Annotated in this window: 45 protein-coding genes and 3 tRNA genes (1 of these 48 cut by a window edge); 18 read left to right on the top strand and 30 right to left on the bottom strand. The window is 43.3% G+C overall.

Annotation, left to right across the window (positions count from 1 at the left end; translation table 11 throughout):
• From glmM to rlmE, 4 genes are all read right to left on the bottom strand, one after another.
• Nucleotides 1-1,089, bottom strand: the 5' portion of a protein-coding gene (gene glmM, locus L3V43_RS10740) for a phosphoglucosamine mutase (protein ID WP_010373858.1). 252 nt of this gene lie to the left of the window's left edge; the window shows 1,089 of its 1,341 coding nt (coding positions 1-1,089); it begins with the start codon at nucleotides 1,087-1,089; its stop codon lies beyond the left edge, outside the window.
• The gene (gene folP / locus L3V43_RS10735) at nucleotides 1,086-1,931 is read right to left on the bottom strand and encodes a dihydropteroate synthase (protein ID WP_237116555.1); all 846 of its coding nucleotides are present in this window, start codon (nucleotides 1,929-1,931) and stop codon (nucleotides 1,086-1,088) included. The genes glmM and folP overlap by 4 nt, the downstream gene beginning before the upstream one ends.
• A 147-nt stretch (nucleotides 1,932-2,078) precedes the next feature.
• Nucleotides 2,079-4,031, bottom strand: a complete 1,953-nt coding sequence (ftsH, locus tag L3V43_RS10730; RefSeq protein WP_237116556.1) for an ATP-dependent zinc metalloprotease FtsH — start codon at nucleotides 4,029-4,031, stop codon at nucleotides 2,079-2,081.
• A 67-nt stretch (nucleotides 4,032-4,098) separates the two neighbouring features.
• Nucleotides 4,099-4,728, bottom strand: a complete 630-nt coding sequence (gene rlmE, locus L3V43_RS10725; RefSeq protein ID WP_010605081.1) for a 23S rRNA (uridine(2552)-2'-O)-methyltransferase RlmE — start codon at nucleotides 4,726-4,728, stop codon at nucleotides 4,099-4,101.
• A gap of 86 nt (nucleotides 4,729-4,814) precedes the next feature.
• On the opposite strand from rlmE, the gene yhbY reads away from it, so the two are divergent.
• Nucleotides 4,815-5,111 carry a ribosome assembly RNA-binding protein YhbY gene (yhbY, locus tag L3V43_RS10720; protein ID WP_010373854.1) on the top strand — a complete coding sequence of 99 codons (297 nt, stop codon included), beginning with the start codon at nucleotides 4,815-4,817 and terminating at the stop codon, nucleotides 5,109-5,111.
• On the opposite strand, the gene L3V43_RS10715 is transcribed toward yhbY, so the two are convergent.
• Complete coding sequence (locus tag L3V43_RS10715; protein WP_010605082.1) at nucleotides 5,108-6,355, bottom strand: serine hydrolase domain-containing protein; 1,248 nt, start codon at nucleotides 6,353-6,355, stop codon at nucleotides 5,108-5,110. The genes yhbY and L3V43_RS10715 overlap by 4 nt on opposite strands.
• Before the next feature lie 98 nt (nucleotides 6,356-6,453).
• Between L3V43_RS10715 and L3V43_RS10710 the strand changes: the two genes are divergently transcribed.
• From L3V43_RS10710 to L3V43_RS10695, 4 genes are all read left to right on the top strand, one after another.
• Complete coding sequence (locus L3V43_RS10710; RefSeq protein WP_010605083.1) at nucleotides 6,454-7,257, top strand: hypothetical protein; 804 nt, start codon at nucleotides 6,454-6,456, stop codon at nucleotides 7,255-7,257.
• A 119-nt stretch (nucleotides 7,258-7,376) separates the two neighbouring features.
• Nucleotides 7,377-8,084, top strand: coding sequence for a response regulator (locus L3V43_RS10705; protein ID WP_010605084.1), 708 nt, complete (start codon nucleotides 7,377-7,379; stop codon nucleotides 8,082-8,084).
• A 21-nt stretch (nucleotides 8,085-8,105) separates the two neighbouring features.
• Nucleotides 8,106-9,392 carry a HAMP domain-containing sensor histidine kinase gene (locus L3V43_RS10700; RefSeq protein WP_102057008.1) on the top strand — a complete coding sequence of 429 codons (1,287 nt, stop codon included), beginning with the start codon at nucleotides 8,106-8,108 and terminating at the stop codon, nucleotides 9,390-9,392.
• A gap of 222 nt (nucleotides 9,393-9,614) precedes the next feature.
• Nucleotides 9,615-10,961, top strand: a complete 1,347-nt coding sequence (locus tag L3V43_RS10695; protein ID WP_010605086.1) for a sodium-dependent transporter — start codon at nucleotides 9,615-9,617, stop codon at nucleotides 10,959-10,961.
• Nucleotides 10,962-10,996: 35 nt separating this feature from the next.
• Here the strand turns inward: L3V43_RS10695 and L3V43_RS10690 are convergent, their stop codons facing one another.
• Nucleotides 10,997-11,443, bottom strand: a complete 447-nt coding sequence (locus tag L3V43_RS10690; protein ID WP_237116557.1) for a GNAT family N-acetyltransferase — start codon at nucleotides 11,441-11,443, stop codon at nucleotides 10,997-10,999.
• 106 nt (nucleotides 11,444-11,549) lie between these two features.
• The gene (locus L3V43_RS10685; RefSeq protein WP_010605088.1) at nucleotides 11,550-12,293 is read right to left on the bottom strand and encodes a sporulation protein; all 744 of its coding nucleotides are present in this window, start codon (nucleotides 12,291-12,293) and stop codon (nucleotides 11,550-11,552) included.
• Between the two features lie 131 nt (nucleotides 12,294-12,424).
• On the opposite strand from L3V43_RS10685, the gene L3V43_RS10680 reads away from it, so the two are divergent.
• On the top strand, nucleotides 12,425-13,996 hold the full coding sequence (locus tag L3V43_RS10680) for a cation:proton antiporter family protein (protein WP_237116558.1): 1,572 nt from the start codon (nucleotides 12,425-12,427) through the stop codon (nucleotides 13,994-13,996).
• Between the two features lie 276 nt (nucleotides 13,997-14,272).
• Nucleotides 14,273-14,560, top strand: a complete 288-nt coding sequence (locus tag L3V43_RS10675; protein ID WP_088530338.1) for a hypothetical protein — start codon at nucleotides 14,273-14,275, stop codon at nucleotides 14,558-14,560.
• 149 nt (nucleotides 14,561-14,709) lie between these two features.
• On the opposite strand, the gene L3V43_RS10670 is transcribed toward L3V43_RS10675, so the two are convergent.
• The 6 genes from L3V43_RS10670 to ilvY form a co-directional block, all read right to left on the bottom strand.
• Nucleotides 14,710-15,696: a sterol desaturase family protein gene (locus L3V43_RS10670; RefSeq protein ID WP_237116559.1), complete on the bottom strand. Its 987-nt coding sequence runs from the start codon at nucleotides 15,694-15,696 to the stop codon at nucleotides 14,710-14,712.
• A gap of 117 nt (nucleotides 15,697-15,813) precedes the next feature.
• Nucleotides 15,814-18,021 (bottom strand): TonB-dependent receptor, encoded by a 2,208-nt coding sequence (locus L3V43_RS10665; protein WP_237116560.1) that lies wholly within the window; start codon nucleotides 18,019-18,021, stop codon nucleotides 15,814-15,816.
• Nucleotides 18,014-19,282, bottom strand: coding sequence for an imelysin family protein (locus L3V43_RS10660; protein ID WP_237116561.1), 1,269 nt, complete (start codon nucleotides 19,280-19,282; stop codon nucleotides 18,014-18,016). The genes L3V43_RS10665 and L3V43_RS10660 overlap by 8 nt, the downstream gene beginning before the upstream one ends.
• Before the next feature lie 82 nt (nucleotides 19,283-19,364).
• A complete protein-coding gene (locus tag L3V43_RS10655) occupies nucleotides 19,365-21,191 on the bottom strand; it encodes an Ig-like domain-containing protein (RefSeq protein WP_237116562.1) in 1,827 nt (608 codons plus the stop codon).
• A gap of 309 nt (nucleotides 21,192-21,500) precedes the next feature.
• Nucleotides 21,501-22,196: a response regulator transcription factor gene (locus tag L3V43_RS10650; protein WP_010373828.1), complete on the bottom strand. Its 696-nt coding sequence runs from the start codon at nucleotides 22,194-22,196 to the stop codon at nucleotides 21,501-21,503.
• Nucleotides 22,197-22,259: 63 nt separating this feature from the next.
• Complete coding sequence (gene ilvY, locus L3V43_RS10645; RefSeq protein WP_010605095.1) at nucleotides 22,260-23,153, bottom strand: HTH-type transcriptional activator IlvY; 894 nt, start codon at nucleotides 23,151-23,153, stop codon at nucleotides 22,260-22,262.
• 105 nt (nucleotides 23,154-23,258) lie between these two features.
• Here ilvY and ilvC point away from each other — a divergent pair, with 105 nt between their 5' ends.
• The 4 genes from ilvC to L3V43_RS10625 all read left to right on the top strand — a co-directional run bounded on the left by ilvC (nucleotide 23,259) and on the right by L3V43_RS10625 (nucleotide 29,242).
• Nucleotides 23,259-24,731: a ketol-acid reductoisomerase gene (ilvC, locus tag L3V43_RS10640; protein WP_039497351.1), complete on the top strand. Its 1,473-nt coding sequence runs from the start codon at nucleotides 23,259-23,261 to the stop codon at nucleotides 24,729-24,731.
• A 270-nt stretch (nucleotides 24,732-25,001) separates the two neighbouring features.
• On the top strand, nucleotides 25,002-26,903 hold the full coding sequence (locus tag L3V43_RS10635; protein ID WP_102057017.1) for a methyl-accepting chemotaxis protein: 1,902 nt from the start codon (nucleotides 25,002-25,004) through the stop codon (nucleotides 26,901-26,903).
• Between the two features lie 195 nt (nucleotides 26,904-27,098).
• Nucleotides 27,099-28,298, top strand: coding sequence for a tetratricopeptide repeat protein (locus L3V43_RS10630; protein ID WP_237116563.1), 1,200 nt, complete (start codon nucleotides 27,099-27,101; stop codon nucleotides 28,296-28,298).
• A gap of 8 nt (nucleotides 28,299-28,306) precedes the next feature.
• Complete coding sequence (locus L3V43_RS10625) at nucleotides 28,307-29,242, top strand: M20/M25/M40 family metallo-hydrolase (protein WP_237116564.1); 936 nt, start codon at nucleotides 28,307-28,309, stop codon at nucleotides 29,240-29,242.
• On the opposite strand, the gene L3V43_RS10620 is transcribed toward L3V43_RS10625, so the two are convergent.
• Nucleotides 29,170-29,502, bottom strand: a complete 333-nt coding sequence (locus L3V43_RS10620) for a GIY-YIG nuclease family protein (RefSeq protein WP_237116605.1) — start codon at nucleotides 29,500-29,502, stop codon at nucleotides 29,170-29,172. The two genes, L3V43_RS10625 and L3V43_RS10620, sit on opposite strands and share 73 nt — an antisense overlap.
• A gap of 181 nt (nucleotides 29,503-29,683) precedes the next feature.
• Between L3V43_RS10620 and bamE the strand changes: the two genes are divergently transcribed.
• Nucleotides 29,684-30,043: an outer membrane protein assembly factor BamE gene (gene bamE / locus L3V43_RS10615; RefSeq protein ID WP_010605101.1), complete on the top strand. Its 360-nt coding sequence runs from the start codon at nucleotides 29,684-29,686 to the stop codon at nucleotides 30,041-30,043.
• A gap of 305 nt (nucleotides 30,044-30,348) precedes the next feature.
• Here the strand turns inward: bamE and L3V43_RS10610 are convergent, their stop codons facing one another.
• On the bottom strand, nucleotides 30,349-30,684 hold the full coding sequence (locus L3V43_RS10610; RefSeq protein ID WP_102057020.1) for an RnfH family protein: 336 nt from the start codon (nucleotides 30,682-30,684) through the stop codon (nucleotides 30,349-30,351).
• Nucleotides 30,684-31,118 carry a type II toxin-antitoxin system RatA family toxin gene (locus L3V43_RS10605; protein WP_102057021.1) on the bottom strand — a complete coding sequence of 145 codons (435 nt, stop codon included), beginning with the start codon at nucleotides 31,116-31,118 and terminating at the stop codon, nucleotides 30,684-30,686. Before L3V43_RS10605 ends, L3V43_RS10610 begins: the two co-directional genes overlap by 1 nt.
• Before the next feature lie 141 nt (nucleotides 31,119-31,259).
• Between L3V43_RS10605 and smpB the strand changes: the two genes are divergently transcribed.
• Nucleotides 31,260-31,742: an SsrA-binding protein SmpB gene (gene smpB / locus L3V43_RS10600; protein ID WP_010379116.1), complete on the top strand. Its 483-nt coding sequence runs from the start codon at nucleotides 31,260-31,262 to the stop codon at nucleotides 31,740-31,742.
• Between the two features lie 82 nt (nucleotides 31,743-31,824).
• On the opposite strand, the gene fabB is transcribed toward smpB, so the two are convergent.
• The gene (gene fabB, locus L3V43_RS10595; RefSeq protein WP_010379118.1) at nucleotides 31,825-33,039 is read right to left on the bottom strand and encodes a beta-ketoacyl-ACP synthase I; all 1,215 of its coding nucleotides are present in this window, start codon (nucleotides 33,037-33,039) and stop codon (nucleotides 31,825-31,827) included.
• Between the two features lie 176 nt (nucleotides 33,040-33,215).
• Between fabB and mnmC the strand changes: the two genes are divergently transcribed.
• Nucleotides 33,216-35,201 carry a bifunctional tRNA (5-methylaminomethyl-2-thiouridine)(34)-methyltransferase MnmD/FAD-dependent 5-carboxymethylaminomethyl-2-thiouridine(34) oxidoreductase MnmC gene (mnmC, locus tag L3V43_RS10590; protein WP_102057023.1) on the top strand — a complete coding sequence of 662 codons (1,986 nt, stop codon included), beginning with the start codon at nucleotides 33,216-33,218 and terminating at the stop codon, nucleotides 35,199-35,201.
• Nucleotides 35,202-35,282: 81 nt separating this feature from the next.
• Here the strand turns inward: mnmC and L3V43_RS10585 are convergent, their stop codons facing one another.
• Nucleotides 35,283-36,773 carry a DUF3612 domain-containing protein gene (locus tag L3V43_RS10585; protein WP_102057024.1) on the bottom strand — a complete coding sequence of 497 codons (1,491 nt, stop codon included), beginning with the start codon at nucleotides 36,771-36,773 and terminating at the stop codon, nucleotides 35,283-35,285.
• A 145-nt stretch (nucleotides 36,774-36,918) separates the two neighbouring features.
• Between L3V43_RS10585 and L3V43_RS10580 the strand changes: the two genes are divergently transcribed.
• Both L3V43_RS10580 and L3V43_RS10575 read left to right on the top strand, forming a co-directional pair.
• On the top strand, nucleotides 36,919-37,407 hold the full coding sequence (locus L3V43_RS10580) for a malate synthase (RefSeq protein ID WP_102057025.1): 489 nt from the start codon (nucleotides 36,919-36,921) through the stop codon (nucleotides 37,405-37,407).
• A 94-nt stretch (nucleotides 37,408-37,501) separates the two neighbouring features.
• A complete protein-coding gene (locus L3V43_RS10575; RefSeq protein ID WP_235367654.1) occupies nucleotides 37,502-39,688 on the top strand; it encodes a cation:dicarboxylase symporter family transporter in 2,187 nt (728 codons plus the stop codon).
• A gap of 136 nt (nucleotides 39,689-39,824) precedes the next feature.
• Here L3V43_RS10575 and recD read toward each other — a convergent pair whose 3' ends face one another.
• The 5 genes from recD to L3V43_RS10550 form a co-directional block, all read right to left on the bottom strand.
• Complete coding sequence (gene recD, locus L3V43_RS10570) at nucleotides 39,825-41,702, bottom strand: exodeoxyribonuclease V subunit alpha (RefSeq protein WP_237116565.1); 1,878 nt, start codon at nucleotides 41,700-41,702, stop codon at nucleotides 39,825-39,827.
• Nucleotides 41,699-45,235, bottom strand: coding sequence for an exodeoxyribonuclease V subunit beta (gene recB / locus L3V43_RS10565; RefSeq protein ID WP_102057028.1), 3,537 nt, complete (start codon nucleotides 45,233-45,235; stop codon nucleotides 41,699-41,701). Before recB ends, recD begins: the two co-directional genes overlap by 4 nt.
• Entirely contained in the window at nucleotides 45,222-48,479 is a 3,258-nt protein-coding gene (gene recC / locus L3V43_RS10560; RefSeq protein ID WP_237116566.1) for an exodeoxyribonuclease V subunit gamma, read from the bottom strand. The genes recB and recC overlap by 14 nt, the downstream gene beginning before the upstream one ends.
• A gap of 287 nt (nucleotides 48,480-48,766) precedes the next feature.
• The gene (locus L3V43_RS10555) at nucleotides 48,767-49,792 is read right to left on the bottom strand and encodes a GGDEF domain-containing protein (protein WP_010605111.1); all 1,026 of its coding nucleotides are present in this window, start codon (nucleotides 49,790-49,792) and stop codon (nucleotides 48,767-48,769) included.
• A 305-nt stretch (nucleotides 49,793-50,097) separates the two neighbouring features.
• Entirely contained in the window at nucleotides 50,098-51,138 is a 1,041-nt protein-coding gene (locus L3V43_RS10550) for an alkene reductase (protein WP_235367649.1), read from the bottom strand.
• Between the two features lie 156 nt (nucleotides 51,139-51,294).
• On the opposite strand from L3V43_RS10550, the gene L3V43_RS10545 reads away from it, so the two are divergent.
• Nucleotides 51,295-51,873: a TetR/AcrR family transcriptional regulator gene (locus tag L3V43_RS10545; RefSeq protein WP_010605113.1), complete on the top strand. Its 579-nt coding sequence runs from the start codon at nucleotides 51,295-51,297 to the stop codon at nucleotides 51,871-51,873.
• Here the strand turns inward: L3V43_RS10545 and L3V43_RS10540 are convergent.
• The 3 genes from L3V43_RS10540 to L3V43_RS10530 all read right to left on the bottom strand — a co-directional run bounded on the left by L3V43_RS10540 (nucleotide 51,870) and on the right by L3V43_RS10530 (nucleotide 53,858).
• Complete coding sequence (locus L3V43_RS10540; protein WP_235367646.1) at nucleotides 51,870-52,685, bottom strand: hypothetical protein; 816 nt, start codon at nucleotides 52,683-52,685, stop codon at nucleotides 51,870-51,872. The genes L3V43_RS10545 and L3V43_RS10540 overlap by 4 nt on opposite strands.
• A gap of 137 nt (nucleotides 52,686-52,822) precedes the next feature.
• The gene (locus tag L3V43_RS10535; RefSeq protein ID WP_235367644.1) at nucleotides 52,823-53,224 is read right to left on the bottom strand and encodes a hypothetical protein; all 402 of its coding nucleotides are present in this window, start codon (nucleotides 53,222-53,224) and stop codon (nucleotides 52,823-52,825) included.
• 82 nt (nucleotides 53,225-53,306) lie between these two features.
• Entirely contained in the window at nucleotides 53,307-53,858 is a 552-nt protein-coding gene (locus L3V43_RS10530) for a hypothetical protein (RefSeq protein ID WP_237116567.1), read from the bottom strand.
• A gap of 373 nt (nucleotides 53,859-54,231) precedes the next feature.
• On the opposite strand from L3V43_RS10530, the gene L3V43_RS10525 reads away from it, so the two are divergent.
• Nucleotides 54,232-55,587, top strand: coding sequence for a hypothetical protein (locus L3V43_RS10525; protein WP_235367642.1), 1,356 nt, complete (start codon nucleotides 54,232-54,234; stop codon nucleotides 55,585-55,587).
• Between the two features lie 349 nt (nucleotides 55,588-55,936).
• Here L3V43_RS10525 and L3V43_RS10520 read toward each other — a convergent pair.
• From L3V43_RS10520 to L3V43_RS10505, 4 genes are all read right to left on the bottom strand, one after another.
• Nucleotides 55,937-56,027, bottom strand: a tRNA-Ser gene (locus L3V43_RS10520).
• 89 nt (nucleotides 56,028-56,116) lie between these two features.
• The gene (gene nadA, locus L3V43_RS10515) at nucleotides 56,117-57,160 is read right to left on the bottom strand and encodes a quinolinate synthase NadA (protein WP_010605119.1); all 1,044 of its coding nucleotides are present in this window, start codon (nucleotides 57,158-57,160) and stop codon (nucleotides 56,117-56,119) included.
• A 133-nt stretch (nucleotides 57,161-57,293) separates the two neighbouring features.
• A tRNA-Lys gene (locus L3V43_RS10510) sits at nucleotides 57,294-57,369 on the bottom strand.
• 155 nt (nucleotides 57,370-57,524) lie between these two features.
• Nucleotides 57,525-57,600 (bottom strand) — tRNA-Lys (locus L3V43_RS10505).
• Nucleotides 57,601-57,671 lie beyond the last annotated feature (71 nt).

Genomic DNA, 57,671 nt, shown 5'->3' with positions numbered 1-57,671 from the left:
ACCCAAATCTTTTAATGTTTTATTCTGCGCAACCATGGCAGCAAGCACTTGTAAGCTAGAGACAATGCCATCACCGGTGCTGATCAGATCCAGATTTAAAACGTGACCTGAACTTTCGCCGCCGATTTTCCAGCCTTTCTCACCAAGAAGCTCCATTACATAGCGGTCACCGACCTTACTACGCTCAAACGCAATTCCGCGTGATTTAAGGGCGTTTTCGAGCCCCATGTTAGACATTACCGTACCTACAACACCGCCACCTAATGTGCCATCGGCATGAGCTTGGCAAGCGATAATATAGACGATGTCATCACCATCAAATACATGACCGTCGTGATCGACCATCATGACTCGGTCACCATCACCATCATAAGCAATACCAACATCCGCTTGATGTTCAAGCACGGCTTTTTTCAACGCTTCGACATGCGTTGCACCGCATTTTTCGTTGATGTTGACACCATTAGGTTCACATGCGGTTGTGATCACATCCGCACCTAGTTCACGCATGACACTTGGTGCAATGTGATAAGTCGCGCCATTTGCGCAGTCCAGCACTACTTTCAACCCTTCAAGCGATAGCTCTTTAGGAAACTGGCCTTTACAAAATTCGATATAGCGACCATCCGCACTCTCTAGGCGCTTAGCTTTACCGAGTTTTTCAGACGCGACACACGTCATTGGTTCATCCAGCTTTGCTTCTATTGCAAGTTCCACCTCGTCAGGGAGCTTTTTACCATCGCCACCAAAAAACTTGATGCCATTGTCATGGTATGGATTATGAGATGCACTGATCACAATACCAGCCTCAGCTCTGAACGTTTGCGTCAAGTAAGCAACAGCAGGTGTCGGCATAGGCCCCAATAAAATCACATTGATCCCCGCGGCAATTAACCCAGCCTCTAACGCGGTTTCAAGAAGGTAGCCAGAAATGCGGGTATCTTTGCCAATAATTACCTTTTTGGTACCACGCTCAGACAGCACTTTTCCAGCCGCCCAACCTAGTTTCATTGCAAATTCAGGCGTAATTGGGAACTCGCCCACCATGCCCCTTACACCATCCGTACCGAAGTACTTTCTTGTTGTCATTGAGTAACTCCATTGACCGACGCTAGCCATACATTAAGCGCGTCGCTTGTTTCTTTTACGTCATGAACACGAATTATGTGCGCGCCTTTCTGCGCACATATCAGCGCACCGGCTAGACTCGCAGCTACACGCTCATGCGTTTCCCGAGTGAGTAGTTGTCCAAACATGGACTTTCTAGAGAGGCCTGTCAGAATAGGCAAATTGAAAGCGTGAAACTTGTCCAACCCTCCTAATATCTGAAAGTTATGCTCTAGAGATTTACCGAAGCCAAAACCAGGATCTAAAATCAGCCGATTGGTATCAATCCCAGCTTGCTTGCACGCACTGATCCTAGCTTCGAAAAACTGACTGATGTCTGAAAATAAGTCATCATAGTGAGGGTTATTTTGCATTGAGCGAGGTTGACCTTGCATATGCATTAAACAAATTGGTACATCACTGTATTGAGCTGCGACTTCGAGCGCTTCTGGCTCTTGCAACGCTCGAACATCATTAATGATATCAGCGCCTGCCTCTATTGCTTGTTTCATCACCTCGGCTTTACTGGTATCTACCGAAATCACACAGTTAGAGTGTGCGCGAATTGCTTTAATAACCAGTATCACGCGCTGTAATTCTTCTTCTAATTGGACGTCTGGCGCGCCGGGACGAGTGGACTCTCCACCTATGTCTAAGATGGTAGCGCCTTGTGAAAGCATTAAATTTGCTTGCTCGATCGCACTATCAAGGTGAGTAAAATGTCCACCGTCAGAAAATGAGTCGGGAGTAACATTTAAAATCCCCATAACCTGAGGCTTATCTAAACTAAGGGTGCGCCCTTTGGGTAAACGTAACTCGTACATTCTATACCTATTTTCTGTAGTCTAAGTTTGGTGATAACGAAAGGCTTATAGCAGTTGATTTAAGTTCTCGCATCGAATGTCATAAAACTTATATCAACTGATACAAAAAAGCCCCGATTGCTCGGGGCTGTCGTATTCTACCTAATCTTACGATTTGTCATCAAGCTCTGAGTTTGATGATGTCTCGTTTGACTGCTCTTCTGCTGGTTTTTCAGCTTTAGGCTCAGACTTTATGTCTGTTACTTTTGCAGATTCTACTTTTTTCTCTGGCTTAATGTCATGTGCATCCCTTGGTGGACGAACATCACGACGCTCCATTAGATCATCAATCTGCAATGCATCAATCGTTTCGTATTTCATCAACGCATCTTTCATGGTGTGAAGAATATCCATATTATCTTTTAGGATTTGCTCCGCACGTTGGTAGTTGCGATCAATGAAATCTTTAATTTCAGCATCAATAAGCTTGGCGGTTTCATCCGACATACCTGACATACGGTGAGAACCACCACCCATGTACATTTCGCCTTGCTCTTCCAAATACATCTGTGGACCAAGTTTCGGACTTAAGCCCCACTGAGTAACCATTTTCTTAGCAATATCGGTCGCGCGCTCAATATCGTTGCTCGCGCCTGTCGTTACTTTGTCATCGCCGTAAATCAGCGCTTCAGCGATACGACCACCGTATAAACTCGAAAGCATAGATTCTAGGTGTTGCTTAGAGTGACTTACACGGTCTTGCTCTGGTAAGTACATAGTTACACCTAATGCGCGACCACGTGGAATAATCGACACTTTATACACTGGGTCATGCTCAGGCACTAAACGACCAACAATCGCGTGACCAGCTTCGTGATATGCCGTCATTTCCTTTTCTTGCTCGCTCATCACCATGGACTTACGCTCAGCACCCATCATGATTTTATCTTTCGCGGCGTCAAATTCCGCCATACTTACCTTACGCTTGTTGCCCCGAGCGGCAAACAGTGCGGCTTCATTCACAAGGTTTGCCAAGTCTGCACCGGAAAAGCCCGGCGTACCACGTGCAATTACAGACGCTTCAACATTATCGTCTAATGGCACTTTGCGCATGTGAACGTTTAAGATTTGTTCACGACCACGAATATCCGGAAGACCAACCACGACTTGGCGGTCGAAACGGCCAGGACGTAATAATGCAGGATCTAGTACATCAGGACGGTTAGTAGCAGCGATAACGATAATACCTTCGTTACCCTCAAAGCCGTCCATTTCTACAAGCATTTGGTTAAGTGTTTGCTCACGCTCATCGTGACCACCGCCCATACCAGCGCCACGTTTACGGCCTACCGCGTCGATTTCATCGATAAAGATGATACAAGGCGCAGCTTTTTTTGCCTGTTCAAACATGTCACGAACACGAGATGCACCAACACCAACAAACATTTCTACGAAGTCAGAACCGGAAATCGTAAAGAATGGTACTTTTGCTTCACCAGCAACGGCTTTAGCAAGTAAGGTTTTACCCGTACCTGGAGGACCAACCATCAACACGCCCTTCGGAATGCTACCGCCCAACTTTTGGAACTTTGACGGGTCACGCAAAAAGTCGACTAGCTCAGTAACATCTTCTTTTGCTTCGTCACAACCAGCGACGTCTGCAAATGTTGTCTTAACTTGGTCTTCGCTCATTAATCGAGCTTTACTTTTACCAAACGACATTGCGCCTTTGCCGCCACCGCCTTGCATTTGACGCATGAAGAAAATCCATACCCCAATAAGCAAAAGCATTGGGAACCAAGAAATAAAGATGTTTGCAAGGAAAGATTGCTCTTCAGGTGCAACGCCTTTGATGTTTACGTCGTTCTTAAGTAAGTCATTCACCAAATCCAAATCAGTTAATGGAATTACTGTTTGAAAACGATCGCCACTTGAACGAACGCCGCTAATTACGCCTGTTTGACGATCAATACTGACTTCTCTTACAGAGCCATTGCGCACATCCTTTACAAATTGTGTGTAACTCGTTTGGCGATCATATTGTTCGCCACCGTTAAAGCTCTGGAACACAGTCATTAGCACTACTGCAATCACTAACCAGAGTATTAGATTTTTAGCCATATCGCTCAAGGAGTTAACCTCTTGTATCCAAAAAAATTCAAATTCAACTTGATGCTTTCCAACTGTACTACAGTTTGTAGCCCGTCGCCACTACATATACTTCGCGTGAACGAGGACGAGACGCTTTTGGTTTACGGATCTTTACGACCTTAAAACAATTACGTACCTCTTGTACAAATTGATCAAAGCCTTCTCCTTGGAAAACTTTAACCGCAAATGCACCGTTTGGTTTTAGCACTTGATGGCACATATCTAATGCTAGCTCGACCAGATACATACTGCCAGATTGATCGGTTGACATATTTCCGCTCATATTTGGTGCCATATCAGAAAAAACTACATCAACATTCTTGCCGTTTATTCTATCCAATAATGCATTTAATACCGCTTCTTCTCTGAAGTCTCCCTGAAGGAAATCGACACCCGCTAATGAGTCCATCGGTAAGATATCACAAGCGATAACTTGTCCGCCAATATCTACCTGCTCTGCGAGATACTGCGACCAGCTCCCCGGAGCAGCCCCTAAATCAACTACCGTCATTCCTTTACGGATCAATTTATCCTTTTGCTGGACTTCTTCCAGTTTAAAAACCGCTCGTGAACGATAGCCACGTTTTTGGGCTTCATGCACATACGGGTCTTCTACGTGTTCTTTTAACCAACGTTTCGAACTGGCGGAATGTTTTTTATTTGCCATATTAACTACAACTCATTAGTAATATTGTCTAGATGGCGTTAGAATATCGATAATTCAAGCCTTTTAATAAATAAGATTGTATCAATATGACCTTATCAAATAAACAAAAGCAGTTCCTAAAAGGGCTAGCTCATTCTTTAAACCCAGTTGTTCTTTTAGGCGCAAACGGCCTAACCGAAGGCGTCATGGCTGAAATTGAGCAAAACCTGAACATTCACGAACTTATCAAGGTAAAAGTACCAACCAATGATCGTGAAACTAAGAAACTGATTTTTGAAGCAATTGTTCGTGAAACAAATGCACATAAAGTACAAACCATTGGCCATATCATTGTGTTGTACCGCCAAAGCGAAGACAAAAAGATCCAGTTACCTCGTAACTAACCTTTGTTGTCTGCGACGTTTTCACCAGAAGACGTCGCAATCTCTTGTAATAAACTCGCTTCTTCTGCTTTTACTTTCTTAATTTCCTGCTCACTCACCTGAGGCAGTAATTTCTTCTCAAGCGCCAATGCGTCAACAATAAAGTCGTTTGTTAACTGATTAATAATGCCACTCTCTGCATTTAACAGTAGGCTAAACCCAATACCAAGCTCTGGAATAATCACCACATCGGTACGATAACCTTGCACCCAGCCACTATGATAATAGAGCAATTTGCCATCGTAACGATAAATTCGCCAGCCAAGTCCATAATAGGCTTCTTCTACATGACCACGCCAAACGCGTCTGCGTAGCTCTCGTTTCGTCAACGTATACGGCACTGATTGCTTACTCAGAGCATCCGGTGATAGAACACTTGGATACAGACCTAATTGTGCTTTTAACCACTGCGCCATATCAGCAGCACTAGCGTTTACACCAGCTGCGGGGAGTACTTTATAGTAATGCGGCTTTAATTTAGCGGTATGCCAACGCTTTCGCCCTCTGACATGCGGCCATGCAAAATTATCATTTTTTGTCATTTGCTCGTAGCCAAGGCCGGCGTCATGCATATTAAGTGGCGCGAAAACAAACTCTTCCATCCAAGTTTTGTAACTGATATTCGTCGCCTGCTCGATAACATCTCCAATCAAGCTAAACATGACATTTTGATAACCATAACACTCACCGGGCTGACATAACGCTTTGACTTGCAGTAAGCGCTCAACAATTTGTGGGTAGTCCATGCGAGACTCGATTAAATTATCGTAGGCATTGGGCACTAAGCCACTCGAGTGACTTAACAAATGATAGAGCTTAAGTTGGCTATAATCACCTTTGGCGACTTGCGGCAAGTAGCTGGCCACTCGATCGTCAATATTAAAATACCCTTCGCTCGCTAATTTAGCCGTTAGACTTCCTGCAAACGTTTTTGAAACCGATGCCAAGCGAAAGCGAGTTTGTTCGTTGACCACACTTCCTTGTCGACTTTTTGTCTTGCCAAAACCTTCTGCGTAGCTGCCGTGCTCGACATGCACGACGGATAAAGCAGCACCGGGCACCGATTTTTCTTTTAGTTTGCGCTCGACTTGCTTAGAATAGCTCTTTAAAAATTGTGACCATTGCTGGTTTGGGGTTTTTGCAATCGTTATTTTTGGATAACTAATGCAAAAAAAACAAACTAATGTGAGAATTAGCGACTTCATAATGACTCATTTCATTAACACTCGCCCGCCATACTAACATGATGAATTGGCGGAACTCACTAAATATAAGAAAATAACTGTTTAATTGAGGTATTTTAATGCGTTTAGTGCTAGCAGCTCTATGTACAAGTCTACTTTTTGGATGTGTCACCACAGCGCCATTAGCGCCAAAGTTAGATGTACCTAAGAAGCCACTACTAAAAAAGTCTGTTTATCAAATCAGCTATAGTACCGAACTTAATTCTGCACGAATTAAATCAGTGCAATTGCCCGCTCACCCACTTGCTCAAGGTGACACAGTCTACATCAATGCCGATAAGGTAAGCTTGACTGATACACTGAGAAAGCAGATTGTTGCTTTACTTGAGAAAAAAGGCCTGAAAGTTGTTGCAGCTAAAAACGCAAACTACACGCTAACAATTCATCAACTTGATTTGGAATTTGCAGCCAATAAAACGTACGCACTGGATAGGCCAAGAAACCCACATCCACATATTGCTGAACTTGCTCAAAATTCGCCAGCATTTCAATGCACTAATATTGTGGCTTCAGTCAGTATGCGCCTAGCACACCAAGCTTCGTCAGATGTTGTCTGGTTTGCCAAATCATCAGTAGATAGCGCTGGATTTCAAGGGATCCCTTTACAATTCACATTTACTGAAGTGGAAAAAATAGAAAACGAGCACGATGTACTGTCGTTTATTGTGGCCCAAAATACCGACGAGGCGCGCCGTCAACGTGGCGAAAAGCCCGTTGATATTCCTCCTTACAAGGTAACTAAAACGGTTTCGCCGCTCGAGAAAACCGCTGGTGCATGTACCCAAACCGAAGTATCAGCGCTAACAGCGGATATGCAAAAACACTTGGCCGAGAGTTTAATTGAAAAGCTAAACGTTAAGTAACATAAGTACTCGCCAGTTTGACAGAGGTCAACTGCAGGCTGGCGCTACACTTATTTACAGACAATGACGCTTTTAGAATTATACTCGACGCAGAAAAATAAAAAGTTCGGAGTAAAGACATGGAGCAATACGGCACAATCTTATTGGTTGAAGATGACACTTCATTAGCGCAATGGGTCGCTGAATATCTTGATAATCAAGGTTACAAAACACATTGCTGCTACCGCGGTGATGAAGTCGTTGAACGTGTTAAGTCACTAGACCCCGACCTTGTTTTACTTGACCTTATGCTCCCCGGTAAGGACGGTATCAGCGTATGCCGTGACTTACGTCAGTTTTATAGCAAGCCTGTTATTATGCTCACAGCCAAAGATGAAGAAATGGATGAAGTCATCGGTTTGGAAGTTGGCGCTAGCGATTATGTAATCAAGCCTGTGCGTCCTCGCGCCTTACTCGCTCGTATAAAAGCGAATGTTCGCGCTGCACAAGAAAAACCACAAGATCATCAAGCTGCCAATCACGAACTCGTGGTGGGACATTTATGTATCGACACTCAAGCTCGCAAAGTCAGTGTTGCAGGTCAAGAAGTCATCGTCTCTAGTGCCGAATACCTACTACTGCAATTTTTAGCCAGTCACGCTGGTGAAGTTGTCTCTCGCGATGCGGTTTTTAAAGCGACAAAAGGGAGAGAATATGACGGCCTCGACAGAAGCGTCGATGTGCTTATTTCTGCCCTACGTAAAAAGTTTAATGATGATCCTCAAAACCCAGAAAAAATTAAAACGGTGTGGGGTAAAGGGTATCTACTCGTGCCATCAGCTTGGTAATGAAGGTCGCAAGCTAATATCGTGAAAAAACTCTATATCTACTTACTCGCTGGTGCGTTAATTTCGATCTTCGCTCTGGGTTGGGTGATCGACACCTATAATCAGCAAACCGCTCCCTTAGAAGATAGTTTTGAGTGGCAAAGCAAACTGATTACAGGTCTTGCCAAGCAAGTTGCAGATATTGAACAGGGAAAACGAGAAGACGCAACGGCTTTGATTGCCAAACAATTTGACATCAATATTAGCTATAAAGATGGCGAAACGCTAGCCATGCCGCTCGAGTTAAAGCAACAGATGTTACAACCTGATGGGTTAGTAATAGAAAACGAGAATGTATACCTTCTAAAAACAACCCCTAAAATGGCGCCTGACTACGTTGAACTTGAATGGCAACCTCAGGTTGAACAGGCTGATTACGACGTATTGCTAACATTATTTTTCTACGGTGGAATTTGCGCAATATTATGGTTCATTCTCTCTCCGTTAGTTAAACGTTTGATCGTTCTCAATACTGCAGCAAAGCACTTTGCCAGCGGTAACCTAAGCGCGCGCATCGCCCCCAATCATTTCACCTATATCCGCGACTTGGAAAATACCTTTAATCGAATGGCAAGCCAAATAGAGAAGTTGATGGCTGAGAATAAGCTAATGGCCTCCAGTCTTTCTCATGACATTCGGACACCTGTTGCGTGTTTAAGGTTTGGCTTAGATGCAGCTTTAGATGAAAGTGATATCGATGCCATTCACGATTATTTAGCACGCATGGAAAAAGATTTAGATCAAATGGAGGACATGCTCTCGAGCTATCTATCTTTTGCGACGCTTGAACAAAAGTCTCATTTACTCAAACATGAAGTAACGACTCTATCTCGCTATGGTCAAGATCTAATGCAGCAAATGCAACCAAAGCTACAAAAGAACCAGTTGTCTGGTCGCGTAGAAATTCCTGAACAATTAATGATCCATGGCGACTTACATTGGCTTGCAAGAGCGATAAGTAATTTGATCAGCAATGCCTGTGACTTTGCCACTGCCAGTGTGTTATTAAGTGCACACCATACCGAGCATTGGCTCATTATTACCGTTGAAGACGATGGCCCTGGGATCGCGAGACAAAATTGGGATAAAGTCTTTAGTCCTTTCTTTCAAGAGCAAACTCACCGCAACCGTGCAGGTAAAAGCTACGGCTTAGGCCTTGCAATCGTTGCAAAAGTCATGGATTGGCATCATGGTACAGCCACCGTTAACCAGTCAGAGCGATTAGGTGGCGCAAAATTTGTGCTTTCGCTACCCTGTAAAGAAAAATAATTATTGTAAATAAGTCGCTACACGGTGACTTATCTCATATAGAAATAATCGTGAAAACATTAGCTTATAAGCTAAGCTTTGATTTTTGAGTGCAACAACTTAATTACGGCTAAATATCAGGCTAAAACTTGCGCTAAATCAAGGTAATTTACTCTTTTTATTTCTTTTTAATTACAGTAGATTGTCAGCGCCGTTAGAAATTTTTAGAGAAGTATAATAATTATGAGCAATGTCCGAGGAGAGTTCAGCTCTCGCTTTGGTTTTATTATGGCCGCCGCAGGGTCGGCGGTAGGTTTGGGAAACATTTGGGGGTTTCCAACACAAACGGCATCCAATGGTGGTGCTGCATTTGTTTTAGTTTATCTGGTTTTGGCTTTTTGTCTTGCCTATCCAGCACTAATGGCAGAACTCGTCATTGGTCGTCACGGTCAAGCAAATGCCGTATCTTCACTGCGCAAACTAACAAATACAGCATGGCAAAGTAAGCTTGCTTTTGTTGTCGGGTTCGGCGGTATCATTTGTGCGGGTCTTATTTTAAGTTTTTATGCAATCGTGGCAGGGTGGATGTTTAGCGCAACACTTGAACCCATCGCGGAAGTTGCATCAATGACTCAAGCGCAATCTTGGCTTGCTGATTCGTCTATGTCGCGCAACATCGTCTTTACAGCCGCCTTTATTGCACTCACCGTGCTTATAATTAGTAAAGGCGTAGAAAACGGGATTGAAAAGTGGTCAAAGCGTTTGATGCCTGCACTTATCGGTATTTTATTCTCGTTAATTGCGTATGTATTAACCCAAGAAGGTGCCGTTGAAGGTCTTAAGGTGTATCTTGTTCCTGACTTTTCTTCTGTGCTTAATCCACAGTTACTCGTTGATGCCCTAGGGCAAGCATTTTTCTCGCTTTCGCTCGGTACCAGCGTGATGATCATTTACGGCTCATACATAAGTAAAAAAGAGAATCTAGTTTCACTTGGTGCAATGGTTACCTTAATTGACGTTTTTATCGCATTCGTTGCCGGCTTACTTATCATTCCCGCCATGTATGTCGCGCAAGCGCAAGGCGTAGAGATTTTTGCAGCTGACGGCTCACTGCTAAATGAAGACACCTTAGTGTTTCAGGTATTGCCAGCATTGTTTGATAGCATGGGTAGCATTGGCCTGGTGGTAAGCTTCGCTTTCTTTGCTCTGATGAGTATTGCCGCACTCACCTCGTCTATTTCGATGTTAGAAGCGCCTGTTTCCTATGCTGTTGAACGTTTTGCACTAGGCAGAGTACAGGCCACCTGGATCATCGGCACCTTGGTAACAGCCGTGAGCTTCACCATTTTGGTAAACATCGAGACGCTGTTCGGTTTTATTGTTAGCCTGACAACGAAGTTTGGTCAGCCACTACTTGGCATGCTGTGCTGTGTATTTGTCGGTTGGATTTGGCACAGAGCAAAACTGCTTAAAGAAATTGAATCAGGATGCCCGGAAGTTGGCAGTAGTTTCTTCTGGAAAGTATGGCCTTGGTACATCCGCTTCGTTTGTCCAATTGCCATTGCTGCGGTATTTTTAAATTCACTATAATTTCGCTCATAAAAAGAGGCTATGCATAGCCTCTTTTACTTTTTCACAAATAACATATCCTGATGCGGGATCCCATCTTCTAGATAATCTTCACCTTGCTTCACAAAGCCGAGCCCAGTATAAAACTTGTCTAAATAACACTGCGCAGAGATAACTAAAGCCTCATGAGTAATACCCGTATCACAACAAGCAATCGCGCGATGCATAAGGTCATGTGCAACGCCCTGCCCTCGCAGCGTTGACGAAACAATAACACGGCCAATGGATGCAGTAGTTGCGGATTTTCTATAACAACGTGCATACGCTAAAATTTGTTCATCTTTGACCAAAAACAGATGTTGAGTTTCAGGCGCCCTATCGGTATCGTCAATTTCTGGATAGGGACATGCCTGTTCCACAACGAATACCTCTACCCTTAGCTTTAAAATCTCAAAAAGCTCATCTTTAGTGAGCGCATCATAACTTCTAATTTTCCAATTCATTTTCTTCTCTGTCATACCAATTAGCTTTATTAAGACTGATTGGTATCGTTATGCTTAAAACAAAAACGCCCAGACAAAGCTGGGCGTTTTAGAGTAAATTAAGTGATTATGAGAACAGCCGCTCCAACTGATCGCACAATTGAGAGATATTGACGTGATCGTGCTCAATCGTTAAATCGACGTATCCATCCCCTCGAAACGCTCTGTCCAACTCTATCAGTACATGAGTTCGATGTGCTTCAGGTACAAACGAAAGCTCAACTTCTTGTAGTCCAAATAATGCACGTGAGTTTGGTCGGTATTCTAGTTCTTGGTAACAACCAGAAACAGACTGAAACTCGGACGCTCGTAAATAGCCCTTTTCTACATCCGCTTTCACTAAATGGAAGCCTAAACGCTCCATCGCTGTCATACATGCTTTCACTGCTTCATTTGGATAAATGTGTAAAGCATCTTTGTCTGATGGGTCGATGGCTAAATCAATGTCTAAGCCTGTTTCAATCCAAACATGACAACGGTTGAAGCCCGCATTTATTTCTGTGATTGGTGTTTCTGAATGAAGTCGAGCTTCAAAAGGAATAACTTTTTCTTCGCCTGGGCCTATCGTGAAATTATTACCTACACGCCAACGGTCAATAACATGATTACTAAAATATTCTCCGTCTTCCCCTTCAACCTTAACTCTTGTCATTAGCGCAAGTTCTAAACCTGTTACTTCTTGGCTAACGTCACCGCCTTTTACTACAATTTGCGCTTGAAATTTCTGTCCCGGGTGCAAATGCTCTGTTTCCAATACAGTGTCTACTTTTGCCGCACCGATACCGACAGATGCTAGGATCTTCTTAAACATTACGTCTCCTGTCCGGTATGTCCTTACCTGCATCATAACCATATTTTTTCCAACTTGTCAGCGAAAATTTATAATTTATATATCAGGAGGTTTTGGTACACTGCTCATATCTTGGATAAAAATTTAAAGTTATGGAACTGCTCTATTTTGCTGTCGCATTTGCATGCGGATTTTCTGTTTATCAATTAAAGCTTCCTCCTTTGATTGGTTTTTTGATGGCGGGCTTTGTCTTAAATCTACTTGGCCATAAAACCACAGATTTACTTACTCAACTTGCAGATCTTGGTGTAACGCTGCTGCTTTTTAGCATAGGTTTAAAATTACGAGTTGGTAACCTGATAAAGCCTCAGGTTTGGGCGCCTGCGAGTATGCACATTATTACCAGTACGGCGTTTTTCGCTAGCCTGTTGTTGATGCTAGGGGCGATGAGCCTACCTTTATTTACTGATCTAGACTGGCAAAGCGCTTTATTGGTTGGTTTTGCATTTAGCTTTTCCAGTACCGTTTTTGCGGTAAAAGTGCTGGAAGAACGTGGTGAAATGGCAAGTCTTCACGGTAAAATCTCAATCGGTATTTTGGTTATGCAAGATATCTTTGCGGTTATCTTTCTCGCCGTCAGTACGGGCAAAGTACCCAATATTTGGGCACTGGCACTGCTTGTGGTGCTACCGCTTGTACGTCCAGCTATGTTTTGGGTATTAAGCCGCTCAAAGCATGGTGAGCTACTCCCTCTTTTTGGCTTCTTTTTTGCGTTAGTCGCAGGTTATCATGCCTTTGAATTTGCGGGCCTAAAAGGTGATCTCGGTGCGCTGATCATGGGTATGATTTTCGCCCCACATAAAAAAGCCGGTGAGTTATCAAAATCACTATTGAATGTAAAAGACATCTTGCTTGTTGGTTTTTTCTTGAATATTGGTCTGAATGCCACGATTACACTGGACGCACTTTTAATAGCGATTCTACTGGTAATTGTTCTACCGATTAAAGTCTCACTTTATTATCTCTTCACCAATATGTTCAAATTGCGTGCTCGTACATCGCTATTGAGCGCTTTCACACTCACTAACTATAGCGAGTTTGGTCTTATCGTGTGTGCCGTTGCATCTGCTTCTGGTGCGGTTGCTCCTGACTGGCTAGCAGTAGTTGCTATTGCTGTTTCTATTACTTTTGTGATCGCGTCTCCGCTCAACAAACGCTCGAACGAGGTCTACGTTAAATTAGAGCCTTGGTTATTAAAGCTTGAGAACCAAGACCGTTTAGAAGAAGAGCTTCCGGTAAATCTTACCGACACCAAGATCGTTATATTTGGTATGGGAAGGATTGGAACGGGTGCTTACGAAACAATACAGGCCAGCTTCCCAGATACCGTTGCTGGTGTAGATATTAAGCCTGAAGTAGTTGAAAAACATGTTTCCCGAGGGCGCAGGGTATTAACTGCTGACGCAACCGACCCTGATTTTTGGCAGCGTGTAAATCATTCTGAAGTAGAAATGGTTATGCTCGCGATGCCAAAACATATGCAGAATATTTATGCACTCGAGCAGCTCAAAGCATCAGGCTACAACGGCCAAGTTACCGCCATTGCAAACTACCCAGATCAACAGAAAGAATTAGAAGAAATGGGTGTGAATTCTACCTACAACTTCTATTTAGAAGCGGGTAGTGGCTTTGCAGAACACGTAAAAGAGAAATTATTTACTTAAATTAGTATTGGTTCTCAGTATCATAATTGGTACTGAGAACTATTTTCATATTCAGATCATCGTGTTACATCTAGACGTCCATCTTATTATTTCATTCCACTCATTATTCGATTTACAAAGCTTTACATCCAAGATGGTAATTTGCCCTCACTTCAGAGTAAACTGATCACATCGGACATGGCGTAAGTATCTATTTTATGAACAAAAAATTGATACCAAATGCCTTTTGAACATCGTGTCACTGGATTGTGAACAAGCTATACCTTTGGGGGTTTTATGATTAAGAATAAATCTAATGGTCAATTTTCTGCAGTAGTGGATGACGTCAAGGCTGCGCCTTTTTCAGACCTCCAAGAAAGGCTGGATGCAATTCAGGACGGTGGTATGACAGCGTTGGCAATTCGCAATATCCTATTTCATAAAATGCTCGATATGCATTCCGTACCAAACGATCACTATTTAAGGGATGAAGAAACCCCGAACCGGTTGGACGATCCAAAACTAATTGAAAAGTTAAATGAACTAGGCTTTTTCCGCAGCAAGCCTTCATCACAACTACACTAGTAAAGATTTAGGGAGCCTACTCTCCCACATAGGCTGACAATGCCCGTCGTCAGCCTATTTTCCCCTTCCAAGCACGAGCTTCACCTTTGAAAAACTCTCCCATACCGAAATTAATTCATTGCAAATATGTAGTTCTGAATAGTGAAGATCTAGTCACCCTGAGATGATTTAAGTGGTGGGTTACTTTTTTTCTTCGGTAATAAGGTTTTCCAAGCCTGCTCAAATGGCTTCAAATAAATCGCGGTCAGTGAATCATGCCCTGCATCATATTGTCCGACTCCAATGGTAATTTTACCCGCACTCGAGGCCTTAATCAGCGAGCCATACATACGGTCCCAAATGGCTAGCGCTGAACCTAAATTGGTATCAAAATGGAAAGGATTGTCACTGTGATGCACTTGGTGTTGTGCCGGACTAATAAACCAATTCTCTAACTTATCACCCCAACTCAGCCAGATATGTGAATGCCTTAAATTGGCCCCAAAGATATTAAATAAAAAGACAAACGCATTCGCACCAAGAATATCGTACATGCTCAAACTACTGCCAAATACGTAATACCCTATTCCGACTACTATCCCCTGAGTTAATGCCATACGACAGGCGTACAGGTAGCTTTCAACGGGATGTGAGCGATAAATGGTAAAGGGAGTCAGGACTTTTGCAGAATGGTGTACCTTGTGAAACTCCCAAAAGAATGGGATTTTATGTAGGATCAGGTGCAGCAAGAACCGAGTGAAGTCATCGACTATAAATAAAAATAACGTAAATAGTCCAATCACCAGCCATTCTGGCGCTTCAAGATGTAACGCTGGACCAAAAAGCGCTTCAAGCCCACCTGATAACCCCAACGCCACCGGTACCATAGTCAACACGATAGGCGTGAACGTCGCCGCCTTTATCAATCGATTTGTGACCAATAAACAGTAATCGAGCTTGGCGCTTTTGCACCACCACACTTGCTTGGGAAACAGAAACTTTAAAAAACCTTTTCCAGAGCGCGCTTTTTCTGTGGCGATATAAACAGGAACAGCCATCAAAATGGCACTAAACAAGTATGGCAAATACACTCTTTTATTGGCATCGAACAAGTAGCCTGGGAGTTCAGTAATGCTTTGCCATAGTTGCTCTAACATAGTCATTTCCATCAAAAAGAAATAATGAATTCACATATCTTTGGAACAGCTCCATAGCTCTAGCGACAAGCCGCCATGAAGCTGCGGCTCTTACTCAAGAGCCGCATAGACAATCAGTTAAAACTGGTATTTATAACCTAAACTAAATTGTCTTGGTTTGCCTGGGCGCGCGCCATACGGACGACGACTAACAATTTCTGCTTCATCGAACAAGTTGTCGATTTTAGCATAGACTTGACCATACTGACCTAGCTCGTAACTTGCGGATACATCAACGATCGTTGTGCTGGGCACCTTTGCGCCTTCAAGGACAAGCTCAAAGTCTTCAGTGCTTCTACCAGCAGCTTCGCTCATCTCACTGATGTATTTGATGGCTACGTTAACTTTCCAATCACTTGCTGCAAGGCCGATGTTAAAAGTGGCTTGATGAGATGGTAAATACGGAAGCTCATCACCATTTTTAATATAACCCCATTGTGCGAACGTTGTCGCACGCTCATTCTGGAATTCACCTTTCGTATAGGTGTAGGTGAGACTATAAGGGATATCCAGTTGAAGGTTCAAAGGGTAACGTTGTGCAAACTGCATTTCGAGACCGTAAACATCCACCTCACCGCCACTGAATTGCTGATCTTGTTGGTCATTGACACCACAGTTAGACTGACCACAGCTTTCGTTCAGATTCTCATAATCGTTGAAAAAGCTCACAATCTCAAACTGCGTCACACCATCATTAAAGCGCCCACCAAATTCGTAGTTAACACTCTTCTCAAGCTCTATATCCGGATCTTGTTGGGGTGAAGAAGGCACAAAACCTTGGTGCACACCAAATAAAAGACCGGCATCATCAGAAAGCTGATAGAAACCACTTAGGCTAGGTAGCCAAATACGGGTGGTTTTATCAATCCAAACATCGGCATCTTTATTATCTTGGTAAGACATGTCCATCAGCTCGCCACGAAGACCAAGGCCCAAAGTCAACGCATCAAGTTGTACTTTATCTTCTAGATATACCGACCACGCTTTAGTATTTTCAGTATTCAGCGAGGTAAACTGCTTTGAACCCTCTAGCAACACAGGTGAACCACCTTCCATTGCATATGCTTGCTCAAAATGTTTGCGCTCAATTTCATCTTCATGAAAACGCACGCCAACAGCAATATCATGGGTTAAGTTAAACAGGCTAAAGCTCGTATTGGCATCGACTTGAAGACCTTGTGAGAAATACTCACGGTCATTAGTCCCCATATTCAAAAAGATATTTGAACCTGCAACGACAGAGTCCCGTGCCCCTGTGATCACAGCGTACTCATTTGCGAAAGCCTCTGGGTTTGCCATGATTTTTGAAAGGGATGGTCCACTTTTACTACCTAGACTATTAAGCTTAAGCCAAGCTCGCTCATAGTCATTACGGTACAGCCTTGTCGTAACGTTAAAGTCTTTGCCATCAAGTACATGGGATAACATTACCTGAGTGTGCTTGGTATCCATCTCTGCAGGCTGAGACGCTGCGTATCGACGATACGGATTTTCAGCAAAATCTGCATCCGTTAAACCAAGGTAAGTTTCATCGGACAACTCGTCGGCATAGCTGAGCTTTAAGCCAAACGTATGGTTTAGCTCGCCTTGTGAAAGTTTATAATTAAACTTGGCTAAGATATCGTTCTTCTCAAACCCCGTATCACCACCGCCATCAAGCTCTTTAAAACCATCAGCTTGTAGATTTACCGCTTCGAATAAGAAGCCAACATTATTTACTACTGAACCGTAGTAACCGTGTGCTTTGGAATAACCGTCACTGCCAGCCGCAACATCAATACCGCCTTCTGTAAACTCTGGCACTTGGCGAGTCACTAAGTTAAGCGCACCAGCAACTGTTTGCGGACCATGCTTGATAGCCGCTGGTCCTTTAAATACCTCAACCGCAGTCATACGAGTCGTAACCGGGAAATAATAAGCAGCCGGCGCAGAATAAGGAGCTGGGCCAATAAGCACACCGTCTTCCATTATGGTGATTTTTTTGCTTCGCTCAGGTGTTACACCACGAAAACCAATGTTTGGTCGCAAGCCATAACCATCTTCTTCACGAATGTTAACACCTGGTACATTGGAAAGAATACGGTGAATATCATCGTATTCGTATTCTGCCAACTGCGCTTCTGACAACAAGGTTGCAGAACCGGCTTCTTTTCGCAATTTATCATGATGGCTGATAATAGAGATATGCTCAATATCTTGATTGTCATCCGCTGCTTGCGCTTGAGGTAGTGCAAAAATTACCGCTACCGCTAATAAAGATTTCTTCATGTTCATGCGCTTAGTCATTGTCACCTGCCGAAGTTTGTGGAAGTTCTAGGGCGAGCTTTTCGATAAACTCAGTCTTTAAATCATCCGTCACTTTTTTAACGTCTGTATGCGTTTGCGTCACTTGCTCTGTAGAACCTGCAAGCTCAGCTTTAAGGCTCGCATTCATTGCAAGCAGTGTAGCTTCTGCCTCCGCTAGCCCTGCAAGCATGCGCTCTTTTACATCACTACCATTCTCAGCATCTAAAAAGTCGTCAAAGCCCAATGTATTCTCAGCATCTTGGCCATTACCAGTAAAGATGTTTCTAAATGCTCTGATATTAGCAAGTAAATTCTCTTTAGAATGTTCTGCAATTGGCGACTCCACCGCTTCAGGGCAAGCCTCTAAACCACACGCATTCGGAAAACCTAGGCCTAACGGCGTCGCTATTTTGCCGTCTTTTAGCTCTTCGGTCATGTAAAATAGCGCCTTTGATATTTCATTAAGTGCTAAATGAGGCGTGTCAAACGGCGAGCCTGGTTGTCCTGCATTAACAAGTTTAGCTGCGTAGCCATTTTCTCCAGTCCACTGAGACAGGAGTATATTACTCTGTGCTTCAATGTCTTTAGCCACTTCCGTCGCAAACTCACAACGCGCAACCGCTCTTTCCTGAGTTGAACGGCTATTCCATGGTGCCAACGCATCATTCACTGACGAGCAGTTGTGGTCAAGATTGGCATTGAATAGAAGGTGCTCTAAGGCAGTTAAGCCTTTGCGGTTTGCAGTACGCTCAGAGATATTATAAGGATTGCTAGCATTACCATTAATGACGCCATCTTCAAAATACACTACATCCAAGTCGATATCACATAAAGAGCCTGTAGCGGGCCAAACATAAATATTATTTTTAAGCTCTTTACTATTGGCAGTAAGTGGACCCATTTGCATCAATTCAACATACTGCCACCCCACCATTGCGCTGCGCCAACTTTGTTGAGCGTTTTGCTTTAACGCGGCGGTATTTTCAGCCAGCGCTTTTTCAGCACTACAATAACTCGCAACTTCAAGTTGTTGTGTTACAGCAAGTTCATTGAATTGCTCAATTGCAGGGGTAAGCACATTATTCACAAGGTTACTTACCAAGGCCGCTTCATCAAATTGCGTGGGTAGCGTTGGGTTATCCGTTCCAGAGTTATTATCTTTCACTCCAGGTCCTTGGCTACTTGAAGTACTTTCACCACAACCCGACAATACCAAAGCCACAGCGACGGCAGCAGCACTTAAACGTTTAGATACTCTCATTTGCGTTCTCTATTATCTATATACAACAAAAGGTTAGCAGAGTTAACGGCTAACCTTTTAACGTTATAAACGAAAATTTAGATTACCAGTTGGCAACATTCTCAGCATCGAAACCATATGCATTGGCAATGATTTCTCGCGCTTCCAATAAAGCAGTCTTATAAGCTTCCACTTTATCTGCCGCGAATTCAGGCTTGTCACCCATCAGGTTATGGATTTCAGCAAAAGCAGTATCTGAGACAGGAGAAAACGGATTAAACTGGAAGTTTAACGCGAAACCTTTCATTTCTGACCAGTGTTTTGCTACCGCATAGAATTGATCGGCATCAAAATCACCTGATGCAATATCGTCTAAATCGCCGTCATCATGTGAGATTGTATCATTGATATAATGCACAACGGTTGCAGCGATAGACTTTTCCCATGCTAGCAACGCTTGATTACGCAATGTTTCTAAGCGTGCTTTGTCCTCGTCTGACCACTGCGCAACATTAGTACCAATATTAGCGTTGATAAGTTTACGCGCTTCAATAAACGCTAATTGTGCTTCAGCGCTGAAGTCCGTTGGGTTAGCGTTAGATTTAGTACCACGGTCACGTTTTGCTGCATTAGTTGAGTTACCAAAGTTAAATTCAGATAGTAGATCGATTTTGCCGTCATTATCTAAGTCATGATAACCACTGGCATAAGCTTCACGTCCACCCTTGCCCGCAATTTCATCATCTGAATAATCTAAATAATCAATTGCTGCACCAAAATAGCCATAACCTTCATCAAACTTGTGCTCAAGCTCTGTATAACTTTTACCTTCAGCTAGCGCTGAGTTGTCTGCCGATTTTGCTCCGATAAGTAGATCATCAAGGTAATCGTCCGCAGCCTGAGACAATGATACGGCACCATTTAGATGTTTTTGCACCAATTGAGCCAAATCTAAGCCTTCAGGCGTAACATACAATTTATTCAGCGTTACTGATGTGCCATTATGCTCCGCTTTGATAGCCGAACCATTTTCAAATTGGGTAAGCTGGGCTTTCAATAGCTCTAAATAATGTAAAACTAGGCCTTCAGGGGTTTTTGATTGTGTACCGAAATCAGTCCAACCAACCATGATCCCATCCTCTTCCCAAGCTTTATGCATATTAGAGGTATCACGCCCGGCTATTTTACCACCTTCACCAGCGACGTTTTTAAGCGAGCTTGAAATATCTCCTAACGTGGTTTGTGCTGCGTTTGCGGCAACAGCGAAATCAAGGGTTTCATCCAAGACCACTGTGTCTGTCGGCATCAAGAACATTTTGATCTCTGCAATTGCTGCTTCAGCCGTTTTTTGGCCAGAGGCGTTACCTACAGTTTCATTATTAAGCTTACCCATTAGGCTCTTAATATGAACCATAGCTGCGTGACGTGCGATTTGGCCAGAATAAGAAACTGAAGATTCGCCTTGTGTGTTATTAAAGGCATAGCGGTTTACACCCGCTTTGTTTTCTTCAGCAATTTGTTGAACAGCAATTTCAGCTTCAACTTCTGTTTTTTCGCCTTTGCTGTCAGTTGCCGTGATAGTTACCGATACTTTACCGCCTTCAACCTGTTCGAAGTTTAGTGCGTTTGCAGCTTTGAGCTTAACCGCACCGTCAACAATTTCAAAACGGTTGTCAGAGATGGTTAGTGTCAATGCACTTACTTCATCGCTATCGTCAGAAAAAGAGATATTTGCAACCGCAGCACCAAGCGTATCCTCAGATACTGATGCACTGTCTACGGTAATAGTAGGTGCAGCATTGGTGGCTGGAGGTGGTGTTGTGTTGTTATCATCGTTGTCATTTGAGTTGCTGCTAGAGCCACCACATGCGGTGAGGCCTAAAGTTGCAGCGAGAATAGCAGTCGTTAACAGAGACTTTTTAAGTGCCATTGAATTGTTCCTTTGAGACTAATTATGTTTATATTTTCATAACTAGGCGTAAAGTATACACACACCTAAATAGCAATCAATATTATTTGCATTGTATAAATAACAATTTTTTTAAAAGTGCTACGTAACAGCTAACTATTCCAGCGCTATCACTTGTGAAAGAGAATACGGATACTCCATATAAAACAAAGGGATAACATCATAAAAATGACGTTATCCCTTTGTCTCAGAAACCTGTTTCACAAATTTCTCCGAATTGAGCATTCGAAAAATTCGAAGTATCTTTGCGTTAAATCAAATTGTTACTTTTTAGTTCCAAACATCGGTAACAAATAAGTAACCTTGACGCCAAATCGTTTTGATCTTCTCTGGACGACTCGGATTATCGTGTAGCTTTTTACGCAAGCGAGAGATGCGGACGTCTATTGTTCGCGTATCTGGGCGATAGTATTTGCCAAGGATCTGCTCGTATACAAAGTCACGTTTCACTACTTTGCCGCCATTGCTCGCAAGTAACCATAGCAACTCAAACTCATGGGTTGTGAGGTCAATACGCTCCTGCCCATAACTCACACGTCTGGTATTCTTGTCGATATGCAGCTGCCCAAAGGTTAATTGCTCAGGCTCATCGTCAAACTGCGAGTTTGCAGCTTGCCTTCTTAACACTGCATCGAGTCGAGCTCGCCATAGTCTAGGCTTTGCATCTTTGGAAATAACTTCGTCAGCACCGAGCTCTAAAAACAGGCTGTGAACATCCTCGTCATCGCTGTCAAGACTGACGATCACGGGAGCTTTAAATCTTTGTCTAAATTGGCTGATTGAATCGCAGGTTGGTACGGATGCGATAGCTTGATCAAGCACGATACCGTTAATAGATTTCCCTGAAAAACCGTTCAATTGACCTAATTCCCTCAACAACTCAACAGTGTAGCCTTGCTCTTCAAGCATTTTTTGTTGTGATGTCAATATATTGTTATTGCTTTGTGCAACCAAGATAGTGGACACGGACGCACCTCATTCATTCAACATGGATGAACACAGTGTAGTCACGCAACCTGAATGGATGCTTTACAGCGTAAACAATCCTTTTGCCGTATCCCAAAGTGCTTTAACAACTGGGTCATATAACCGTTTATTCTTAGTTACAAGTCCAATTTCAATTTCATCCGATCTAAGCTGCAAAAGCTGAACTTGATTCTTAAATGGACTTTGACTAATTACTATCTCGGGGACACACGCAATACCAAACCCTAAACTCGCAAGCGCAACCATAGCTTCATGGCCCGAAACATGCGCATAAACTTTAGGAACAAAATTGTGTTTTTTGCAAAAGTTATCAATTCGATCTTTTAACACACCTTGCTCTGGCATAATAAAAGACAGCCTCTGCCACGGCATTTCACTATGACTGTATTCATCAATAATAGACTTAAGCGGACAGTCCATCGTTGGACCAATGAACACCAATCTCGAACGGCCTATTGGCAAATACTCTATACCGTTCGGTAGATGTTTTGGCTTCACCGCGACCGCAACATCTTCCTTACCACTAGCCACTTCTGCTATTGAATGCGCGGGATCACCAGTAATAAGATTTAACTCTACTTGCGGGTACAGATGGCGAAACTTGGAAAAAAGATCATAAATAAAACTGTAAGTCGCGGTCACTGAACAAAATAAACTCAACTCACCGGTCAAAGGCTTATCATCGTCAACACATTCGCTCTTAAACTGCCGCCAGCTTGCCAACGTCGCTTGCGCGTAATGAACAAACGCTTTGCCTTGCTGAGTCAGCTCAACGGTGCGATTATCTCGTAGGAATAAAGGCGCGCCAACTTCCTCTTCTAACTGTTTGATTTGACGACTTAATGTCGGAGGACTTACAAAACAGCGCTCACTCGCTCGGGAAAAGTGCAGCGTATCTGCAAGTGCCAAAAAATATTTAAGTTGTTTGTGATTCATAGTATTTCACCTTTTGAAACACTATAGTTCAAATATATCATTTTACGCAATCAAAAGTTCGCCCTACTCTGACTTCAATCTATTTCTACAGAATCAGGAAATATCATGTCGAATTACTTTAATACTTTATCTTTACGTGAGCAATTAGCTCAGCTTTCTCAATGTGAATTCATGGATCCAAAAGAATTCGAACAAGGTGTCGACGTTCTGATTGGTAAAAAACTGGTCATTGTTGGTTGCGGTGCACAAGGCTTGAACCAAGGTCTAAACTTAAGAGATTCTGGCTTGAACGTCAGTTACGCACTACGTCCTTCAGCAATTGAAGAAAAACGTCAATCGTTTCTTAATGCATCTGAAAACGGCTTTATTGTTGGCACTTATGAAGAACTCATTCCTGAAGCGGATTTGGTCCTAAACTTAACGCCTGACAAGCAACATACTTCAGTTGTAAACGCAGTAATGCCGTTAATGAAAAAAGGCGCAACACTTGCTTATTCTCACGGCTTTAATATTGTCGAAGAAGGTATGCAAGTGCGTGAAGACATCACCGTAATCATGGTTGCACCAAAATGTCCTGGTACAGAAGTACGTGAAGAGTACAAGCGCGGCTTTGGTGTACCTACGCTGATTGCAGTTCACCCTGAAAACGACCCTGAGGGTAAAGGTCTCGCGCAAGCTAAGGCATATGCGGCGGGAACCGGTGGTCATCGTGCTGGCGTATTGCAGTCATCATTTATTGCTGAGGTAAAATCAGATCTAATGGGTGAGCAAACCATCCTATGTGGTATGTTGCAAACTGGTTCACTTCTATGCTTTGACAAAATGGTAGAAGAAGGCATTGAACCTGGATATGCATCAAAGCTTGTACAATATGGCTGGGAGATCATCACCGAAGCACTAAAACACGGTGGTATCACCAATATGATGGACAGACTGTCTAACCCCGCCAAGTTACGCGCATTTGAACTGAGCGAGCAATTAAAAGACATCATGCGCCCACTTTACAACAAGCATATGGACGACATCATCAGTGGTGAATTTTCAGAAGGTATGATGGCTGATTGGGCTGAAAACGACAATAAATTGCTTACATGGCGTGCAGAAACCGCACAAACCGCGTTTGAAAAGCAAGCGAATACGGATGCTGAAATTTCAGAGCAGACTTTCTTCGACCAAGGTATTCTAATGGTTGCTATGGTTAAAGCCGGTGTAGAGCTGGCGTTCGAAACCATGACAGCGGCTGGCATTATTGATGAATCAGCTTACTACGAATCACTACACGAAACGCCGCTAATCGCGAATACCATTGCGCGCAAAAAGCTGTTCGAGATGAATCGTACTATTTCAGACACCGCAGAATATGGTTGTTACCTGTATAATCACGCATGCCTACCACTATTGAAGCCATTTATGGAATCAATCACAAAACGTGAGATTGGTGAAGGTTTGTTAGACAGTGACAATTACGCTGACAATCAAAAGCTCATCGCTGTAAACCGTGCGATCCGTAACCATCCGGTAGAAAAAATAGGTGAAATCCTTCGCGGTTACATGTCAGATATGAAAAAGATTGTTTAGTAAGTAGAAATAAATTTGCATCAATAATATAGCAAACTAGTTCGCTTGTTAGTAACCAAGGCCACTTTCCACCCTGAGATTGTGGCCTTTTATCTCTGTTTCTCAACATAACCTCCCATTTAACTCAAATACAGTTAACACTAAATACTGAGATTAACTTTATTTTATAAACCAAAATTATTTTTTTGTGACTTGGATTGTTACTTGTTCCGAGCTGGTTATTTACTATGCTAGAATAATCGGTTCCACGGGATTACACACACAAATCGAATGCAAAACACAGGTTTAACAATTACTCAAAGAATTACCCTTCTGGGTAGTCTCATTGCGATTGCTGTCGCTTGTTTAATCGGGTTTACCTCGCTTTACAGCGCCAAAACGCTCATTAATGAACGCATGATGCAATCTGAATTGCCAAGCAAGATAGAAAGTATCAATAAATCATTAAGCAAGCAGATAGACACGTTGAAAAATGCAGCCGAGCAGCTTTCAAGCAATTTATTAATCACCCAAAGTGCCAAGCAAAATACTTTGGATGAAAAACTTCTTGTCAACGAACTCAAACGTATTGCGGCGCAGTATGACTTAGTTACGGCTTCTTGGGCTAACCGCGAAACCAATCAATATTGGAATCAAAATGGCTTTCTGCGAGTACTAAATAGAGAGCAAGATGGTTGGTTTTTCGGCTTTACCACTAGCGGCTCGCCATACTCTATTAGTATCTATCAAGAAGCGCCGGGCGATGTAAAAATGTTTGTAAACCATCAACAACTAAGCGGTGTTGGTTTAGCTGGACTTGCGAAAAGTATTGATGATATGCAGGCGATGCTTGCTAATATGAAAATCGAGCAAAGTGGCTTTGTTTTCGTCATTAATAGGCAAGGTACGGTGCAATTGCACCCAGATGCAAGCAAAGTCGCAAAGTCCTCAATTGAAGACTTTTACGGCCAGCACAGTCGCGATTTTACCTCCACACGTGGATTTGTCGTTAAAGAGTTGGAAGTGGGTGGCGAAACCAATTTAGTTGCAGCGAGCCCAATTCCAAACACAGATTTGCTTGTTATTGCCCAAGTGCCAACCAGTGAAATCAATAGTGGGATCACTTCTTTGCAGTGGCAAATCATTGGTTTTTCGATAGTGATTGCGCTAGTGGCGAGCTTTTTTAGTATGCTACTGGCTAAGAACTTAAGCGCGCCACTTAAAAAGATGGCTGATTTATTTGAACAGCTTGGTAGCGGCGACGCAAAACTCAATTATCGTTTACCAGACTCAGCACAACCTGAACTTCATGCTTTGGCTGGCGGCTTCAACCAGTTTATGGCTAAGATCGAAGAAGCTATCCACATGGTTGCGGAAGAGAGCCGTTCAATTCGCGTGACGAGCGAAGCCGTGTTTAAACAGAGCCAGCAAAACTCTCAGTCTCTGGATGAACAAAAGTCTCAAACCATGTCTGTTGCCGCGGCAATCAATGAAATGGGTGCGACAGTACAAGAGATAGCGAGCAGCGCGACCAACACGGCAAAATTGACAGAAGAAAGTAAAGCGTCAACCAAGCGCAGCCGTCAAGGTGTGCAAGAAAGCCAAGAAACACTTCACTTGCTTGCAGGTGACATCGAAAATATGGCAGGTCAAGTCGCTACGTTGGCCGATAAAACCCAGTCAATTGCCAATATCGTTGATGTGATCAGAGGCATATCTGAACAAACCAACTTGCTTGCACTCAATGCTGCGATTGAGTCTGCGCGAGCGGGTGAGCACGGTCGTGGGTTTGCCGTTGTTGCAGATGAGGTGAGAGCACTTGCGAGTCGTACATCACAATCTACCGACGAGATCCAAGCAACGATATCTGAATTAACTCAGGTGTCTGGCGCTGTCGTAAACCAAATCCAACAATCCAGTGAACAAGCAGAGCAAAGTGTTCAAACGATGCAATCGTCAGTGGAGTTAATGTTGGAAATCTCGGAAACCGCAAATCAAATAAATGACATGACCGCGCTTATCGCAACAGCGACAGAAGAGCAAAGTAATGTCGTTGCGGACGTCGGCCGCAACATCGAGCAAATTAGCGAAATTAGCGATGCCGTGATGAACGAGCAACTTGACACGGAACAAGCAATTCAGCGTCTTGCTGCATCAGCAAAAGCGCTTGATGATCTCGTCGCGAGCTTTTAACCTCTGCTCAACTCTAAAGTAAGCCTGCATGTTTCCTTGTAGGCTTACCCTTTCAAATTGTCTCTTTGTTACATGGTGTAACAATCACACCGCGCAAATTTTGCAATTATGGTCTAAATTCAGTAATAGTAAGGGCCAAAGGTAAGCAATTAAGCCATAACTAAAAGTCAGCCGAATGCCCAATCTGGAGGTTGTATGAAGATAGTAATTCAGTTCTCTATTATTGTGCTTAGTGTTTTGCTTAGTGCCTGTAATAGCACTCCCAAAGCGACGATTGATAGATCAATTCTTAATGCAAATCACCAATTTACTGTTCACAAAGTTGAGTCGTATTCTGACGTCTTTCAACTCAATAACCAAATTCGCATTAAATTAGAACAATACTTTCACAACGGAGAGATAGGCCTTAAACGTGCTAAAATGCTGATGAGATTTTTGGTAAGTAGTGGAGATGATTCACTTTCTTACCTTTCAGGTGCAAATTTAACTGCAAATCAAGCATTTAATAATATGAACGCGAACTGCTTGTCCTTGTCTATACTAACTCACGCTATTGCTAAGCAGCTAGGCTTACGCAGCCAATTTCAACAAGTACACATACCTGAATATTGGGATGAGAGCCAAGGCTATAGCCTGCTAACAGGCCACGTCAACATCAAAATTTTTGAAGTAGATAACACACAGGACTCAGTTAAAACTTTATATGTTAAACCAACTGCGGTCACTGTTGATTTTGATCCTAATAGCCGCTCTCAACACTTTAGTACTTCACCAATTAGTACAAATACTATCTTATCTATGTTCTATAACAACAAAGGAGCAATGGAAATGATTAGTGGTAACTTAGATATGGCATATAGCTACTACAAGGCAGCCGTAGAAAGCGATCCCTATCATGACGGCGCCTGGGGGAACCTCGGTATTTTATACCGTATAACAAACCAGTACGACCTCGCCGAGCGAGCCTATAATCAGGCCATTGCCATTAACCACGATAATCGAAATGCACTAAGTAACCTTGCTAAACTCTACCACCTGACGGAACGAGATCATGAAGCTAGCATTATTGAAGCAAATATCCATAATTTGAGAAAAAGCAACCCTTATTACATGTTGGTATTAGGGAACGAAGCCTTTAAACAAGGAGAGTTAAATCGCGCTAAGCATTTTTATCAAAAAGCTTATCAACTTGATCGTAACGTTCATGGTAGCTACTTTGGGCTGGCAAAAGTTGCCTATGAGCAAGGCGATAGAAAAAAAGCAGAGTATTACCTCAACAAGGCATACAAAGCATCTGTCTTCGAACACGACAAAGCGCGCTACGAAGGCAAACTGGCCTTATTGAGAGGAGTTGCTAGTAACCAATTGAATTTAACAGACAACGATGAGAGATAACAATAATAATGAAGAAATGTTCTTTCAAGCTAATCGGCATGATGCTGGCCGCGATATGTACCACGAATGTATTGGCTCAGTCGCGACATCAAGGTATTGCTAATGTTGATAATATATTGGTGCAAGATTTACAAGCTCTCACAAGTGCTCGTCACCAAGGCCGTAAAAGTGGTGCTCAATCGCCTAACATCAGTGCCCAATATATTTTTGCTGCTTTTGAGCAATTAGGTGGAAACCCGATCTATCAGCACTTTACCTTTAGAGCAGGTATTTTTAGTAAGGACGCAGGTCACAATGTCACGGCGATTTTACCTTGCACTCAACCTCGATGTGATAAGGCCATCGTTATCAGCGCGCATTACGACCATTTAGGAACCACAGGACAAAGACATTATCCAGGTGCCAATGATAATGCATCTGGCACTGCTGCAATGTTGCACATTGCGAGGCAACTTAGTAAAACAAATCGCGCTCGCGATATATTGTTTGTCGCAACCGATGCAGAAGAGCGCGGCTTACATGGAGCGAAACATTATGCCAAGCACCTTAAACGAGAAGTTGAGCTCAATATCAACCTTGATATGTTAGGAATCAATAACAACAACCGCTTATTTGCATTGTTTTCACCGGGTTTTAAGGAATATAAATCTGAGCTCCAGAACAAGGCGCAATCTTCAGTAAAATTGACCATAGTATCGTCACAACGACAAATTGAGCGTTATATAAATAACCCAAGAGTTGATTGGCACAAAGCAAGCGATCACTACGCCTTTTATCGCCAAGGGATCCCCTATATTTATTTTGGTATGGGTGAAGATAAACATCATCACACCACCAAGGATACACTAGAGAATATGGATCTAAATAAGTATCAGGCAGGGGTTAACCTCATCAATGACTTTATTTTGTCATTAACTCGTTCACCTTTTGACTCTACCAGCTGAATTTTTTGTGCTTTTGTCAGCTGCTTAACATGCCACTCAAGTTTTGCAGCTTGAGATTTAGTACCTACAGCACATTGAAATTTTAACGTTAAGGGCCCTTTACCTTTTAAGTTTTTTGCCCCTTTCCCTGCTTGGTGCTGCTCTATGCGCCGCTCTACATTGGTTGTTATTCCTGTGTACCAATGACCAAAGCGCGTTTCTAGGATATATAAGCTCCAAATAGCTTGGTGATCCGTTTTATCGGGCTCGCTAAGTAACATTTTTCCTAGCACTAACAGGCTCTCCTCAAAATCTTATCAATGACTTCTACCACACATGGCAGCTCTTGCAACTTATCTGCGAACTTTTTACACTTAGTGTAGTCCAATTCCGCTAAGAGACTTTACCTTCTCTGTGCAATCGGTATCATGCAAATAACTGATAATAAGGATACACAATTTCATGCTGTCTAATAAAACCCTTTCTGTTTGGCTCAGTGCTGTAGTTATGACGGTGTTTATGTCTGGCTGTTCAAGCTGGATTTATCGCATCAACGTGCCACAAGGTAATTTCTTAGAGCAGTCAGATGTAGATAAACTTCGCGTCCAAATGACCAGAGAACAAGTGCTATATGTACTAGGTACACCACTTGCCAAAGACACTTTTAACAACAATATCTGGCATTATCAGTACGTATTTAATATTGATAGAGACTCAGAGGTCAGAAAGTCATTTAGCGTTTATTTCGAAAATGACAAACTAGTTCGCGTGAGCGGCGACTTCGAAGAGCCGGAAGAATTTAACACCCCTTTAGACTCGTAAAGTCAAAGGGCACACATTGTTTCGTAGTCAAAGGGGAAAGGTATTTCCCCTTTTTTAATTAGCCTGAGGTTTGGATAAGGAATGAGCTAACTCATTGTTTTTAATACCACATTAAATTATACCCTTATCTAGCCAGAGAGTTTTAGGGATAACACCGCTTCCGCGTCCTGCTCTCGCTAAGGTACCTACATCCTGTAGGCAAGGCGAATTTACGCACCAATAGTTGGCTATTGGAAGTGAATTCAACGCAGTTAGCGCTAAAACTGGCTGCTAGAAAGGCATTAACTATCCGAAGTTCAGGTTAATTATTCCTTATCTCCTAAAGAGACAGGTCGCCCACCGGTAACTTTGCTTGCACGGCCCTCTTCTTTTGCTTTTTCCGCACGGCGTCTGCGCGCCTCTTTTGGGTCTGCGATTAATGGACGATAGATCTCTATTCTGTCACCGTCACTCACTACTTGATGTAATTTTACTGTGCGATTCCAGATCCCAAGCGTCAAGTCATTCGCATCTATCTCTGGGCATCTTTCTAATATCCCTGACTGTAGTACCGCTTGCTCAGCTGACGTCCCCTCAGGCACATCAACCGACAATGACGTCGCGCTGTCAGGCAATGCAAATACCACTTCAACCTTTATCATCATCTCGCTCCGTAAACAATTTTGGCTCGCTGGGTAAACGCAGATACCATATTCTTGGCCACTTCATTGAATAGCTTGCCAAACGCCATCTCAATTAATTTGCTCGCAAATTCAAACTCTAACTTTAAACTCACCTTACAAGCCTGTTCATCAAGCGCGGTAAACTCCCAGTAGCCGTTTAAAGACTTAAATGGCCCATCAACTAAACACATTTTTACTCGGTTGCCGTCAAATTCATTTTTTGTGGTAAACCACTTTTTTAGGCCGGCTTTCGAAATTTCTAGACTCGCGGTCATCCCTTGATCATCATTGCTGATAACTTTTGCATCTGAGCAATGCGGTAGAAATGCGGGATAAGCGTCAACATCATTGACCAATTCAAACATTTCCTTGGTGCTATACATCACCAAAGCACTTTTTTCTATCTGTGGCATAGACACTCCAAATCTTAATACAAGGATTTTACCAAGGTTTTGCAGATTTATCTTGTTTGCAGCCACTGACTAAGTAAAAATACGTCACATTAATGAAAAAGCGCTGTCTTAAAACAGGATTTATAGGTAGACTAAGCCATTATGGCAAAGAAAAATTCAAGTAAATCAAATAGCAATACCATAGCGCTAAATAAAAAAGCGCGTCATGAGTATTCACTACATGAAAAGTTCGAAGCAGGTATCGAATTACAAGGCTGGGAAGTAAAAAGTATCCGCGCCGGTAAAGTCAATATCTCAGATACTTACATCCATATCAAAAACGGCGAAGCCTATTTGTTGGCCAGTCAAATTCAACCGTTAAATAGTGCTTCTACACATGTGATATGTGATCCGCTTCGTTATCGTAAACTGTTACTAAATAAACGTGAAATCTCACGTCTTATCGGTGCAACCGAGCGTGATGGTTATTCTCTGATAGCCACAGCAATGTACTGGAAAAAGTGCTGGGTAAAACTCGAGTTCTATCTTGCGAAGGGTAAAAAGCAACACGATAAACGTGCTGATATTAAAGACCGTGATTGGTCACGTGATAAAGAACGTTTGATGAAACACAATGTACGTTAATTTATTTTAATATACGAACAGAACGAAAAAAGCAGGCTTAGCCTGCTTTTTTGTGTTTGATATCAAGTTAAGTGTAAAGCGCTTAACCTTTGTACTTTTGCATCACAAGTGTTGCGTTAGTACCACCAAAGCCAAAGCTGTTTGACATTACAGTATTAAGCGGTCCATCACGGCGCTCTGTGACAATGTCTAAACCTTGTGCTTGTTCGTCCAATTCATCAATGTTAATTGATGGTGCAATAAAGTCATTATCTAGCATCAGCAAAGAGTAAATCGCTTCATGCACACCAGCCGCACCGAGTGCGTGGCCTGTCATTGCTTTAGTTGCACTAATAGCCGGAGAATTATCGCCAAACAACTCTTGAATAGCACCTAACTCTTTCACGTCACCAACTGGTGTTGAGGTACCGTGCGTGTTTAGGTAGTCAATCGGTGCATCAAGACCTTGCATCGCTTGTTTCATACAACGTACAGCGCCTTCACCTGATGGTGCTACCATATCGTAACCATCTGATGTTGCACCATAACCAACGATTTCAGCATAAATGTGCGCGCCGCGAGCAAGTGCGTGTTCTAGCTCTTCAACTACCACAATACCGCCACCGCCAGAGATGACGAAACCATCACGATTTGCATCGTACGTACGTGATGCGCGCTCAGGCGTTTCATTGTACTTGGTTGACAACGCACCCATGGCATCGAATTCCATCGCCAATGTCCAGTGTAGCTCTTCACCACCACCAGCAAAGATAACATCTTGTTTGCCTAGTTGAATCTGTTCAACAGCATTGCCAATACAGTGTGCTGATGTTGCACATGCAGAGCTGATTGAGTAGTTCACACCTTTAATTTTAAACGGTGTTGCCAAACACGCAGAAGTCGTGCTTGCCATGGTGCGTGGAACCATATAAGGCCCTACACGCTTTACGCCTTTTTCGCGCAGAATATCAGCTGCTTCAACTTGGTACTTAGACGAACCACCACCAGAACCTACGATAAGGCCTGTGCGTTCGTTTGATACTTGCTCTTCTGATAGCCCTGAATCTTCAATTGCTTGCGCCATCGAGATATAGGAAAACGCTGCCGCGTCCCCCATAAAGCGATGTGCCTTACGGTCAACGAGAGATTTTACGTCGATATCTATTTTACCAGACACTTGGCTACGTAGGTTGTAGTCTGCAAATTCTTGGTTAAAAGCAATACCGCTCTTACCTGCTTTTAATGACTCTAAAACTTCTTGCTTGTTGTTGCCGATGCTCGAAACAACACCGATCCCCGTAATAACGGCTCTTCTCATGGGTTTATTCCCTTCGATATTACAAATTATGCGTAGTATACGCTGAATTTTAGCGCCAAGTGGTCAGCTTTCCAGCGTACACATGTACTCTGAACCTAAATAACTAAAAATGCAACCAGACTATTGAGTCGAAAGACAGTAAAATAGTTCCCAAATAGTCGAACATAGAGTCTTTCATGATAAAAAACGCTCAAATACACTTCAACGATGCTGGTACCCCTGTTGCCGATAGTTTTGACGATGTCTATTTTTCCAACGATGATGGGTTAGCTGAGTCACATTACGTCTTTTATACTCAGAACCATATCGACGAGCGGTTACAAAATCATGGCAAAGACCGATTTGTCATCGCAGAAACTGGTTTTGGTACTGGATTAAACTTTCTCAACGCTTGGTATCACTTCAACCAGCGTAGCAAAGACGCATGCGTTAACCAACTCCACTTTGTCTCATTTGAGAAATATCCAATCCATATCGATGATTTAGTTAAAGCGCTACAAGCTTGGCCTACGCTTGCCCCGCTCGCCGAAAAACTCTGCCAGCAATATCCGATGGCCCTTGAAGGATGCCATCGCCTAGAGTTTGATAATGGTCAAGTGACCTTAGATTTATGGTTTGGTGATATTCACGATAATTTACCACAACTAAGTTTCGAACAAGCCGGATTTGTCGATGCGTGGTTTTTAGATGGCTTTGCTCCGAGTAAAAACCCAGATATGTGGCAACAAAGCTTATTTGATGCCATGGCCAATATGAGCCGGGATAGCGCTACTTTAGCAACATTTACCGCAGCGGGTTTTGTCCGCAGGGGACTACAAGACGCCGGCTTTGCGTGCAAAAAAGTCAAAGGGTTTGGTCGCAAACGCGAAATGGTGGTCGGAACGCTGAGCCGTGCCAATAAAAACTCCAATACTCCAGCGTATTACAGCACCACACCGCGTAAGCTAGAGAGTATCGCTATTATTGGCGGCGGTATTGCCTCAAGTTGTTTGTTGTATCACCTTAGTAAACGTGATCTTAGCGCAACACTTTTTTGCCAAGACGACGCGTTAGCCAAAGGCGCTTCTCACAATCGTCAAGGCGCGCTATATCCAAACCTGCAAGCAGATCACACGCCATCGAGCGAGCTTTACGCCCACAGCTTTTTATATGCAAAGCGCCTTTATCAGCATATTGCAAATACAGGCTACCACTTCGCACACGATTGGTGTGGCGTACTCTTGCAGTCCGTTAGTGAGGCCAAACGAGCGCAACATCAAAACCTAGCCGAAAAGGCAACTTGGCCACATGATTTAATTCATGCCGTCGACGCCAAGCAGGCTTCAGCTATCGCAAACACCATGCTGCCCTACGGTGGACTCTATATTCCAGAGGCCGGTTGGCTAAACCCTGCAGAGATAACGCAAGCAGTGTTTGATGCAGCTCACGCGTTAAAAGCAGTTTCGACTTATTTTAATACTGACATACAAAAGCTCGAAAAAACCGAGAGCGGCTGGCTGTTACACAGTGAAGATAATACGTTTGGGCCGTTTTCAGATGTATTTGTCTGTGGCGGTGAGCACTCTGACCGATTCGAGCAAACCAAACATGTTCCTTTACACGGCGTCCGCGGTCAGGTCTCTCATGTTGATGCTGGAGAAGAATCACAAAAACTCAATACCGTACTTTGCCATAAAGGGTACTTTACTCCTGCAATGGATGGGCAACATTGTATGGGCGCGACATTTGAAAAAAACAGCAAAAGCCGAGAGGTAAAAGCCGAAGATGATGTAGTTAACCGTGCCCAGCTTGAACGCTTTTACAAAGACACGGAGTTAGCCGCGAGTCTTGGCGAAGTCACCTCGGCAAAAGCCGCTGTACGTTGTTGTTTTAACGATCATTTGCCTATGCTTGGTCAAGTCCAACATAACGATGAGTTTTGCTCGGCCTTTGCCAATTTAAGAAAGGGAAAACACTATGGTTTTGGAAATCCAGCACTACCCTATCAAGGAATTCATATTGTTACCGGTTTTGGCGCACGAGGACTGTGCAGCGCTCCGCTGGTTACTGAGCATTTAGTTGCAACTCTACTTGGCGAAGCAAGACCTTTAAGCGAGCGAGTACATCAGGCAATCCACCCTGCCAGATTGCTCGTCAGAGATTTAATTAGAAGTAAAATCTAATAATGGCTAAGGCATAACATCACCTAGATCTAGATATTATGCCTTAGCGCTATACGCCCATTACACGGTAGAATTTCAATATCAATTGCTAACGGAGGAGAGCGCATAACAACTAGGCTTTCTCGGGCAGCTTTTTCCTCGAGTACAAATCACCCGAACTGAGCCCTCAAGTCCTCTTTCAATCCACTGGATATTTAAAATCTTGGCGACACGGAGTAATTGGGTTTTCATATGATAGGGCACCACGCTCGCGCCACCATGGCTAATACAAGCTTTTTGTAACTCTCCAATCAAGGCGTCAGCATCAATCCCTTGTGCATTAATAGCAGGATTGAGATCAAGACCCGCGCACAGCACCCTTGGACGATTCGCAACATCAACAATTTTTACTGACTCACAGCAATACAGACGCGGTTTGCCATTGACGTTCAGGATCGAAAGCTGAGCACTGGCACTATTGCTATCATCATGAAATTTACGAAATACGGCCCAGTGCTGACACGGATCGGCAACGCTACGCATATTGCCCCAAGGTAAAGGAATGCCATTGCCCCGATACACCGCCTTGAGTTTACCGGCTTGATAAGCATCAAAATAATGCCAATGTGGATAAGGTGAAACCGATGTCATTCTGCGCATTGCGACGGAAGCAGAAATACCAAGTTGCTCATGGACGCGCACATCGTAACCTCGGCTTTCGAGTAACTGCCGAAATGGTGTACGGGGACACAATAAGGCCCCTGCAAAGAAGCTCGATTCAAAATCCTGCCACGCGCTCAAAATATCCTGAGCATTTGGAGTATCATGATCGGGGTTATCGTTACTTTTACGACTTTCTCCAGTAGTGAGTACACATTCTAAACCCTCACTATTGTGAAGCACGGCATGGCCAATATGAACGGCTAAATCGTATTTCATTCTCGCGGGATGTGCGTGCAATGCGCGATTTATAAACACCATGTTTGGCTCTTTGAAATAAGAAGTGATCATCCCCTCTCCGTCAGGCGATGATTGCTCAAACCACTCCACTTTTCGACCTTTTGCTATCAAAATTGCCATGAGATCATCACAGCTGAGATAGAGATTTTTACCTCCCACTTCATCGGCTGCTCGCTCTAAATCAGGAAAGTGGTTTTGATGGTGTTCTTGGTGGGCACGGATCAAAAGGTGCGCAAACTGCCTACCACTGATCCCCGCTTGGGATAGCATTTCTGGAATCGCAATTTGTAATATCTCTTTGGCAAATAGAAAGTTGGGCTCTAAAGCCATCCCCATTATCCCACCGAAATTGCCTTTATCTGGCGCTATCTCCGGTGCTTCAGGTTGACTGTCTAAAAACCACTCAATCGGTTTTTGAAATACATTAGAGAAGTTTTCGAGCATCGCTTCGCTTGGCGTACGCTGGCCTCTTTCAATCATTGACAGGTAGGAAACGGAAGGCGCGCTGGTTGGATCTTGCTTAACACATCGAGCCGATAAATCTTCTAAAGTCAGATGGTTACGCTTTCTTAGATTTCTTATTTTAGTACCCAAAAAGTGAGACTTTCTAATTAAGCTTGCAACTTTTGCCATGATTTCACACCCCATTTTTGTGAAATTCACACTGTGAAATTCTTTTTGTGAAATTATTTGAATATTTAACTTACACTCAAAATGTACACGAAACAACCAGAATATATTTCCCAATTTATGACAACATGAACAAGTGAGGTGGATCATGGCAGCGCAATTACAACCGCATACAGAGCAACCAATTGACGATACGAAAGCGCAACAGTCAATGCTGGCAAAACAGTATCTTGATGAACAATGTCCTTTAGAGTTTGGCTCACACATGGAGGTGACAGACTATGTGGTTTACTACAATCACCTGCTTGCGTTTTTTGCCAACGGCACCCATTGTGGTTTAAAAAATTGTAGCCAATTCGTCGCGCTTTGCGGTCACCGAGAAACGCCTGAGGCTGTTTTGCTAAAACAGGACGATGGCTTACATATTGAAATTACCTTCAATCGCACCGGAATGCTCGGCCAATTTGATAGCGCCCATATCGAAGATATCATCGTCGAAACGCCACTAGCGTCTGTGGTTGGTAAAAAGACTAAAACCCAGCTACAAAAACTATGGATGAGCTTTTATCACGGGGTGCAACAACCAGCAGGAAAAGCCTGTTATCGTGCCAAAAATGGGGATGATTATGAACTTTGAGTAAACACTCGATAATTTGTAATCAAATCGCTCAAACATTCAGTAAGTTTTAAGCTAAGCTAATTAAAATACCGCTCTTTTTTCGACTGAGCACATGACTAAATTGCTTAATTTTCTAAAAAACATTAACTGGATGCTTTGGGCGCTCATACTTGGCATTTTTGCTGGTTTAGTTTTCGGTGAACGGTTATCATTTTTAAAACCTATCGGTACAGGTTTTGTAAACCTGATGCAAATCACCATTCTCCCCTATATTGTCGTCAGCCTTATCGTGGGTTTAGGCAAATTTAATCCCGAACAGGTTAAAAGTATTCTTGCAAAAGCGGCGCTAGTCATGATCTCCATTTGGGTGGTAGGTCTTGCTGTGATCTGGTGCTTTATTATGACATTACCAGCGCATGATGCCGGGACCTTTTTCTCCCCGGCACTGGTCGCCGCTGCTCCCGAAGTAGACTTCGTCAAACATTATATTCCCGCTAATCCATTTGCTTCTATGGCGGAAGGTAATGTACCTGCCTTAGTCATATTTTGTATTGCGCTAGGTATGGCGCTTATTTCCAATCAAAAGAAAAACCGTTTACTGGATGTGTTAGAAGTCGTTGGTCAAGGTCTGTCGGTGATTTCCAAGAAGATCATTGCCATCTTCCCTATCGGCATTTTTGCGATGACAGCAAGCACCGCAGGTACGATGAGCGCAGAAGAATTGTCTGAATTGCAAGTATACTGGGTTGTCGTTTTATGTGTCGGCGTGTATTTGATGTTAGTACTACTCCCTATGCTTGTTGCCGCACTCACCCCTGTTAAATACCGCGACCTCATCATGGTTATGCGCAATGCATGGATCACCGCATTTAGTACCGGAAACGTTTTTATTGTATTGCCAGTGATCACCGAGGGGATCAAAGATCATTTACGCAAAATTAAGCAAAGCGACGAAAGCTCTGATCACATCGCTGAGGTGTTAGTGCCTATCGCTTATACCTTCCCGAGTTTAGGAAAGCTTACGACCCTCATTTTTGTCTCTTTTGCAGCATGGCTTACCGGCAACCAAATCGGCATCGAACAAATTCCTAATGTGTCTTTGTCGGCGATGCTAAGTTACTTTGCTAACGTACATATCGCTATTCCCTATTTGCTCGATACCTTGCGTGTCCCGGCTGATACTTATCAGTTATATCTATCGATGTCAGTACTCACCGCAAAGGTGGTTTCACCGACCACTGTGGTATATATCTTCGCATTTGTATTTTTATGTATTTTCATCAACCGTAGACAATTACACCTAAAACGCGTGCGCTCGGTTTATTATTTAACGCTACTATCTGCACTACTCCCAGCATTTATGTTGTTGAGTTTTACGGCAAATAATTACCTCGGTAAACAAACTAAATCGGCCGATGAGGCCATTGCTAATATGGTGATCTCAGATACCGTCCCTGCTCATGTGCTTAGCTATGTCCCTAAAGCATACCAAAGTGGTGAGTTGTCTTTGACGAATATCGATGTGATTAAAAAACGTAACCTGCTGCGTGTCGGATATCTTATCGATAATGTGCCATTTAGTTACTTTAATCAAAAAGACCAGTTAGTGGGTTTTGATGTCAGCCTAGCACATAGGCTCGCATCCGACCTTGGGGTTAAAATCGAGTTTATTCCTTTTAAAAAGCCACAACTGGCAGAGTATCTCAACAAGGGATATTTCGATATTGCAATGTCCGGCCTTGAAATTAATATTGCCGACTTACAAAGCGTGCGCTTTAGTGACAAGGTATTGGAACTGCAACTAGCGCTCTTGGCCAAAGATCATGATTTGAAGAAGTTTGCTGACAAGTCAGCCCTACTTACGCTTGATAAGCTGAATTTAGCTCACGTTGAGTATGCTCCGTTACTCAAACAATTGGCGCAGCAAAACCCTAAGGTAAAAGTATCCGGTATTAACAATTTGCAAAGCTATTTTAAGCACCCAGAAAGATATGACGCCTTAGTGATCAGCGCAGAGGCGGGCTTTGCATGGAGCATGTTTTACCCTGAGTTTGGTGTTGTGGTCCCGGAAGGGGCGAGTTTGAAATACCCCGTTGGATTTGCCGTCGCCAAGCGTAATCAAGATTTACTGAGTTATGTAAATGCGTGGCTGACTATACAGCATACCAATGGCCGTATTGAAAAAACTTATGATTACTGGATCTTAGGAAAAGGTAGTGTACAAAAGCAAACTCGCTGGTCGTTAATGGATGAACTTGAAATCGACCCTAACACACTTATTGATAAACTGAAGTTCTAATACTAACGGAATAAAAAAACGCCGTCAGTTAACACGTTAACTGACGGCAAGTCTACTCACTGGGCGAGCTAGCTTTCAAGCTCACTTTAACCTTAGCCAAACCACAAAATAAAACAAGTTTTTAACAAAAAATTCATTATTTTGATAGCCGACTTCGCAAACCACTACTGCGACTTACACTTCGATTCATACCCTGCACTATCACTTTATATTGCGCCACCAATTCAAACTGCTGTTTAGCTCGGGTGATCCCAGTATAAATAAGCTGGCGATTTATCCCCTGCTGCGCACGTTGAATGGGTGGTAGTATCATTGCCGTGTAAGCAAACTCAGAGCCTTGCGATTTGTGGATCGTCATCACGTATACTCTATCAAAGCTCGGCAATCTGGCAGGATAAAAGCGCCTAACGCAGCCCTGTTCATCAATAAATGATGCCTGTAGCTCACCCTGTTCGTCGCGTAAAATGATCCCGATATCGCCGTTAAACAGTTTCAGCTGGTAATCATTTTGGGTGATCATAATGGGCATACCAACGTAAAACCGTCCTGTCGGTTGCACTAATCCCATTTGACTAAGCTTGAGCTCTATTCTGCGATTTAATTCGTTCACACCGTAAGGCCCTTCTCTCACGGCTGCAAGCAATTGATAACTGGCAAACTCCCTATGAATTATGGCCTCACTCTCACCATGATGAATGGCAAGCAGGTATCGCTGATATTGCTCCGCCGCTCTGGCAATTAAGGCATTGTAGGTTTCACTATTTAATTCATGATGCTGTATATCGCTATAACCTTGCCACAGCACGCTGTCTAATTGCCGCTTATTGTTACTATTTACGGCAAATGCTAACTGACCAATCCCACTTCGGCTGTCAAAACGGTGACTTTTTTGTAGAAACGCCAGATTATCTTCCAACATAAAGTCAGCGCTGGTATCACCCGACTCAGGCAGGTTTTGTTTACTCAACTCAGCTAGCTTTGCTTTCAGTGCCTGACTGTAATGTGGTGCTTGCCCAAGCGTTAAGTTTTCACATAAGTCGCTGAGTACGTTACCAGTATCTACCGATGCGAGCTGATCTTTATCGCCGAGCAAAATAAGCCGTGCATGTTTTGGTAGTGCATCCACCAGCTTCGCCATAAGCGATAAGTCCACCATGGATGCTTCGTCAACAATCAGCACATCAACATGCAGCGGGTTATCTTGATTGTGACGATAGTGAACGCTATTAGGAATAACGCCTAATAAGCGATGAATAGTTTGCGCCTGCTCCGGCAGTAAGTCGGCAAGCGCTGGCGGCAGGTTTAACCTCGCTTTCGCACCAATAATTGACTCACTGAGCCTCGCAGCCGCTTTGCCGGTTGGCGCCACTAGCTTGATGGTCAACGGCGCACTGTTATAAAGCGATTGTAAAATCGCAAGCAGTTTTGTGACCGTCGTGGTTTTTCCCGTACCGGGGCCGCCCGTGATGACACAAAATCGCTTAATGATAGCAAGCGTACAAGCCACTTTTTGCCAATCAATGTCTTCTTCACTGGCTGGAAAAAACGATGCCAACAGTGCACCCAGTTTTGCTTCGTCCAGCGTTACATCGGCTTTCGCCAACATTTCAAAGTGTCCCGCAAGCCTTGCTTCATAATTTGCTAATCTCGCCAAGTAGAGCTTATCAGCGTATAGCCGAAGCGGCTTATCTTCACCGACCGCAGGATGCTGTGCGAGCGCAGCAACGGCTATACCTGTGCTTGAAAATGGCGACAACTTTACAGATTCATCCGCAACCGCGTAGCTGAGCTCAAACGGATCCTGAAAATTAATACTGTCTAACTCTAAACAACTATGCTGACGTCCATGAGCGATTAATAATAGTAAAAATACATAGAAGTAATCGTCGTAGCCTTGCTGATTCAACAACTTGGCTAACGCGATATCGGCTTTACCAACTCGTTTGTGTTCAAGCAATAGCGCCTTGAAACCGTGATGGTCAAATGCCTCAAAGTCCATACTTAACTGGCTCATACAGACTCCTCAAATAATGCATCTAATTCTAATACCTGCTTTACGCTTAACTGATTGAAGAAAATCCCCTGATTGTCCGGTAATGCACGTAAGAACAAATAGTAGTTTCCACCTAAATGCTGCTCAGGGTTATAGTCCACGAGGCGCTGCTTTAACAAGCGGTGAAGTGCCACGGTATAAATCATATACTGTAAATGATACTGATGAGACGACATCGCAGCATTGAGGTTATCGTAGTGATAATCTTCTGGGCTATCGCCAAGGTAGTTGGACTTGTAATCGAGAACAAAAAACTGTCCTTGCCACTTGAAGATTAAATCAATAAACCCTTTCAACATGCCTGTCACATCATCAAAGTTTAAAAACGACTTTTGTCCAGTAATGTCACTGAGGATCTTGTTCAGCTTCACCGCACTGAGTGGTTTTAGTGGCAAGTAAAACTCCATTTCAACAATGCAGTCGTCCGGTGGCAGCACACCAAGTTGTAAATGAGGATGTGGCGCAAGAGATGCAGCCAAGCAGCTTGTTATCCAACGCTCAGCTGTCTCTTGCCATTCAGTCGCGATACCGAACTTATCCAAAGATTTAGTGATCGCTTCGGTCAGGGTATACTTATCTTCGTTTTTGGGGGAATGCGGCGCGGTAAAATCTATAAGCTCAAAGATTTCGTGCAAACAGCTGCCCGGCTTGGCCCCCTTAGGAAAAGTATAAGAGGTTTTTTCCCGCTCTTGGCGCTGCTCAGGCAAGTCCAGTAAATGGTTTTCGTCCACGGCCCCGGTTGGTTTATCACCATGATGCGTGTGGTAGCTTAGCTGGCTAAAGCTTGTGGTACGCCAATGTCGTTCAACCTGACCGCTGAAGGTTTTCGCAGACAGAGCTAAAGGCTTGTCTTCAAGTCTGGTGTTTATCGCTTGCTGTGGCGTGGTGATTTCATCTAATCTTACACATTCCATTGCCGCATGTGCTTTACATAACTGGCTTAAGGCACTTTGCCAAGCCTCGGCACTGTCGAAAGTTTCCGTGCCAAACAAGGCAAATCCTAAGGCCGTTTTGTGCAGTGCAGACTTTTTACTACGCCCTTGTTGAATGTCGTAAAGCCCAAGCTCGCAATAATGCACCGCTCGCGTCAGCGCAACGTAAAGTAAGCGAATATCCTCAGCCAGTCGTTCTTGCTCTGCTTTTTCTTTCGCGTCATCACTGGCTTCAAGGTCGACAACTAACTTATCCCCTTGGTGATAAACTAACGTATCAGGCTCACGAAACCCAAGTGCAAATGGCATAAAGACAATCGGATACTCCAAACCTTTTGATGCGTGCATGGTCACAATTTTCACCAAATTGGCATCGCTCTCTAAGCGAATTTGGCTGCTGCCACTCTGAGCATTATTTAGCTGCGATAAAAACCAACGTAACACACGACCCGTGCCATCAAGCTCTAATTGCTTATGCTGTAAAAGCTCAGCCAAATGACGGAAGTCAGTAAGCCAACGCTCCACTTCCATTCCCTGCTGCTGCCAAATCACTGGCAGCTCACAAGTTATCAATAAGTGTTCCAGCATCGCCATTGCACCAGAGCGATACCACAGCTGTGTTAACTCACTAAATAGCTGCAAATAACCTTGCCACTGCTGTTCATTAAACTGCAAGTCGTACAGTGCTTGGTTGTTTAAATAAAATAATGGTCCCGCAAGCACGCCTCTGAGCGCCGCTTCGTCGTAACTCCCGTGCAGTACATCAAGCAGTTGATACAACGCGATTGCTAGCGGCTGCCTAAATACACTATCTCTGGCAAGGTACACACTGGCAATATCGAGTTGATTTAAGGCTCGTTTTATCAAGCTCGCTTCTATGCGGTCGCGAACTAACACACAGATATCCGCTGGCACAACTGGGTTTTCGCCAATCTTCGCAACCCCCGACCGCCCTTGCTCGATAAGCGCTGCAACTCGACCAGCGAATGCTTGGCTTAGCCGCGCTTGCGCGGCGCTTTTGTTAAGCGCTTCATCCTCACTTGGTAATACACTAAAGCGCAGAGCTGACGACTTTTTAGACGCGATAGTAAATTGCGCATCCTCGGCTTTACCTTGCGCGCTCACCTCAATGAAAGGGATATCTTTATTGTAGATAAAACTATTGGGGTGACGAGTAAATATCGTATTCACTGCGGCAACCACATCACTATCGGAGCGATAATTGGTTGCAAGCGTATACTGCCTGTCTTGCGCAACTCCTTGCTTTGCACCGATATAAGTAAAAATATCCGCCCCGCGAAAGCCGTAAATGGCTTGTTTTGGGTCGCCTATCAAGGTTAATGCCGTATTTTCCTTTGCGTAAACTCGGCTGAAGATCCCATATTGTATGGGATCGGTATCCTGAAACTCATCTATCATAGCAACCGGATATTGCAGTGCGATTTTTTCGGCTAAGCGCTCACCACTATCGCCCATAAGCGCTTGATACAGCTGCTTAAGTAAATCGTCGGGAGAGATCAAGCCATATTCTTCTTTGTGGGCGTGAAGCAAAGCTCTTACCTCAGTCACCGCTTGTTGCACTAACGCGAATTTAAGCCCACTCCCGACCAATTGGTGGAGCTCTGCCAAGGTATCAAAGTGACGAATAAGTTCGTGCTCCAGCGGCGTTGTATTCTTTTTATATTGAGCAACATCAGCAAGGCTTTCACTGCCCCAAAGTCCAAACGAGTGATTGCTGCTACCAAACTCAAACCACCACTGCTCACTGTTGACATAATTCTCAAGAGCTTGAAGGTTATCCTTTCGCCCTGGTGCACGATTGCCTGCCAGCCCCGATTTTTTCAACACATTGATGTAGTCAGTTTTGACTATTTCGGCCTTTAGCCACAGTGCTAATGTTTGGTATTTTTCACGTGCGGCAAACACTGCATCTAAGGAAACAGAGGGTTTAATTTCGGCATTTTCTCTTGCTAATAACGGTCTAACTTGCTTCGCCAGTGCATAAGGCGTAGCAAATTGCTCTATCACAGCCTGTGTTTTTTCTGTGTCTAGCGGGTAGACAAAACGTCGCCAATGATCTGCCATCGCGGCATCAATCAGCTCGCTCTCATCGAGAATAAATTCGAGGTTAAATGCCACCTTAGACTCAAAAGCGTGTTGCTTCAGCATTCTTTGGCAAAAGCCATGAATGGTGAATATCGCGGCCTCATCCATTGACTTAGCGGCAGCATCAAGGAGATCAAAGGCGCGCTTTTTATCTTCAATTTGCGCCAAAATGGCATTGATCAGTTCATCTTTACAGACTTCACCTAGTAGCACGTCTCGAGCTTGAATAATGCGTTTTCTCACTCGGTCTTTGATCTCTTGTGTTGCCGCTTCTGTGAAAGTTACCACTAAGATTTGTTCAACGCTTAACGGCTCATGTTGTTGATCAGAAGTGCGCAAGCCTAGTAAATAACGCAGATATAAACCGGTGATGGTGTAAGTTTTCCCCGTGCCTGCACTGGCTTCAATTAGGTTTTGGCCACTTAAAGGCATAGTAATGGGGTTAAGCATCTCCATGACGTACCTCCTCAGCGGCATTAAGAATAGGTGTTAACAAAGTAAGGCTAAGTGCGCAAAAACGCGCTTCATGAGCTGACAAATCGCTAAAGCATAGTTGAACATAGGGATCTTCTCCCTCTCCTCGACCAACATATTGCGGCTTAAATTTATATGCGGCCTTTTTAATATCCTGTGTCTTGGCGTATTCCATGCTAGAACTTGGGAAAAATGCCACAGGTTCGCTCAGCGCTTGTTTATAAAAAGCCAGCCACTGCTCCAAATATTGCTGAGCTTGTGGTTGTGAAATAGCGGTAAAGTGCACGCTTTGATCTAGCCCAACAATATAAGTCGTGACTTCATACCCCATTACGCAAGCCGCGCAGTGATGTAAAAACCCTTTAATTAAATCTTTCGCTTTAATACTGGCGCTGCGATAGTACACTTGCCTGTTTTCATACACACAATCAAGCCAGCCAACCAGCAAATGCTCTGCAATACCAAGTTTTAGCTCTAGAGGCTCCTTTGCTTCATTAAGCAAAGGCGTTAGTACCTTAACCATAGGTTCAACGCGGGTCAGCAGCCCCTCTAGCTGTAGTTTGCCGATGTTCGCTTGTGGCAGCGAGCCTCGTTGTAAAATCTGTTCAAGATTTAAGGACCGTTGTTGTAGCTGAGCATCCAGCACTTCATCTAAATATTGATAGCGCTCCAATGCATCTAAGGCGAAAGGCTCTTCATCAAGTGTTAACGCTTCTATTGGTTTGAGTTTAATGCCCAGCGCTTGCTGATAAAATAACTTTTGCGGCTCGCAAACGCCTCGCAGCAAATCGCTAAACTCAATTTCTGCGTCTAAAACTGGTACTAACGGTTTTACCTCATCAGCATGCGCCGCCCTATGCTGCCAAAGCCAAGTACGATTGTAGCTCTGTAGTGAGCCCGCTTTAAAATGTTCGGGATTAAAAGGTTGTAATGGCAGCTGTGAAGTTAATCGAGTGACTAAAGACTGCTTTGGCATGTCTTCGAAGTAAAAGCTGCGATCTAAATATTCTGTCAATTCGCTGACTAAAACGGATGGCACTTGGGCTTCGTTGTTAAAACAAGAGCGGCCAATATAACTGATATACAAGTTTTCTCGAGCACTGAGTAAGGCTTCTAAGAACAAGTATCTGTCGTCTAGTTTTCGTGAGCGATCGCCTTTACGTCTCGTGGAGTGTGCGACTAAATCAAAACCAATAGGCTGCACGGTACGAGGATAGTCCGCGTCATTTAGACCAAGCATACACACCACTTTAAATGGAATAGCACGCATCGGCATCAGCGTACAAAAGTTTACCGCTCCGGCTAAAAAGCGCTGCCCAACCCCTTTTTCTCTGACGCCTTGCTTAACCAAATACGCTAATATTTTTGCTGAGACTGGCGCTTGAATATCGCCATTTTCATGGTGTTTTTCGATATTCTCTATAATCTGCTCAAGCTTAAGTAAATCCCAACTCTGTTCAGATTCTGACGAGTAAAATAGCGCCATGGCTTCACGTAGAATTGCTGCGAAGTTCGTTAAGGTCTTTTCGCTGCTGAGTTGTAGTTTTAACCAAATCAGCGCATCAACAAAGCCGATAAGCTTGTTAAGTACCGCCACCGACATACCTTCGACTTCATCAGCAGGATAAATGGAAGCGAACGGCGTCTGTTCATCGTTTGTTGCAACCCCTAAGAGCAAACGGTTGAGTCCATGCTGCCACGTATTTAGTGGTATTTTTGGCAAGCCATATTCGCTTTTATGGCTGTCGTTTAGGCCCCATTTAACACTGACCTGATCAAGCCAATAGCGAATTAAGTCAAACTCATGGCTTTCAAGGTTAAACTGTTCGGCGATCGGCGCAACGCCCAGCAAATCGAGAATATCCGACACGCAAAAACGGTTATTGGGTAAGTCTGTCAACGTCACAAAAGACGTTAAAATAGGCCGCTCTTGCTCAATTGCAAGATCAGAAATCGCATAGGGGATCCGCAGATTGTCTTCACTACTGTCAAACACAGCTTTAATAAATGGCGAATAGGTGCCCACATCAGGCATCATGACGATAATGTCTTTAGGCGTCAGACTAGGGTTTTGTTCAAACTGATTGAGTAAATAATCATGGAGCCGCTCGACCTCACGCAGTGGCGTATGGCAATCCTGAAAAACGATACTGGTATCATCGGCCATAATGGGTAACTTGCCCTGCTGCGAAACAAACCAATTTGGATCAGCAGTTAACGACTCTCCTTTAAATGCCAACTGGTAGATCTCTTGCTGAACCTGACCAAGCAGACTGTCATCAAACGCGTCATCAAATCCATCAATCCAACTGGCATCAAGCTGCAATAATTGCTCAAAATAGTCACGCCCGAGCTTTCCCCATGAAGAGAGTAGTGGATTGCCAACGTAATAATACTCGCCGTCTTTCGCTTCGAGCTCTGGCATTTTGGCGTATTTTGCGGCGACTTTAGCTCGAGTCTTCTCATCGACTAAATCTCCCCAGTAGTGTTCACTAGGGTTAAAAAAGAATAAAAATACATTCGTTTTTTGGCCAAGCGCTTGAAAAATATCAAGTTGGCTGGTTGATATTGCCGACAATCCAAATATACAGATCCGCTCGGGAAGCTTGCCCCTTGGTGCATTGGCCAGCCCTTGCAGTAACTTATCGTGCATGTTGGCACGGTGATATGGACTTTGTTCAAGCGCTTCAACATGGCTAACTAAGCGACGCCAGAGATCAGGCTGCCAAGGCGCGATGGCTTCAACATCCACATCGTTCAGCGTATCTTGGCCCTGATCCCAAAGCTCAATCCACTGGGGGCGATACATTAAATATTGGTCAAAAACGTCGGCAATTTTTTCACACAACGCAAAGAGTTTAATTCCTGAAGGGTCGTCACCTAAATAGTGCTTAAGCGCAATATATTGAGGCTTATCAATGCAGCCGGGTAATAGCGTAAATAGTTTCCAAGTCATATTGCCTTTATTAAAAGCGGATTCCTTGGGAACATCATCAATGAAATTTTGATATAGCTTCCAAATGAAGCTAGATGGTAATGGAAAGTCGACTTGTGCACTTATCCCTAAGTGTTGACTCATGCCTAGTTTGAGCCATTCAGACATACCAGGAGATTGTACTAACACCACTTCTTTTGCAAAAGGATTTGCGAGCGGTGCCGATTTCATGAGTGTGCAGAGTTGTGCCTGCAAGATTTCCATTCGATTCGATTGGATGATGTGTAACATGTTGTCTGCCATGCAGTTTAACGCTGTATTAAGTGTATCGGAATCTTCCTATAAGCGGTAGTTATTGAAGTTATTGCGAGTGCGCTTGAGTAGAAAATCAACAACCGCCGCTTCTCAGAAACACTTTTATACCTATTTAACCTGAGTTTCGTATAATTAATGCCTTTCTAGCAGAAAGTTTTAGCGCTAACTACATTGCATTCACTTGTTCTAAATGAGAAGTTTTTAACACAGCTAGCGTCAGATTTAATCCCTCAAATTGAGCACCTTATTAAACCAAATTGGTATTAGAACAAATCTATATCAGAGCTCTCTTCCGGCGCTTCAATTTTATGCTCAGACAGCAACGCTTCGTAAAAACAAAGCATATCGCGACCGTTATCTTTTGCGTAATAAAGTGCTTTGTCGGCATTTTCAAGCACAGTGATAGGGAAATCATATGGACTAATGCGAGACATTCCAACACTGACGGTGAGCTTTTTTACGAATGGAAAGTGAGTATTTCGTACCAACTCCATAAACTCGTCCATCTTAGCTTTTATCGAATCGTAATCGGTTGGCTCAAAGACCAGTACAAATTCTTCGCCACCGAAGCGAAACAATAAGTCTGTGGATCGAAAAAACTGACGCATACGCTGCGCTAATAACAGTAAAACTTCATCTCCGCATACATGTCCATAGTTATCGTTGACTTTTTTGAAGTGATCGATATCCATGATAGCAAGCCACGAGGTTGCGCCTTTATGCACCGAGCGCACATCACCATGCCATACCGTTTTGTGTTGTTTGATAACTTGCTTTTCAATCAGTTGCTTTAAACGTTTTTCAAAGGTTTGACGGTTCAGTAGTCCGGTGAGTTTATCACGCTCGTTTTCGTGAAGAATGGTGAGATAATTTTCAAAAATGCGGCAAAATGCATTAAGTAGTACTTGATCTGCACTCGACAAGCCCGTACTGATAACTGCTATTGCACCAACCGGCTTTTCCTGAAGGCTGATTGGCACCCAACGATGCTCAGTGCCATCTTTCGCTTGTACCGTAATGATACAGGCCGACTGCAAGCAAGAAATTAATTCCTTATCTGGCTCTTTAACTAGGCTTCGCTCTTCCCAATCAAATTCCTTATCGGAGAGTTTTCTTAAGAGCAGGCTTCTCTCTATCGCGATCTCTCCAGGAACGAGCAAGTCCTTATAGACAGCGACCTCTTTACAGCCTATGAACTCTTGAATAGTAGATACTAAGCTATATTCAAGAGAATCAACGTCTCTCGTTTTTGTTATTTTGATAACGGAATTTAGTAAATCTTCTTGCATGTCCGACGCACTCACAACTGCATTGCTGGCATATTATTACACACTTAGCGAACAAATAAACTCCAAAGTACTCCTTTATTCCTATCAATGTTAAAAAATAAGCTACAATCCAGTTGATTATTAATTAGCAAATACTTGAGGGTTAAACACTTAACTGCTCTCAAGCTTAATTGATAAAGATGACAACTTTTGCATCAAAAGTTTTCGCTTTACCACTGACGCCTGATTTAAGCTTATGCAATGTACAAAAAAATGCCAAACTTAAGTGTTTGGCATTGCTATAAATCCATACTTATGGATTGGTTTTAGTCTAATGTTGCAAGCATAGACTCATCATACTCTTTCACGGCTTGACCAGCTTGCACCTTCTCCACATAATCAGGATTAGCAATAAACGGCCTACCAATGGCTAATAAGTCAAATTGTTGGTTTTGGATAGCCTCAGCACCTGATTCAGCCGTATAACTCCCCACACCTACTAACGTCCCTTTATAAATGCTGCGTAAGTAAGCTGAAGCACTGCCGCCCAAATAATCAAACTCCATTGCATCGTCGAAAATACCGAGATGCAGATAGGCTAAGTTGCGACTGTTTAACGCTTTAAGTAGGTAGTCAAATACCGCTCTGTCTCTTTGGTCGCCATCCATATTGAAGTAAGCACCCGGTGACACTCTCAGACCCACTCTGTCGGCACCAATACGCTCAGCGATAGCATCTGTCACCTCCAAAGCAAATCGGCTCATATTTTCTGGTGTTTGACCATACTCATCGGTACGCTGATTCGCAGCGTAATGTAAAAACTGGTCAATTAAATAACCATTGGCACCGTGAATTTCAACCCCATCAAAACCTGCTTTTATCGCGTTTGCTGCCGCTTGGGCATAGTCGGCAATGAGTTTTGTAATATCTTCCTTCGTCGCTGCTTTTGGCGTTTGGTAGGTTAAATCACGCATTCTTGGAATTGAACCTTCGATACCAATAGCCGACGGTGCTAAAACTTCTCCGTCAAAAAAGTACGGGTGCGCAACACGCCCAACGTGCCACAATTGCGCAAACATTTTCCCCCCCTCAGCGTGTACAGCATCGGTTACTTTTTTCCACCCTGCAATTTGTGCTTGTGTAAACAAACCTGGTGTATTCGGGTAGCCTTGCCCATCAGGACGAATAATCGTCGCTTCACTAATGATTAATCCTGCTTTGGCTCGCTTAGCATAGTACTTCACCATGTCATAGGTAGGAACTAAATCGTCGTCTGCCATACAGCGCGTCAATGGCGCCATCAAGATGCGATTATTGAGTGATATCGTGTTATTTAGCTTAACATTTTCAAAAAGTACCTGTGGCATGCGTGTCTCTCCATATTTGAATATACATTCAAGATATGGATTCTTGAATCATTATTCAAGTTAAACCTTTACATTTTTTTCATTGTTATCAAAAATAGGGGTGAAGTATTGGTATAATGACGGCGTTTAAACCCATTTGGTGCACCTAGGAAATCGATGAGAACAGCAGAGTTTGATAGAGAAACCGTACTGAGAAATGCCATGCAAGCATTTATGACTTATGGCTACAATAAAACCAGTATGCCCAAACTGACCGAAGTAACCGGACTCCATCCTGGTTCTATCTACTGTGCGTTCAAAAATAAAAAAGGTTTGCTATTAGCCGCTATAGATCAATATCAAGCAGACCGACGAGTGCATTATCAACAGCTGTTCGAAAACAGCACTAGCCTTCGCTGCGCACTTGAGCGATTCTTACAAGATCTCGTCGGTGAGTGTTTGGGCGACGAGTCAAAGAAAGTGTGTTTGCTCACCAAAACGCTTAATGAAATTGGCGAGCAGGATGCGGAAATTCAAACGGCACTCAGCGCTAACTTGCACCAATTTGAATCACTGATCAGGCAACAATTTTTAATGGTTTGGCCCGATAGTGAAGCATTAAGTGAAGATGAAGCCACAAAGAGAGCGCGTTTTTTCATTATGTCTGTATATGGTATCCGAACTTATGCAGCGACTCAGTGCGACAGCTCACACCTAAATGCGCTGGCGGATAGGTTATTGGAAGTCTCTATTTAAAGCCGAGAGCTTTGAGCTTGGCTAAACTGCTGTTTAAACGTATCGTGTAAACTCTTGTCTATGAATTCGAGATGCCAATTAATAAAGCGCTCGTCCACCGTCAAGCCCGCCAATACAGAATTAACCGCCGCTAAAAACCCGCGTGTAACGGGTGTATCCCAACAAGCGATATGCCCAGTAATAAATGGAGCAAAACCACTAATCGCAATTGGTACGGGTTTTTCTGATGCGTCTTTCGCGTGGTATGTAATAACCGAGGGATATTCAAGCAGCAACTCAAAGCGCTTGCTCATCAACATAGAATACATTTGTGCTTCGTTTTCGCTGCCTTCTTTCACGTAGAGCTGATCTGGTGGAGTCTGCTGTATCATGGCATCGGCAATATCACCATATGAGCGCTCTTTTTCTACGCCCAACAACCATTTGGGATGACTCGTTAACAATGCTTCTAGGTTTTGCTCGGTTTGTGCAGAAGACAATTGCGCGGAAGGTGCAGCAAAAACTTGTAGCCCTAAAAAGTAAGTGGTCGGCTCAGAAAATAGTAATGTTTTACTGCGCGCTTTATTCACAACTAAGTTTCTAACACACTCCCCTTCACCACCTGCAATATTTTTAAGCGCACGATCAACACTGGCATCAGACTGTGTAATCTCAAACTGAGTTAATTGGCTTTGCAGATAGGAAAATACACGACTCTCAGTGAGGACACCTTGAGAAGGGTTATTGTAAATTGTGATTGCTTGCGGCTGGGGCTGAGCGATTGAATAGCTACAACAAAGTAGCAAACCAGATAGTATGCCAAGTCTATTCATTGATACTTCCTTTTATTTCCCGTTGATACTTCCCACAGTAGTCTATTTTATACTGCAAATTATATCGTTGGAACAGATTCAAAATAAGTAAAACTGCAATTCGTCCTTTTCCGGATGTTTTCACACAACCATTTTATTTACTTTCGATACTTTTCATAGAAAGAGTCAATTGAGCATTCAAATAGCGCTTTTATATGATTTTTAGCCTCTGGAATTGAGACAAGCTTAAAATCGACGGAAACAGATTTACCACCAAATAGTCCAAAAGTAGCTGGCTTAGACACAACATCCAAAGTCAGTAATCCGCTGTTATTTTCTATTGGTGTCAATTGGTAAGAGGCGCACTTACCACCTTCATCGCCAAGTATAAAAAAGAACCCGCCACCTTCCCCTAGTGCCTCAAACAATTCCAATTCTTTGTCCCAAGGGTAATGATCAATAACATCCCAAGCCTCACGATAAGATTGTAATTCTTTTTCATAATTGATGAGCTCAGTGCCACCGTCACGGTGTTGATAATAGACTTTAACTCGTCTCATTAAATTTTCCTTATCCACTAACATCACATTTTTTGAGAATTTGCTGCCGTAGAAAAACCTTCAGCAGCTTAGTTGACATACTCTACATTTGCGCCGCAAATACGTCATGTATTTTCTCTCGCGTTAGTTGGTTGAAATCACCGTCATGATAGTTTTCGACATATTCAATAAAGGCGCTTGGAGTGATAGTAATAGCTGACAGAAGCCAGCTCGAACCGTCATCTTCATCATTATTAAACTCTACAGCTCCCCAAGACCAAGTCGCTTCATTATCAAGTCGCCAAATGCAAAACGTGACCTCTTCTATTTCGAAAGCCTCGTCATTCAGTACTTCCAACAGCTCTGTTGGCGCTCCCTCGTACATCCCAAGCCGTACACCGTACTCTTCTTGAGCATGAGGGCTAACTTCCGACTCATGATCGAACCCCTTGATAAGGATCGACTCGTCTTTGATCACAACAACAATATTGTCGCCGCCCCCATTTTCGTAAGTCGCGATATCAATACCAGAGGCCCAATTTTCGGTATAAGTAAAACAGCGCAAATACTCATCATCAGAGATTTCAATATCTAATGCCGCACAGGCCTTAAGGGCCAACTTAAATTCCTTATTTGATATCTTGTTGAGTTCCATCTTTTTTCTCTATGTTGGAGGTGAGTTATTATGTAATTTAGCACTTTCTAAGGTCTAAATTATGATGAGTGTCGCTGCTTTTTTGACTTTCAGAGTCAACTTCCGGAGCAGCTTAATTATGCTACTATCGAGCTTATAGTAAAATCCTAATAGGAACGCAGAAATTTCTCCTAATGCTTCAGGGGATTTGACTATATCTTATGACTAAGAGCGGATGATTTAGCACCAATAATACATCATGTAAATGCATCAAGTAGTCTCAACTATATAAAACCAAACAGAGAGAAAAATGTTTCTTTCTACTATTTTACTAACGAATGCTGACTTAACCCTTCATATAAGAAAGGGTTAAGTCAGCACAGGGACAGACAATATGGATATATCAAATACCCAATGGCATGCTAAAACCAAAGCTTCGCCTGCTACCTCATATCGTTCGAATACGGATACCAACCAGAACAATGCACGCAATACACAGGTGTCTGTTTCTTCATTGGCTGTGAAACTAAAAGAAGCACAACAGGCGATTGACGCAGCTCGTTTAAATCAGCAATCATTTCCACAGAATAACAACGTTTTAACGTGGCAAGCGCAAAGCAATCAAGAAAAGATTAATTCGGCTAAGTGGGAGTTTGAGCAACTGTCCAAACCTCAACTGGAGACTATCGCCATGGATCCCAGTAATACCTTTTCAAAAGCAGAGAAGACTGCTGCTTACGAAAAGTGGCATGCACTTGATCAACGAGCGTTGTCTGAGCTGAAGCGGAACGCCCTCAATGATGATAATGCAATGACATCATTTGAAGCTGCGCTATACACACATAGCCAGACATTCTCAGAACTCGGTAAAGCTATGCTCCCTGATGATTATCTTTCGCAAGCACAGTCACACTTCGAGTCAGCGCTCCAAGACATGAACTTATCAGCGCATACAATGAGCAATCAAGCTGAGCATTACTATAGCCTAATGGTTACAGATCTGTTTGCTGGCAATGAACCTAAAGTGCACAATGGCGCTGAAGGGATGTCTTCACATAACTTAGAACGCAGCAACTATGACTTCTTGACTCATAAAGACAGATTTATGCTGGCTGATATGTATGAATATGCAGAGAAAAGTGGCATAGATTTCGAGTATATTCAAAAACTTGCTAGTGACATAGGAAACTACCGACGACATGATGACGGCAAATTACTCAGTAATTTCAACGAGGGGCATTTTAATACCGAAGGCCAAAAGCTCACTGTCGGATTTACGCAAAGAGATCAAGCCTCTATAGATCGCCTGATGAATAATGGTGCACTATCTTCCAGTGCTCTGGACGCGGGCTTTGTATCTTTTATCACAGACCCAGGCCTTGGCGTACTCTCTCACCAAGGCAGCTACCAGTTTCTGGCACATATAGCGGAAGTAACAGCCGGTATTGCGACCAGTGACTCAGCAACGCAATTTAAAACGTTCACCGAGGCAAGTAGCATCAACGAGCGCTATGTCATGACCCAATCTGAAGAGAGTATTTCCCTCCCAGAACCGGATGTGACATGCAAAAACGGGGTCTGTGAGGTAACCGAAAAAGGACGGAAAAATGGCGTAACCTTAACGCAAAATACTCAAGTGCTCGCACCGCCTATTGAGTTCAAGCCCGCTCAATTTGATACCCTACTCCACCTGCAAACCGACCCCGATACTCAGAAATCAGTCTGGTTCGAATGGCTTTTAGAAAAGTAATTTTTAAACTTAAAGTGGGCGTTTCGTATTTTTGTAAATAAGATAGCGAAGTTATCTCCACCTTATGTTCGTTTGACTTAATATCTATCGCTGAGACATTTAAGTTAAAATAAATCATAGATACCCACCTCAAATTCGGATGGCTGTGCTGTCTGCAACTCCAACCGATAATCTAAGGCTAAATGCACAAGCAAAGATATTTTAAATAAAAATGACGTAAGCCAGAATGGCTTTCGAAGATGCGCTGTATTTAGGAAATAAAAACGAAGTTTAGGGTTTTCATAACCCCAAAATGTCCCCAAAAGTACAAACGGATTTTAGTAGGTAATTGATTTGAATAAAGAAGGAATGGCGGAGAGAGAGGGAGTCGAACCCTCGATACGCTATAAACGTATACACGAGTTCCAGTCGTGCGCCTTAAGCCACTCAGCCATCTCTCCGCACTGAATTGCGGGGCTAATACTATGAAAAGCCTCGCACTTTATCAAGCAGTTTTTTGCTTTTAGGATTTATTTGTCTATTAATCCTACTATTTCTGCAAGGATGCAGAAAAATCTAGCATGCGATTTAGCGAACGTAGTGCGCCTTCACGCAATTCCATATCAACGAAGACTTCTTTGCCCTGTGGGCTGATAAGCGCTTCTTCAATTGCCTGTAGGCCATTCATTGCCATCCAAGGGCAATGGGCACAGCTACGACATGTAGCGCCTTCACCGGCGGTTGGTGCTTCGAAGAACTCTTTCTCAGGGCAAAGTTGCTGCATTTTATAGAAGATACCGCGATCGGTAGCAACGATAAACTTCTGATTATCCATTTCTTGCGCAGCTTTAATTAACTGACTCGTTGAGCCTACTGCATCCGCTAAGTCTACGATTTCTGCAGGAGACTCAGGGTGAACCAGTACTGCGGCGTCAGGATGTAGCTGCTTCATGTCTTTAAGGGCTTTGGTTTTAAATTCATCATGAACGATACATGCACCGTTCCACATGATCATATCTGCACCCGTTTTCTTTTGAATATAAGAACCCAAGTGCTTATCCGGGCCCCAGATGATTTTTTCACCTTGCTCATCAAGGTGCTCAACAATCTCAAGCGCGCAAGAAGAGGTGACAATCCAATCCGCTCTTGCTTTTACCGCAGTTGAAGTATTGGCGTATACCACCACTTTTCTGTCTGGGTATTGATCACAAAACGCAGAAAACTCGTCGATAGGGCAACCTACATCCAACGAGCAAGTTGCTTCGAGTGTTGGCATCACAACGGTTTTGTGCGGTGTCAATATTTTTGCCGTTTCGCCCATAAAGCGCACGCCGGCTACGATGATCATGTCTTTGTCTTCTTGCTTAGCGCCAAAGCGTGCCATTTCTAATGAATCAGCAACACAGCCGCCAGTTTCTTCAGCAAGTGCTTGGATCTCAGGATCAGTATAATAGTGGGCAACCAGTACCGCATTCTTTTCAACTAATAGCGCTTTGATACGCGCTTTATACTCTGCTTTTTCTTCAACGGTAAGAGGGGCAGGTTTTGGAGGGAAGATATAATCTTCCGGCATAATACGTTCAGCTAGACTCATTTCTCGACCACTAGTCCACATTGCATAATTAGGTGGAATTATACGAAAAATACAGGGGTAATCCTAGCGAATGTTTAGCTCTAAATGGCGAGTTTAAGAAAGTATTTTGAATAATATATGAAGAATAAGAGGATGGTGGGTCATGATGGACTCGAACCATCGACCAATGGATTAAAAGTCCACTGCTCTACCAACTGAGCTAATGACCCGCTCAAGCATTAAAAGTGCCATTAATTCATCCTGAAGAGGTGTTCTGGCTCGTCGTCCTGACTCGCGTTCAAAAAGCTGCGAAGCGATGCTCCGGTCTTTTTTCACCCAACTGAGCTAATGACTTGCTCAAAACTGAATTAGTATGCTTGTAAAGTGGTGGGTCATGATGGACTTGAACCATCGACCAATGGATTAAAAGTCCACTGCTCTACCAACTGAGCTAATGACCCGCTCAAGCATTAAAAGTGCCATTAATTCATCCTGAAGAGGTGTTCTGGCTCGTCGTCCTGACTCGCGTTCA

The sequence above is a fragment of the Pseudoalteromonas sp. L23 genome, assembly GCF_021728455.1.
Taxonomy (GTDB): domain Bacteria; phylum Pseudomonadota; class Gammaproteobacteria; order Enterobacterales; family Alteromonadaceae; genus Pseudoalteromonas.
This window is presented reverse-complemented; position numbering and strand designations above follow the sequence as displayed.

What these genes read in the sequence shown, in the direction of transcription:
- folP (WP_237116555.1), bottom strand. Translation starts at nt 1,931, where the DNA reads ATGTACGAGTTACGTTTACCCAAAGGGCGCACCCTTAGTTTAGATAAG.
- ftsH (WP_237116556.1), bottom strand. Translation starts at nt 4,031, where the DNA reads ATGGCTAAAAATCTAATACTCTGGTTAGTGATTGCAGTAGTGCTAATG.
- rlmE (WP_010605081.1), bottom strand. Translation starts at nt 4,728, where the DNA reads ATGGCAAATAAAAAACATTCCGCCAGTTCGAAACGTTGGTTAAAAGAA.
- yhbY (WP_010373854.1), top strand. Translation starts at nt 4,815, where the DNA reads ATGACCTTATCAAATAAACAAAAGCAGTTCCTAAAAGGGCTAGCTCAT.
- L3V43_RS10715 (WP_010605082.1), bottom strand. Translation starts at nt 6,355, where the DNA reads ATGAAGTCGCTAATTCTCACATTAGTTTGTTTTTTTTGCATTAGTTAT.
- L3V43_RS10710 (WP_010605083.1), top strand. Translation starts at nt 6,454, where the DNA reads ATGCGTTTAGTGCTAGCAGCTCTATGTACAAGTCTACTTTTTGGATGT.
- L3V43_RS10705 (WP_010605084.1), top strand. Translation starts at nt 7,377, where the DNA reads ATGGAGCAATACGGCACAATCTTATTGGTTGAAGATGACACTTCATTA.
- L3V43_RS10695 (WP_010605086.1), top strand. Translation starts at nt 9,615, where the DNA reads ATGAGCAATGTCCGAGGAGAGTTCAGCTCTCGCTTTGGTTTTATTATG.
- L3V43_RS10690 (WP_237116557.1), bottom strand. Translation starts at nt 11,443, where the DNA reads ATGAATTGGAAAATTAGAAGTTATGATGCGCTCACTAAAGATGAGCTT.
- L3V43_RS10685 (WP_010605088.1), bottom strand. Translation starts at nt 12,293, where the DNA reads ATGTTTAAGAAGATCCTAGCATCTGTCGGTATCGGTGCGGCAAAAGTA.
- L3V43_RS10680 (WP_237116558.1), top strand. Translation starts at nt 12,425, where the DNA reads ATGGAACTGCTCTATTTTGCTGTCGCATTTGCATGCGGATTTTCTGTT.
- L3V43_RS10675 (WP_088530338.1), top strand. Translation starts at nt 14,273, where the DNA reads ATGATTAAGAATAAATCTAATGGTCAATTTTCTGCAGTAGTGGATGAC.
- L3V43_RS10670 (WP_237116559.1), bottom strand. Translation starts at nt 15,696, where the DNA reads ATGTTAGAGCAACTATGGCAAAGCATTACTGAACTCCCAGGCTACTTG.
- L3V43_RS10665 (WP_237116560.1), bottom strand. Translation starts at nt 18,021, where the DNA reads ATGACTAAGCGCATGAACATGAAGAAATCTTTATTAGCGGTAGCGGTA.
- L3V43_RS10660 (WP_237116561.1), bottom strand. Translation starts at nt 19,282, where the DNA reads ATGAGAGTATCTAAACGTTTAAGTGCTGCTGCCGTCGCTGTGGCTTTG.
- L3V43_RS10655 (WP_237116562.1), bottom strand. Translation starts at nt 21,191, where the DNA reads ATGGCACTTAAAAAGTCTCTGTTAACGACTGCTATTCTCGCTGCAACT.
- ilvY (WP_010605095.1), bottom strand. Translation starts at nt 23,153, where the DNA reads ATGAATCACAAACAACTTAAATATTTTTTGGCACTTGCAGATACGCTG.
- ilvC (WP_039497351.1), top strand. Translation starts at nt 23,259, where the DNA reads ATGTCGAATTACTTTAATACTTTATCTTTACGTGAGCAATTAGCTCAG.
- L3V43_RS10635 (WP_102057017.1), top strand. Translation starts at nt 25,002, where the DNA reads ATGCAAAACACAGGTTTAACAATTACTCAAAGAATTACCCTTCTGGGT.
- L3V43_RS10630 (WP_237116563.1), top strand. Translation starts at nt 27,099, where the DNA reads ATGAAGATAGTAATTCAGTTCTCTATTATTGTGCTTAGTGTTTTGCTT.
- L3V43_RS10625 (WP_237116564.1), top strand. Translation starts at nt 28,307, where the DNA reads ATGAAGAAATGTTCTTTCAAGCTAATCGGCATGATGCTGGCCGCGATA.
- L3V43_RS10620 (WP_237116605.1), bottom strand. Translation starts at nt 29,502, where the DNA reads ATGTTACTTAGCGAGCCCGATAAAACGGATCACCAAGCTATTTGGAGC.
- bamE (WP_010605101.1), top strand. Translation starts at nt 29,684, where the DNA reads ATGCTGTCTAATAAAACCCTTTCTGTTTGGCTCAGTGCTGTAGTTATG.
- L3V43_RS10610 (WP_102057020.1), bottom strand. Translation starts at nt 30,684, where the DNA reads ATGATAAAGGTTGAAGTGGTATTTGCATTGCCTGACAGCGCGACGTCA.
- L3V43_RS10605 (WP_102057021.1), bottom strand. Translation starts at nt 31,118, where the DNA reads ATGCCACAGATAGAAAAAAGTGCTTTGGTGATGTATAGCACCAAGGAA.
- smpB (WP_010379116.1), top strand. Translation starts at nt 31,260, where the DNA reads ATGGCAAAGAAAAATTCAAGTAAATCAAATAGCAATACCATAGCGCTA.
- fabB (WP_010379118.1), bottom strand. Translation starts at nt 33,039, where the DNA reads ATGAGAAGAGCCGTTATTACGGGGATCGGTGTTGTTTCGAGCATCGGC.
- mnmC (WP_102057023.1), top strand. Translation starts at nt 33,216, where the DNA reads ATGATAAAAAACGCTCAAATACACTTCAACGATGCTGGTACCCCTGTT.
- L3V43_RS10585 (WP_102057024.1), bottom strand. Translation starts at nt 36,773, where the DNA reads ATGGCAAAAGTTGCAAGCTTAATTAGAAAGTCTCACTTTTTGGGTACT.
- L3V43_RS10580 (WP_102057025.1), top strand. Translation starts at nt 36,919, where the DNA reads ATGGCAGCGCAATTACAACCGCATACAGAGCAACCAATTGACGATACG.
- L3V43_RS10575 (WP_235367654.1), top strand. Translation starts at nt 37,502, where the DNA reads ATGACTAAATTGCTTAATTTTCTAAAAAACATTAACTGGATGCTTTGG.
- recD (WP_237116565.1), bottom strand. Translation starts at nt 41,702, where the DNA reads ATGAGCCAGTTAAGTATGGACTTTGAGGCATTTGACCATCACGGTTTC.
- recB (WP_102057028.1), bottom strand. Translation starts at nt 45,235, where the DNA reads ATGGAGATGCTTAACCCCATTACTATGCCTTTAAGTGGCCAAAACCTA.
- recC (WP_237116566.1), bottom strand. Translation starts at nt 48,479, where the DNA reads ATGTTACACATCATCCAATCGAATCGAATGGAAATCTTGCAGGCACAA.
- L3V43_RS10555 (WP_010605111.1), bottom strand. Translation starts at nt 49,792, where the DNA reads ATGCAAGAAGATTTACTAAATTCCGTTATCAAAATAACAAAAACGAGA.
- L3V43_RS10550 (WP_235367649.1), bottom strand. Translation starts at nt 51,138, where the DNA reads ATGCCACAGGTACTTTTTGAAAATGTTAAGCTAAATAACACGATATCA.
- L3V43_RS10545 (WP_010605113.1), top strand. Translation starts at nt 51,295, where the DNA reads ATGAGAACAGCAGAGTTTGATAGAGAAACCGTACTGAGAAATGCCATG.
- L3V43_RS10540 (WP_235367646.1), bottom strand. Translation starts at nt 52,685, where the DNA reads ATGAATAGACTTGGCATACTATCTGGTTTGCTACTTTGTTGTAGCTAT.
- L3V43_RS10535 (WP_235367644.1), bottom strand. Translation starts at nt 53,224, where the DNA reads ATGAGACGAGTTAAAGTCTATTATCAACACCGTGACGGTGGCACTGAG.
- L3V43_RS10530 (WP_237116567.1), bottom strand. Translation starts at nt 53,858, where the DNA reads ATGGAACTCAACAAGATATCAAATAAGGAATTTAAGTTGGCCCTTAAG.
- L3V43_RS10525 (WP_235367642.1), top strand. Translation starts at nt 54,232, where the DNA reads ATGGATATATCAAATACCCAATGGCATGCTAAAACCAAAGCTTCGCCT.
- nadA (WP_010605119.1), bottom strand. Translation starts at nt 57,160, where the DNA reads ATGAGTCTAGCTGAACGTATTATGCCGGAAGATTATATCTTCCCTCCA.